At 57.1% G+C, this 57,671-nt stretch carries 37 protein-coding genes (1 of these 37 only partly in view); 6 read left to right on the top strand and 31 right to left on the bottom strand.

The window, feature by feature from the left end:
• Positions 1–48 precede the first annotated feature (48 nt).
• Complete coding sequence (locus NSS64_RS00795; RefSeq protein WP_036694925.1) at positions 49–243, top strand: hypothetical protein; 195 nt, start codon at positions 49–51, stop codon at positions 241–243.
• Positions 244–416: 173 nt separating this feature from the next.
• On the opposite strand, the gene NSS64_RS00790 is transcribed toward NSS64_RS00795, so the two are convergent.
• From NSS64_RS00790 to NSS64_RS00780, 3 genes are all read right to left on the bottom strand, one after another.
• Positions 417–653, bottom strand: a complete 237-nt coding sequence (locus NSS64_RS00790) for a glutaredoxin family protein (protein ID WP_036694922.1) — start codon at positions 651–653, stop codon at positions 417–419.
• Between the two features lie 83 nt (positions 654–736).
• Complete coding sequence (trxB, locus tag NSS64_RS00785) at positions 737–1,678, bottom strand: thioredoxin-disulfide reductase (protein ID WP_036694921.1); 942 nt, start codon at positions 1,676–1,678, stop codon at positions 737–739.
• A 162-nt stretch (positions 1,679–1,840) separates the two neighbouring features.
• On the bottom strand, positions 1,841–3,808 hold the full coding sequence (locus NSS64_RS00780) for a heavy metal translocating P-type ATPase (protein ID WP_341138908.1): 1,968 nt from the start codon (positions 3,806–3,808) through the stop codon (positions 1,841–1,843).
• A gap of 417 nt (positions 3,809–4,225) precedes the next feature.
• On the opposite strand from NSS64_RS00780, the gene NSS64_RS00775 reads away from it, so the two are divergent.
• Positions 4,226–4,837: a class I SAM-dependent methyltransferase gene (locus NSS64_RS00775; RefSeq protein ID WP_341138907.1), complete on the top strand. Its 612-nt coding sequence runs from the start codon at positions 4,226–4,228 to the stop codon at positions 4,835–4,837.
• 177 nt (positions 4,838–5,014) lie between these two features.
• On the opposite strand, the gene NSS64_RS00770 is transcribed toward NSS64_RS00775, so the two are convergent.
• The 11 genes from NSS64_RS00770 to bglB all read right to left on the bottom strand — a co-directional run bounded on the left by NSS64_RS00770 (position 5,015) and on the right by bglB (position 27,857).
• Positions 5,015–7,546, bottom strand: a complete 2,532-nt coding sequence (locus NSS64_RS00770) for a GH36-type glycosyl hydrolase domain-containing protein (protein WP_341138906.1) — start codon at positions 7,544–7,546, stop codon at positions 5,015–5,017.
• The gene (locus NSS64_RS00765; protein ID WP_341138905.1) at positions 7,543–11,832 is read right to left on the bottom strand and encodes a glycoside hydrolase family 2 TIM barrel-domain containing protein; all 4,290 of its coding nucleotides are present in this window, start codon (positions 11,830–11,832) and stop codon (positions 7,543–7,545) included. The genes NSS64_RS00770 and NSS64_RS00765 overlap by 4 nt, the downstream gene beginning before the upstream one ends.
• A 2-nt stretch (positions 11,833–11,834) precedes the next feature.
• On the bottom strand, positions 11,835–12,500 hold the full coding sequence (locus tag NSS64_RS00760) for a hypothetical protein (RefSeq protein ID WP_341138904.1): 666 nt from the start codon (positions 12,498–12,500) through the stop codon (positions 11,835–11,837).
• Between the two features lie 927 nt (positions 12,501–13,427).
• Positions 13,428–15,707: a helix-turn-helix domain-containing protein gene (locus tag NSS64_RS00755; RefSeq protein WP_341138903.1), complete on the bottom strand. Its 2,280-nt coding sequence runs from the start codon at positions 15,705–15,707 to the stop codon at positions 13,428–13,430.
• A gap of 82 nt (positions 15,708–15,789) precedes the next feature.
• Positions 15,790–19,869 carry an Ig-like domain-containing protein gene (locus tag NSS64_RS00750; RefSeq protein ID WP_341138902.1) on the bottom strand — a complete coding sequence of 1,360 codons (4,080 nt, stop codon included), beginning with the start codon at positions 19,867–19,869 and terminating at the stop codon, positions 15,790–15,792.
• 342 nt (positions 19,870–20,211) lie between these two features.
• Entirely contained in the window at positions 20,212–21,987 is a 1,776-nt protein-coding gene (locus NSS64_RS00745) for a hypothetical protein (RefSeq protein WP_341138901.1), read from the bottom strand.
• A 32-nt stretch (positions 21,988–22,019) separates the two neighbouring features.
• Complete coding sequence (locus NSS64_RS00740) at positions 22,020–23,678, bottom strand: extracellular solute-binding protein (protein ID WP_340937938.1); 1,659 nt, start codon at positions 23,676–23,678, stop codon at positions 22,020–22,022.
• Between the two features lie 58 nt (positions 23,679–23,736).
• Positions 23,737–24,612: a carbohydrate ABC transporter permease gene (locus NSS64_RS00735; protein WP_340937937.1), complete on the bottom strand. Its 876-nt coding sequence runs from the start codon at positions 24,610–24,612 to the stop codon at positions 23,737–23,739.
• Positions 24,613–24,624: 12 nt separating this feature from the next.
• On the bottom strand, positions 24,625–25,596 hold the full coding sequence (locus NSS64_RS00730; RefSeq protein WP_445322037.1) for an ABC transporter permease: 972 nt from the start codon (positions 25,594–25,596) through the stop codon (positions 24,625–24,627).
• A gap of 163 nt (positions 25,597–25,759) precedes the next feature.
• Entirely contained in the window at positions 25,760–26,800 is a 1,041-nt protein-coding gene (locus tag NSS64_RS00725; protein WP_341138900.1) for an SGNH/GDSL hydrolase family protein, read from the bottom strand.
• A complete protein-coding gene (gene bglB, locus NSS64_RS00720; RefSeq protein ID WP_341138899.1) occupies positions 26,793–27,857 on the bottom strand; it encodes a beta-galactosidase BglB in 1,065 nt (354 codons plus the stop codon). The genes NSS64_RS00725 and bglB overlap by 8 nt, the downstream gene beginning before the upstream one ends.
• Positions 27,858–28,159: 302 nt before the next feature.
• Between bglB and NSS64_RS00715 the strand changes: the two genes are divergently transcribed.
• Positions 28,160–28,960 (top strand): polysaccharide deacetylase family protein, encoded by an 801-nt coding sequence (locus NSS64_RS00715; RefSeq protein ID WP_341138898.1) that lies wholly within the window; start codon positions 28,160–28,162, stop codon positions 28,958–28,960.
• 489 nt (positions 28,961–29,449) lie between these two features.
• Here NSS64_RS00715 and NSS64_RS00710 read toward each other — a convergent pair whose 3' ends face one another.
• The 8 genes from NSS64_RS00710 to NSS64_RS00675 all read right to left on the bottom strand — a co-directional run bounded on the left by NSS64_RS00710 (position 29,450) and on the right by NSS64_RS00675 (position 38,502).
• A complete protein-coding gene (locus NSS64_RS00710; protein WP_341138897.1) occupies positions 29,450–30,514 on the bottom strand; it encodes a hypothetical protein in 1,065 nt (354 codons plus the stop codon).
• A 694-nt stretch (positions 30,515–31,208) separates the two neighbouring features.
• A complete protein-coding gene (locus tag NSS64_RS00705; protein WP_340994517.1) occupies positions 31,209–32,504 on the bottom strand; it encodes a homocysteine synthase in 1,296 nt (431 codons plus the stop codon).
• A gap of 145 nt (positions 32,505–32,649) precedes the next feature.
• Entirely contained in the window at positions 32,650–33,648 is a 999-nt protein-coding gene (locus tag NSS64_RS00700; RefSeq protein ID WP_341138896.1) for an alpha/beta hydrolase, read from the bottom strand.
• A gap of 175 nt (positions 33,649–33,823) precedes the next feature.
• Positions 33,824–34,570, bottom strand: coding sequence for a GntR family transcriptional regulator (locus NSS64_RS00695; RefSeq protein WP_341138895.1), 747 nt, complete (start codon positions 34,568–34,570; stop codon positions 33,824–33,826).
• The gene (locus NSS64_RS00690; protein ID WP_341138894.1) at positions 34,557–35,570 is read right to left on the bottom strand and encodes a sugar kinase; all 1,014 of its coding nucleotides are present in this window, start codon (positions 35,568–35,570) and stop codon (positions 34,557–34,559) included. The genes NSS64_RS00695 and NSS64_RS00690 overlap by 14 nt, the downstream gene beginning before the upstream one ends.
• A complete protein-coding gene (dagF, locus tag NSS64_RS00685) occupies positions 35,563–36,318 on the bottom strand; it encodes a 2-dehydro-3-deoxy-phosphogluconate aldolase (protein WP_340994521.1) in 756 nt (251 codons plus the stop codon). The genes NSS64_RS00690 and dagF overlap by 8 nt, the downstream gene beginning before the upstream one ends.
• Positions 36,318–37,424 carry a DgaE family pyridoxal phosphate-dependent ammonia lyase gene (locus NSS64_RS00680; protein ID WP_341138893.1) on the bottom strand — a complete coding sequence of 369 codons (1,107 nt, stop codon included), beginning with the start codon at positions 37,422–37,424 and terminating at the stop codon, positions 36,318–36,320. Before NSS64_RS00680 ends, dagF begins: the two co-directional genes overlap by 1 nt.
• Positions 37,402–38,502 (bottom strand): amidohydrolase/deacetylase family metallohydrolase, encoded by a 1,101-nt coding sequence (locus NSS64_RS00675; RefSeq protein WP_341138892.1) that lies wholly within the window; start codon positions 38,500–38,502, stop codon positions 37,402–37,404. Before NSS64_RS00675 ends, NSS64_RS00680 begins: the two co-directional genes overlap by 23 nt.
• A 269-nt stretch (positions 38,503–38,771) precedes the next feature.
• Between NSS64_RS00675 and NSS64_RS00670 the strand changes: the two genes are divergently transcribed.
• A complete protein-coding gene (locus tag NSS64_RS00670; protein ID WP_340994524.1) occupies positions 38,772–41,108 on the top strand; it encodes a helix-turn-helix domain-containing protein in 2,337 nt (778 codons plus the stop codon).
• A gap of 186 nt (positions 41,109–41,294) precedes the next feature.
• Here the strand turns inward: NSS64_RS00670 and NSS64_RS00665 are convergent, their stop codons facing one another.
• From NSS64_RS00665 to NSS64_RS00635, 7 genes are all read right to left on the bottom strand, one after another.
• Positions 41,295–41,531, bottom strand: coding sequence for a hypothetical protein (locus tag NSS64_RS00665; RefSeq protein ID WP_341138891.1), 237 nt, complete (start codon positions 41,529–41,531; stop codon positions 41,295–41,297).
• A gap of 453 nt (positions 41,532–41,984) precedes the next feature.
• Positions 41,985–43,001 carry a glycoside hydrolase family 130 protein gene (locus NSS64_RS00660; protein ID WP_340937919.1) on the bottom strand — a complete coding sequence of 339 codons (1,017 nt, stop codon included), beginning with the start codon at positions 42,999–43,001 and terminating at the stop codon, positions 41,985–41,987.
• A 2-nt stretch (positions 43,002–43,003) separates the two neighbouring features.
• Positions 43,004–46,183: an alpha-mannosidase gene (locus NSS64_RS00655; RefSeq protein WP_341138890.1), complete on the bottom strand. Its 3,180-nt coding sequence runs from the start codon at positions 46,181–46,183 to the stop codon at positions 43,004–43,006.
• Positions 46,184–46,186: 3 nt separating this feature from the next.
• On the bottom strand, positions 46,187–48,490 hold the full coding sequence (locus NSS64_RS00650) for a glycoside hydrolase family 3 N-terminal domain-containing protein (RefSeq protein ID WP_341138889.1): 2,304 nt from the start codon (positions 48,488–48,490) through the stop codon (positions 46,187–46,189).
• Between the two features lie 95 nt (positions 48,491–48,585).
• Positions 48,586–50,196 (bottom strand): extracellular solute-binding protein, encoded by a 1,611-nt coding sequence (locus NSS64_RS00645; protein ID WP_341138888.1) that lies wholly within the window; start codon positions 50,194–50,196, stop codon positions 48,586–48,588.
• Positions 50,197–50,233: 37 nt separating this feature from the next.
• The gene (locus tag NSS64_RS00640) at positions 50,234–51,145 is read right to left on the bottom strand and encodes a carbohydrate ABC transporter permease (protein WP_341138887.1); all 912 of its coding nucleotides are present in this window, start codon (positions 51,143–51,145) and stop codon (positions 50,234–50,236) included.
• 17 nt (positions 51,146–51,162) lie between these two features.
• Positions 51,163–52,077, bottom strand: coding sequence for an ABC transporter permease (locus NSS64_RS00635; protein WP_235192024.1), 915 nt, complete (start codon positions 52,075–52,077; stop codon positions 51,163–51,165).
• Between the two features lie 357 nt (positions 52,078–52,434).
• Between NSS64_RS00635 and NSS64_RS00630 the strand changes: the two genes are divergently transcribed.
• Both NSS64_RS00630 and NSS64_RS00625 read left to right on the top strand, forming a co-directional pair.
• Positions 52,435–55,191: an alpha-mannosidase gene (locus NSS64_RS00630; RefSeq protein WP_341138886.1), complete on the top strand. Its 2,757-nt coding sequence runs from the start codon at positions 52,435–52,437 to the stop codon at positions 55,189–55,191.
• A 27-nt stretch (positions 55,192–55,218) separates the two neighbouring features.
• The gene (locus NSS64_RS00625; protein WP_341138885.1) at positions 55,219–56,499 is read left to right on the top strand and encodes a glycoside hydrolase family 125 protein; all 1,281 of its coding nucleotides are present in this window, start codon (positions 55,219–55,221) and stop codon (positions 56,497–56,499) included.
• A 310-nt stretch (positions 56,500–56,809) separates the two neighbouring features.
• Here the strand turns inward: NSS64_RS00625 and deoC are convergent, their stop codons facing one another.
• Positions 56,810–57,487: a deoxyribose-phosphate aldolase gene (gene deoC, locus NSS64_RS00620; protein ID WP_339311648.1), complete on the bottom strand. Its 678-nt coding sequence runs from the start codon at positions 57,485–57,487 to the stop codon at positions 56,810–56,812.
• Positions 57,488–57,637: 150 nt separating this feature from the next.
• Positions 57,638–57,671 carry the end of a methyl-accepting chemotaxis protein gene (locus tag NSS64_RS00615; RefSeq protein ID WP_341138884.1) on the bottom strand. 1,724 nt of this gene lie beyond the right edge of the window, so 34 of the gene's 1,758 nt are visible here — the last part of the coding sequence; its start codon lies beyond the right edge, outside the window — the gene reads right to left on this strand; its stop codon occupies positions 57,638–57,640.

The following is a 57,671-nucleotide window of genomic DNA, read 5'->3' as shown; positions in this document are numbered from 1 at the left end:
TGTGACATTTGTCACCACACCCTTTTTTCTGAAATGGAGAGAGAATCCATGACTTATGTTGATACGTCTGATATTTCGGCGAAGATGTTCATCGCGGTGCTGCTGCTGCTGCTCATCATTGCTCCGCTCGTCAGCCTCGGTGTCCTGCGTCTGTTCCAGTCGCGGAAGAAATCGGGATTCCTCCTTATCGCCAGCGGCATTGCCGTCTATGCTGTCTTTCAGATGTTCATGTCTCTTACCTGAGGCCTGCAAGCAGACAGGAATGACGCAAGCAAGTGGAGAAGCAGCATTTAAGATTGTTCATATTCGCTGAAGCAGGCCAACGGGCAGATTGAAATGTTGTTTTTCCTCCGTACGCACGCAAAAAGCCGCCTCCCTCCGGGAAGCGGCTCTATTTATTTCAGGACTGCCGGCTATTATTCTGTTGCAGCCAAAGCCTTGTCGAACTTGGTCTTGTTCATACCGACGATCTTCATATCCCCGATCACCGTAATCGGCACAGCTCTCATGCCCATATCCCACACCTGCTGGGCGTACTCTTCATTCTGCTCGATGTTGCGTTCTTCGTACGCTACCCCTTTATCGCTCAGGAAGCTTTTCACCTGACGGCAATGCGGGCAATTCGTCGATGTGTACACAATTACATTCTCCATAGTATGATTTCCTCCTCGTATCTAAGTATTAGACTCTGAGCTCTATTGTAGCACCGGAATCCCTGCTTCTCCAAATGCCGGACTTACATAATTACTGCGCTGTGCTCCAGACTCTCGATATATTTCTCGGCATCCATAGCCGCCATACAGCCGCTGCCTGCCGCCGTAATGGCCTGTCTGTAACGGGTATCCTGCACGTCGCCGCAGGCGAATACGCCGGGAATGTTCGTCTCGGAGGTTCCGGGATTCGATACGATATAACCGTTCGCATCCGTAGTGATCTGTCCGCCCAGGAAAGCCGTATTCGGATGATGGCCGACCGCCACGAATACCCCGCTGGCTTCAATGAACTCTTCTTCGCCAGTCTCGTTGTTGATTACCTTCAGACCGGTTACCCCCTTGTCTCCGGCAATCACTTCAACAGGGGTACGGTTCAGTCCCCAGGTCACTTTGGCGTTATCGCGGACACGGTCCTGCATAATCTTCGAGGCCCGCAGCTCTTCACGGCGGTGCACCAAGGTTACCTTGGAAGCAAAACGCGTCAGGAAGCCCGCTTCTTCAAGCGCGGAATCGCCGCCGCCGACCACCACGATCTCTTTGCCGCGGAAGAAAAATCCGTCACAGGTAGCACAAGTGCTGACCCCGCGTCCGATGTTATCCTGCTCCCCGGGAATCCCGAGATACTTGGCTGTGGCACCCGTTGAGATAATCAGCGTATCCGTAATCAGTGTGCCCATGCCCTCCACGTTCAGCTTGAACGGACGGTCGCCCAGCTCCACGCTGTTCACCCAGCCGGTCACGAACTGTGCGCCGAAACGCTCAGCCTGCTTGCGCATATTATCCATCAGATCGGGACCCAGAATACCTTCCGGGAATCCCGGGAAGTTCTCGATCTCCGTTGTAGTCGTAAGCTGTCCGCCTGGCTGCGGACCTTCGATCACGAGCGGGTTCAGGTTCGCCCGGGCCAAATATATAGCAGCTGTCAATCCGGCCGGTCCAGTACCGACAATAATTGATTTGTACATGATGATATCCCCCTTGAGATGGACGGAAAAGACGCCATTCCTTATTTAAAATAATTATAATCTAGTATTTATTATGATCACCTCAAGGGGAGTTGTCAATATGCCAGACCCGTTGTAAACGCTCCTTTTTGTGAACAATTCAATTTCAAGCAATCTAAAGTGTTAACGCAAAAGACGCAGGCCGTTCAGGATGACGAGAATCGTACTTCCCTCATGCCCGACCACCCCGAACGGCAGCGCAATCCCCTGCACAAAGTTGCTGATCATTAAGGCGGCAATGACCGTTACGGCAAAAATCATATTCTGCTTCACAATCCGCTGCGTCCGGCGCGCCAGGGCAATCGTCCCGGCAATCTCCTCAATGTTGTCATTCATCAGCACCACATCGGCAATCTCCAGAGCAGCCCCGCTGCCCTTCATCCCCATGCCCATGCCAACTGTTGCGGTTGCGAGCGCAGGCGCATCATTCACCCCGTCGCCTACCATGATGACATGACCATATTGCTCCCGCAGCGCCTTGATGTGTGATACCTTATCTTCCGGCAAAAGCCCGGCGAACACGAGATCGACGCCGCTCTCACCCGCAATGACCCGGGCTGTAGCCTCGCGGTCACCGGTCAGCATCGCTACCTTGATCCCCAGATTATGCAGCTTGCGCACGGCAGCCGCCGCCTGCGGGCGTACGGTGTCCTGCAGGGCAATCATTCCGGCGATGGTCTCTCCGGCAAGGATCAGCGATACCGTTTTGCCTTCCTGTTCTAGCTTGCTGCGCAGAGTCTTCCAGTCTTCCGTATCCGCCCCGGCAGCCTCCCCTTCCGCTTCATCCAGCAGATTCGACTTGCCGATCCGCCACAGCTGGCCATCTATGACGCCTTCAATTCCCCAGCCGGTGACCGACTGGCTCTCTTCAATATCCCGCAGTCCGATCTGTTCCGCTTCCGCCAGCGCGACAATGGCCTCTGCCAGCGGATGCCCCGACAGCTTCTCAATGGAGGCGCTCACGGCCAGCAGCTCTTCCCGCACATAGCCTTCTCCGGCGATGAAGTCCGTGACCTGCGGGATGCCTTCCGTCAGGGTACCGGTTTTGTCAAAAGCAACGACCGAGGTCCGCGCCATATTCTCCAGATGAACCCCGCCTTTGAACAGGATGCCTTTGCGGGCACTCTTGGAGATGGCTGACAGCATAGCGGGCATGATTGAGGATACCAGCGCACACGGGGAAGCCACGACCAGGAATACCATGGCCTTGTAGAACGTATTGCTCCAGCTCCAGTCCAGCACAAACGGCGGCAAGGTGATCAGCAGGACTGTCGCAGCCACGACAATGCGGGCATACACGGATTCGAGCCGTTTGATAAAACGCTGCGAATCCGGCACTTCGTTCTCTGCCTCTTCCACCATGCGGATGATTTTGGCGAACAGCGTATTCTCGGCAGTCTTAGTCACTTCTATATAAAGAGGGCCTTCTCCATTAACAGTACCGGCGAATACTTCACTGCCGGCAGTTTTGTCTACGGGAAGCGATTCTCCCGTGATGGAGGCCTGATTCACAGACGACTCCCCCCGGCATACCTTGCCGTCAGCAGGAACCAGCTCACCCGGACGGATCAGCAGCAGATCTCCCAGCATGAGCTGATCAATAGCTACTTCACTCATCGCGCCCTGCTCAATACGGACCGCAGTGGCAGGCTTGAGGGCCAGCAAGGCAGAGATGTCCTTCTTGCTGCGCTCCATGGTGTAGCTCTCCAGCGCTCCGCTCAGGGCAAAGATGAAGATCAGCATTGCCCCTTCATTCCAGTACCCGATAGAGGCGGCACCCAGCGCAGCGGCAATCATCAGCAGATTGACATCCAGGTCACGTTCCTTGACCAGCGTCTCCACGCCTTCCTTCGCCTTCATCCAGCCGCCCAGGGTGTAAGAGATCACATAGAGAATTACGGATAAGACCTCCGACCAGCCGCTGACGGCCCAGGCTATGAGCATAATCAGCCCGCTCCCCAGAGCGGCCTGCATTTCGGAGTTGCTGAGCATCGCCAGCGGATCGAAGCGGCGCGGTCCCGGAGTGCGGGGCTGCTGCGCCCCTCCTTGACGCGCTATGGATTTGGGCATTGATTTCGAGGTTGCTTGCATGAACAATCACCTTCCTGAATGGTTTTGGTTAAGCGCACACTTGAGAATGAGAGCCATTATTAACACCCTTAAAATGACACATGCTGCCCCGGCATCGCCGGGACAGCATGTTGAATGGGTATGGTAGTTGAGGATAATGACTGAGAGATAAATGAGAATGATAATCATTGTTGCAATAGAGCAACTATATTTCCTTCGCGCAACTTATAACTATACTATACCACGCAAAGCGTAAAAGTAAACCGGGGGCAAGCCTGAATTTGGCTGGAAACAGAAAAAAACAATTGCACGGAGATTGCAGGTATTTGTGAACGGAGACCGTTAAATCCAGAAGGTTCAGAAAAGCGAATGAAACTAAAAACCGGCGCATACTCTAAATTTAACAACTGTACAAATTTGTCAAAGCGGGGGAAACCTATGAATCAGGCTTTTGATTATAAAAGGTATTGGGAGCAGGCGTATCAATCCGGAGAGACATCGGGAAGAGGCTCATATGGCGTACTGGCTGAATTCAAGGCAGAGGTGGTCAACGGACTGATTCAACGCGAGAACATTGCCCGCGTGATTGAGTTTGGTTGCGGGGACGGCAATCAGTTGCAGTATATGAACTATAACGAGTATCTGGGAGTAGATGTATCGGTTACCTCGGTGCGGCTCTGCACCTCCAGGTTTGCCGATGATTCCTCCAAAAGTTTCATGCTGTATACACCAGGCCTGTGGATTAACCGCGGATTCCTGCAGGCCGATCTGACCGTATGTCTTGATGTGCTGTACCATATTACGGATGAAACCGATTTTCGCAATACGCTCCGTGACATCCTGTACTCTTCGACAGAGTGGGTTGCCCTATATACCCGGCTGGAAGAAACCGAAAATTCGGGTGTCAGTACGATCCAGGACCGCAATCTGTTTCATTATTTGCTTGAATATCCAGACTTCAACGTGCATGAGATTATTCCGCAGCGGTATCCTGATCAATCCTCGGCTGACTTTGTCATTCTGAGACGCACTCCTTCCAGCAGAGCATAAACAAATATGAGCCTGGAGGGAGATTGTTCATTTCAGCGTGGAGGCAGGTGCTGCAGCACTTCCTGAGAATCCAGAGAGAATCACACGATTCCTGAACATCCAACAAGTCCCGCCACAGTTCTGCTCCTTGCAGCTGGCGGGACTTTTGGTGTGAATGATGCATTTACATAACTTGAGTTAAAGGACAACCTCCACCTTCACCGAACCTCTGCCCGGATATGGGGGTATAACCGTTCCTTCCAGCAGTTCGCCGTCCACCCGGATCTCCCGGACGCCTGAACAGACACGGCTGTTGTTCTTCACGGTAATCTCATACTCACAGCCACGGAACCGCCGGGTGACCGAGAAGCCCTCCCAGGAAGACGGGATGCACGGGTTAATGGACAGTCCGGCCAGCACCGGCTTGATGCCCATAATGTATTGCGTAGCAGCTACATACATCCACGCGGCCGTACCGGTCAACCAGGATACATTCGCCAGACCGAACCGGTCGGACTCCGGCCCGAACAGGTTCGAGGCATAGACATACGGCTCCGCTTTGTAGCGCCGGATTCCGGCCTGCTCCATGGCGATGTTCGGGATGAGCTGGCGGTAATATTTGTACGCCTGGTCCCCTCTGCCCAGCATACACTCCGCAATAATTGCCCAGGTGTTGGCGTGGCAGAAGACGGCTCCGTTCTCCCCGGTTCCTTTGTTATAGTTGGTTAAAGGATCGGCGGGATCGGGGAAGTTCGTGATGGACGGATGCAGCTTTTTGATGCCCAGCTCTGTATCGAGAATGTCGCGCACACTGTCCATCGCCTTCAGCCCCTTGTCAGGCTCAGCCATCCCGGACAGGGTCGCCCAGGTCTGGGCATTAAGCCAGATCTGGGCCTCCTCATGCTCAGCGGTACCCAGATACCGCCCGTCATCCATCACCGCCCGCCGGAACCATTGCCCGTCCCAGCCCAGCGTGTTCACGAGCGACTTCTGCTCCCCGTAGAGCCGGTCATAGTCCGCCGCATGCTCCGGGTAACCGGAGGCCGCCGCCAGATCCTTCATCCGCAGCAGCACCGTCCCGAACTGCATCGCTGTCCAGATGCTCTCCCCTCTGCCCTCACGGCATACCCGGAAGAGCTGATCATTCCAGTCCGAGCGCAGCATCAGCGGGAACCCGTTCGGCCCCAGATTGGAGACGGTGAAGTCCACCGCCCGCTTCAAATGATCATAGAGCGGCGCCTCACCGCCGTCATAGAACGGAATATTTTCCTGCAGGAATGCCCAGTCTCCGGTCTCGGCAAGAATGTCCCATACGGCCAGCGCCGTCCACAGGTGATCATCCGAATGGATGCTGGTGACCGGGTCCCAGCCCTCATTCGGGAAAAAGTAATGATTCACATGCCCGTCCTGATACTGCTGCCCCAGGAGCAGGCGGACTTTATCCTTGGCTGCTTCAGGATCGTACGGTACGACTGCCAGAATATCCTGAGCGGTATCCCGGTAGCCTACGCCCCGGAAGGTGCCGGTGGCATAATACGAAATATTGCGCGAGAAAAGGAAATTCCGCTGCGACTGGTACGGATTCCAGGTGTTGAGCATACGCTGCGCATCCTGATCCGGCAGCTCACAGCTCCAGGCCCCGAGGTAATGCTCCCAGTTCTCCTGAAGCGCCGCATAGGAACGGGTGACGAAATCCGCCTCCCGCGATTGATCGATGGCCCGTTCAATCTCAGCTTCGTTCATGGCTGTCCCGAGAAAAAAGTTCACGGTGCGGGTCTCGCCGGGCGCAAGTCTTACCCGGACCTGAAGTGCGCCGCAGGGGTCGCCTCCCAGAATCGTTGATCCAGTGCAGCCCCCCTGCTCAATCGCGGCCGGATTGGATTCACTGCGGTAGCTGCCGATGAATTCTTCACGGTCTCCGTCATACCCGGCAAGCGGTGCATCGGACATCATATAGACGAGTGGTGTTTCGTCCGGCTTGGGCTGATTTTCCACCCCGTATTTGTAGATCAGCGCTTCCTTGTCATGGTACTGCACCGACACCTGATGCTTGTTATAGCATTGCCATTGCAGCTCGCGCATGAACTCCATCATCCCAAATTCGGCGTAGGCATACACGTTCAGCTCTTTGACCTCGCTGCTATTGTTCGTCAGCGTCAGATTCCAGATCAGGGAATTCTCATAGGGCCCGACAAAATAAACCGTCTTCGCCGCCAGGTCATCCGCCTGCGCTTCAAAGCGGGTATAGCCCATGCCATGGCTGCTCCGCCACTCCTGCGGCTTCCGGAAGGCCGGCTCATACGTGGGACACCAGTAGCTGCCTGTTCCGGCATCCTGCAAGTAAATATACGGGCCGGAGCGGTCGGTGGGCAGATGGAAGAAACGGTAGCGGGTAATCCGCCAGATCTGCGGAGACTTATAGAATGATAGTCCGCCGCCCGCATGGGACAGCATGGTATGGAAGGTGCCGTTGGATAAATAGTTCAGCCAGGGGGTCGGCATATCATGCCGCTTGAACTCCACCTCCCTCGCCTCATCGTTGAAGGTGAAGTACTGATCCAGCTCATTTGTACGCGCAAGTAGACTGACCCCATAAGGCGGTTCTACAGCCTTGTTACTCTGTGCGCGGCCGGAAGGGCCTGCGGGTGGTGTGGATGATGCAGATGCTGCGGATGGTACCGGTTCATTGGCGTTCATATTGGTCTGCTCCTCTCCTTTGATCTTGCTCATTTGGGCTCCACCTCGTCCATTGTCAGGCGGAACTCCAGATCATTCATATACGTGCCGTCTGTATTCAGGAAAACCATGCCGAAGGCGATATCCTCCTGCGCTCCCCGGACGATGGCGATCAGGCGGTTGATCCCGCTGGCCAGCGTAATCTCTTGTTCAGGCTCCGGCACCAGCCTGCCATTCATATAGATGTCAAAAGCGCAGGCCGAGTTCACCCGGAGTCTGCCGGTTCTCGTTCCGCCCGGCTTCCCGCTGCCTGCGGCTGCTTCGGTTGCATCCGCCGTCTCCGGCAGATGCACGAAGCAGCTCAGGAACAGGGGCCGGCCCTCCGGTGCGGGGATGAGGAAGGTTCCGTCTGCGCGCCGTTCTTTTTTCTTCATCCAGCCATATAGGCCTTCCCCCAGATTGTTCAGAGAGAATTCGGGGTCGGTATAGTAGTCCTTCATCGCCTCGAAGTCGGTATGCGGCGGACAGAACAGTGTCATTACGGCCTCCACCGCCCACTGCGCATCTCCCTTGTCATGAAGCAGCAACTCATCGGCAAAAGCGGCTCCGAGATTGCCGAGCAGGCGCGTGTAGAGCCTGAGACTCTTGTCGCTATCCGGGTCGGCGAGCAGCTGCGAGCAGAGGATCTCTCCCGCTCCGGCCGCCTGCCGGATCACAAAAGCTCCCGGGGCAGCCGCCTTCCTGCGGTTCAGCTCGACCAGAGCCAGCCTGCTGTATTCCGCCGTATGCTGTCCGGCGAAATAGTCCTTCCAGGCTGTGCCTTCGACGCTGGTGCATAGCACCTCAGCGCCCGGCACCTCCAGCCTGTAAGCGGCCAGCTCCCGGTTGACGACATCCCGGGGCGAGAGATGCACCTTGTCGAAGCCGAACAGGTCGACCGGGCTGATGCCCTGCACGGCGGCGTGCGCATAGTCCGCCGCCAGATGATACGTCCCGTGCGGCGCAATGCGCACAGGAGCGTCCAGCAGGCGGGCGAGCGCCTCCTGCCCGCCGGGCTCGGCCGGCAGCACCAGCACGCTGCCGCCGGCCAGGGCCGCCTGGCGCACGGCTTCCGCCGCGCCCGGCGTGCCCAGCAGTGCGGCCTCCACGACGAGGAGGCCGGGGGGCAGGCCGGACAAGCCTGCGGCGCTGTCCAGGCTCTGGCCCTTCAGGCGGAGCTTGCCGAGCAAGGCTGCCGCCGGACTGTTGCTGCGGACCCAGACCGCAGCGGATTGTGCCGCGGCTGGCGCAGGCGCGGATACGGTAGCCGGCGCGGCGTGCCGGGCTGCGGCGCTAGCCTTGACGGCGGCGGCAGCGATAGCCCCGGCGGCGGTAGCGGTAGCCCCGGCGGAGGGCCCGGATATGGCGGCAGATGCCGGGGCTGCCGCGCGGCCCGCATACTGCAGCAGGCTGCGCAGCAGCAGCTGCGCCTGGGGAACCCGCTGGAGATGGTCCATGATCTCCAGCTGATTCGCCAGGAGCATGCCCGCACCGCTGCGGTATTCCAGCAGCGGCGACCACAGATCGCCGCCGTCTCCGAAGTCCCCTGCGCTGCATTCCAGCAGCAGGGTGAAGTCGCCGGTCACCGGCTTCTCGAACGCCGCCCGGATGATCGGCAGCGGCCCGTCCTCGCGCAGCTCCTCATGCCAGTACATCAGGTCCTCCGCGCCTAATCCCTGGAGCACCGGATGCCCGTAATCCCCGCTATGTGCGCGGATGAATTCCCGGCGGGTGAGCGGCAGCCTGCCTGGAGAGAGATGAAGCTGCTCCAGCAGCAGCAGCCGCCCCCCCCGCTGCACGAATCCTCTCAGCCTCCGGTCCAGCGACCCGTCCTGATCCTCCACCTTGCTGCCGGCAATCAGCAGGGTTCCGGCCGCAAGCTTATCTACAGCTTCCGGTTCTGCCCGGACCAGAGCGGGCACCAGCGCGTGAATCGCCTGGAAGTCCCGGTCAGAGCCGATGTAAGCTGCTGACAGGGCGATCTCTACCGGCTCTGTCCGGCAGCTCCCGGACAGCAGGCGGTAGCTTACCTCAAGCTCATGCATCAGCTCGCCGCCATGGAACAGCCGGGCGGACAGAGTGGCTTCTCCTTCACCTACCGGTGCGCCTACTCCTGCTCCCTCTCCTGCTCCAGCTCCTTCGCCATGGACTGCCTCCGGCATCCACTCCAGCCGGATGCTCTGGCGTGCAGCAGGCTCATGCCGGAAGTGGAAGGTCTCGCTGTGCACCCTGCGCCCGTCCTGCAAGACTTCACATTCAATCAGTACTTCCTGCGCTGACAACGTATCGTTATAGACATCGAAGCTGCGGGAGACCCGCGCATCATCGAAGAAGCAGCGGTTGTATTCTGCAGCAATCAGCGTGACCGGCTTGAAGGCCGCGGCCATAATGGCAAAAGCAGGATTAGTCCTGTAGACCGGATACTCCTCCGGCAGCAGCCCGTTGTTCAGCGAAAGCGAGTAGGCCGGAATCACAGCAGGCTTGGGGCCGGGTGTGGTCAGGTCGGCCTGCGGCAGCTTCAGCTCCTGCTCCGGCATCGCCCGCATGAAGTAATGGACAAAGTTAAAGGTAGAGATGCCTGAGACGCCCTGCCGCCGTGCATATTCCACGAACAGCCGCTCCTTGTGGGCCAGCCCGGCAGCACTTGCATCTGAATCCTTATATACCTCCATTCCCGAGTACATGCTGCTGTTCTGCGGACAGATGTACCACCACCCGCCATGCTCGCCGAAGGTGAGCGGAACCTTCCGGTCCCACTGCGCGATCGTGCCGTCAATATTGTAATGACGGCTCTCCACCTCGGTCTGCTGCCTGGAGACCAGGCGGTTGTCCCCTTCCACCATGACCGGGCGGGTGGCATCCAGCGCCTTCATCAGCCCGATCAGGCCGGGGATATGCTGCTTGTAATGATCCCGTCCGTCCACCCAGCGCATCTCGTTCTGCACGCTCCACAGAATGACCGAGGGGTGATTCTTGTCCCGCTGCACCAGCCGCTGCACATGCGCACGGCAATTGTCTATGAAGTCGGGATGGGCGGCATCCATGCTTTTGCTGGAACCGTAGATGGCCGTCTCATCGACAATCAGCATCCCCTCCTCATCGGCAATCCGCAGATAATCGGAGGGATACGGCTGCGCATGCAGCCGGATGCTGTTAATGCCCGCCTGCCGGCACATCCGGTACCAACCCCGGATATAGTCCTCTGTCTGCTGGGCCGCCCCCTGAAAATGCCAGGAGTCCCCCCGCAGATTAACGGGAATCCCGTTCAGCATAAACTGCGGCCCCTCGCACCAAAACTCCCGGAAGCCAAAGGTCTCGCTCCGGCGGTCCAGAACCACATCGCCCGATTGAAGCACAAGCTCCAGCTCATACAGGACAGGAGAATCGGGGCTCCACAGCATAGCCTCCTGCCAGGGCAGGTTGAATGCCGCTCCGCCCCACACCCGGCTGCCGGTATTGCTGCATAACTGCCGCCCGGCAGCATCCTCCGCAGGGCGGGGCGCTACTGCTGCTTCCGCTTCAAGGACGGGCAGCGAACGAGCGGCCGCCAGCGGCTGCGGCCGATTCGGCGGCTCTGCCAGCGCGGACAGAACGCCGGACTTCCGCTCCCTGACATGCAGGAGCACCCGCAGACCTTCCGGTAAGGGACCGTCTTCTGTGCCGCTTATCAATGCATCCACTTCCAGCCTTCCCTGCCGGACAGAGGTGCGGATCGTAAGATCCTCCAGCGATACTGGCGGATAGGCCTCCAGGAAGACATCCTGCCAGATACCCCGGGCGATTCTGCCGAACCAGGAGCCGGAGAGTCCGGTAATTTTGGTCTCCCCGGAGGGAAGCACCGCCGTGTCAAAGCTGCCGCAGACCACATGCAGATGCTGCTCCCGGCCGGGCTTCACCAGCGCGGTGATATCCAGCCGCAAGGGCAGGAAGCCGTCCTCCCAGAGCGCAATCCGCTCGCGGTCCAGATAGATTGCCGCTTTTTGCATAATGCCCTCGAACCGAAGTACAACCCGCTGCTCCAGCATCGTCTCCGGCACCTGAAAGCTGCGGTGAAGCACCCCGGCTTCGGCTGCATTCCATTCCTCCGGGTAGCTGTATACATCAAAGGGCTGGAAATTATGGTCGGCGACTTCGCCGAATTTGCTGCCTGAAGGCGCAGTATAGCTGTAGCGCCAGCTCGATGGAACCTGTATTTTGCGGGCCTCGTATTGCAATTTCTCCGGAAGGGCGCGAGTGCGCGGCTGGTCATAGAGCGGCATGAAATCCCACTCGCCATTGAGACATATGGATGTACGTAACATATTCATTCTCCTTTTCCTGTATGGGGGCGTGGGATGGCTAGGACGGGCGCAAGCTTTTTCCAAATGGCCTGATCCGGCTGCATCCCACTCCATTTCCTGAAATGCGGGTCCATCACCTCACCCCAGTTCTCCGGCCGGAGATTCGTGGCAAGCTTCCCGGCGTACGGGGCAGGCTCCACCGTTGCAGGCAGCTCGGAATAAAAAAACAGCAGGTTCTCATGCAGCCCGATAATCCCATATTTGTCGCCGTCCCCCGGATGCTCCTCCTGATACTGATAATGGTGATACACATAGCTTGCGACCTGCTCCGGCTTCAGCGCCGCCACTCTTCCGTAGGGGGTTCCCGCCGCATGACTGCGCTTCCAATGCTCTGCGGAGACCGGCTGCTGATAATGGAAAATGTCCATCATAGGCACCCACAACCGGGGCTGCTCCCCTCCCGGCCACTCCTTGAGCATCTCTGCCGCACCCTGAAATAACTGCTCCGGCCCTACCTCCCGGCTAGTGCACTCATAGTACAGAAACAGCTCCTGACCATCCTGAAAAATACTAAGCCGTTCAAGGTCCAGCCTGTCCATGCGTTCATTCAGTAACTGGGTCTGTGCATCCCAGAACGCAGATGGATTAGCATCCTCCCTGCACTCGGCTCTATATAAACAACGCTGCATCGTGTCCCTCCAACCTTATGTCATCTACCCTTCTAGAGTAACGTATCCGGCGGGCCGCTTCCTTGACGATCATGCCCTTCTTTAGCATAATAACGACATGCGAAAATGGAGCTATAAACTCCATGTGATGCGGCAGCGGAATCCGGCTTACTCTCAGCGCAATGCAGACGGCCCGGCGATGGTTGAGGAATGAAGGAGGGGCTAGTTACGGGAGAAAAATGAGATGCTGATCGAGGCTTGCCAACGGTGGCGTTGGGGGCACATATTGGCTCGTGCGCCAATGGAGGATTTACGGGGATGTGGTGGGATGTGGTGTATTTGTACCCTTCATTCGTGGTTCAATGGCGGATTGGTGGAAATGTAATGTATTATACCTCTCATTCGCGCTCCAACGGCGGATTTCTGGAAATGTAGTGTATTTATACCCTTCATTCGTGGATCAACGACGAATTGGCGGAAATATAGTGTACTTATACCCTTCATCCGTGGATCAACGACGAATTGGCGGAAATATAGTGTACTTATACCCTTCATCCGCGCTCCAACGGCGGATTTACGGAAATGTAGTGTATTTATGCCCTTCATCCGCGCTCCAACGGTGGATTAGCGGAAATGTGGTGTATTTATGCACTTCATCCGCGCTCTAACGGCGGATTGGGAGATTGGGGGCTTGGGGTTGGGGTTCGCGGGTTTGCAGGTTTGCGGGTTGCGGGTTGCGGGTTGCGGGTTGCAGGTTGCGGGTTGCGGGTTCGCGGATTGGCCCAATGTAGTGTATTTACAACAGCGCCTCCGAACATAGCACACGAATAAGACGGCCAGGTTCCCCTGCCGTCTTATTACACACCTAGTAGCTCCACCAACTATCCCTATAACCAACTATCCTTCTAGCTGTTCCATTGCGCCCGCTAACGCCATGCATCCATGATCCTACCCCTCCCCATCACTATCACCATCACGCAGAGGACTGCCCTGGGCTTTACGGTATTCGCCCGGCGTGATGCCTTCGAGCTTCTTGAAGACGCGGATGAAGGACATGGGGTACAGATACCCCACGCGCTCCGCGATGCTCTGCACTGGTTCGGAGGTTCCGGTCAGCAGGCGCTTGGCCTCCTCCATGCGCAGGCGGGCCAGATAATCGACGAAGTTCTCGCCGATCTCCTCCTTGAATATCCGGCTTACCGTCTTGGTGTTCATGGCGAAGCTGTCGGCAACATGGGTCAGGGAGAAGTCGGGGTCCGCGTAATTGCAGCTAATGTATTCGCGCACCTTATTGGCGAGCGTGTACTGCTCACGGTTCATCCGCAGGCTGCGCAGCGCCTCCTCCATCTCCTCCAGCGAAGAGACCAGTTCCCCGTGCAGCTCCTCAATCCATTCAAAAGACTCCGGTGAATGCGGAATGCCCCGCAGCCGTCCGTTATTCCAAATCCCCTTCATCTCCGGCGGCAGCTCCTGCATCTCCCGGGACAGCCCGGTCTCCAGCAGCCTCAGCAGCCGGACGATATCCTCCTTGGAGTAGTTGCCGCCTGCCAGCAGCTCGAAAATCCGCTCGATCAGCGGCTTCCACTCTGCGTTCCCCAGCCGGTACAGCTGGGGAACGGCACCGATGGCCTGGACCAGCACATCCATTCCTTCAGCCGGAGGCAGCGGGCTTCCGGCAGGCGCCGCATAGACGCGGCCTGGGCCAGCGGTTATTTTGCGTTCCAGCGCCCCCAGGGCCTGGCGGTACGCACCCGATAAGCCGCCGAGACCGGCGGCAGGTCCGCTGATGCCGAAGGTAGCCGTGAACTTGAGATGCTGCTTCACCCAGGAGCAGGCACTCTCGGCAATCATTAGGGCCTTCTCCGCCGCACCATCAGCGTTCTCCCCGCCCGCAGAGCGGCGGAACAGCAGTCCCAGACGGCCCGGTCCGATCCACTCAGTCCACAGGGACACCCCTTCCTTCTCGGCGATCTCCTGAATCACACTGCGCAGGGTGAATTTGAACAATGCCTGATCCCGTACCGAGTAACCTGCGGCAAAAGCCTCATAGAAATCAATCTCGGCAATGCCCACCACCGCACCTGCGAATTCACTGTCCATCCCGATCCGTTCCGCTTCCCTGACCCAGTTATCCGCCGACATCTGGCCGCTGTTCTCCAGCAGCTCCTTGAATAACTGATTCCGCCTGTGCAGAATCCCCTCGGCCTGCTGCTGCTCATAGCTGTTGGTCTGCTCGATCAGGCTCTCCAGCGCATGGCCGATGAAGGCAAATTCGTCGCCTTCCTTGCTCTGCGGCTTCCAGCCGAAGGAACGGTCCTCTCCGAACCTGTAGATCCGGCTCATGACCTGCTCAATCGGACGGTAATTCCGGTGGCTGATATAGGTCATGGCCGCAATCCCGCCAACGACAGCCGCAAAGCCCAGAATTGCCCAGATATTGGAGAAGGCCGACAGCAGCGAGAAGGCCTCCGCCCGCGCCATTCCAACCTTGATCGTCCAGCCGGTATAGGGGGACATCCGGCTAACCGCCCGATCCTGAACCTGCGGGTCAGAACAAGTATCCGCACCTGCAAAAGCACGCCCTCCGGCATCCTTCAGACAGATTTCTGTATTCGCCATGTTCATATCCTGAATCAGCGCCTGCAGAGATTCCTTGCGCACATTAATGACAATCAGCCCCTGCTCGCCGGAGAAGTAAGGCACCTGCTCCACAAGTGAAATGACCGATTTCGGCCGGTCCTCCCCGGAGAAAAGCTGCAAGTCACGGATTCCGCTCCAGGTATAGCTGGGGGCATTCCCCATCGCAGTCTCAATAAAGCTGCGGTCCCCGAAGTCCGTCAGGCGGGAGGCGAAATGCTGCATCAGCACCTTGCCGTCGGCTGCGCGGTACAGATAGACCGAATCAATCATCGGCAGCGGCGACATGAAATCGAGCAGCACCTCCGCGACCCCGTAATCCTGATAAGGGTCAAGCTTCCCCGGCCGGTCGAAATAACTGCCAACCTTCTCCTCCAGCAGCAGGCTTTTGATCGTGGTGGTCTCCAGGTTGCGCAGGGTGGTGTCCACAATCTGCAGCACATTTTCCGCGTACACGCCGTTTGCCTGAGCCGTCTGTCTCTCCATCGCTTCATTTAAGGTCAGGAAGAACAGAATAATGAGGCAAAATACTACGGCAAACAGGATCGGCAGGTAGGAAAGAATCAGTCGGTACAGCCATTTCTTATGCATCGGTGTCATCCCCTGTAAGTCCAGATGTTGGCTATCTCATTAATGATATGGGCTGCGCACCCGGATTCATAAGCTTATGCTGTCAATATCCCAGCTCTGTGCTCGCATTGCGGGAGACCAGCCCGAAGTACCCCGCTTCACCAATCGCCCCTGCGGCGGTGTCCAGATAATTAAAGATCTGCACCCCGTTAACCTTCAGGATCAGACGCACACCCCCGGATTCTTGAAAAGCACCCAGCTGAGCGCGGCTCTGCACCCCGAAGGTTATCGCCGTATTCGGAATCGCCGGCCCGCCGAGGCTGGTCAGGCCGTCAATCTTGCCGTAGATCACGGTTCGTACCCCCTCGTTGAAGCGGTGCAGCTCTATGCCCGATGTCCCTATGACCACCAGATACATGCTGCCGGTGCTATAGCTCAGCTCCTTGCTCTGGTTATTGAGCATCAGGGCGTACCAGTTGGAGGAGGCCGCGCTGTCATTGATCTTCATTTTGAAATCCAGCAGCTCATTCTGATACTTGCGGTTCTGGTAGATGATATGCCCTCCGGGGGCCCTCAGCGTAAGGCTGTCTTGCCCGGTCTCCTTCAGCCCGTTCGCCGTTGCCGATACGTACCAGCCATCAGGGTCTTGCAGTTCCGCCGTCAGGTGATGTTCGTATTGGCTGGCCTCATTCCATACCTTAACCTCATATTGCCCCTGAGTCACGGTGCCCAGATAATCGGCCGATAACGTGAGGGTGGCCGAGCCGGTCTGATGCCCCGTTAACAGTCCGCCCCCGCTGACGCTGACAATGGAAGGATCGCTGCTCGTATAGGTGACCTCCTCCAGCTCTTCGCGGTTGCCGAACAGCGTCTCGCCGTAAGGCTGCAATTGCAGTTCTGCGCCTTCACGGATATACGACACATTGCCGTCATGCCCCTCCAGGCGGACCGTGGCTAAGGTATCGCCCACGTATACATCCGTTGTGATTGTGCGCAGAATGGAGCCGTTAATGATGTTCACGATAAGCTTCGTCTGTCCCTGGGCCAGTCCGGTGACCACGCCCGAGCTACTAACCGAGGCTACTGCCGGATTGAGAATGCTGTAATAGAAGCTGCTGGTTTCCTTGCCCAGCGGCTGGTCTTTGCCGTTCATGGCACGGACGGAGACCTGTCCGCTGCCGCCTGCGGCCAGCTTGAGCGGATCAAGCTTCCAGCGGCTGACCTGCCCTTCTGCTGCAGAGGCATATTCCGGCTCCAGCCCGGCCCGATCAATAATCGAGCGTGCCGCCTGAGGCCACTCTGCATCCGGCTGGACCGTATTGTCCGCAAACAGAACATTGCGCCCGTTGTTGGTATAGCCGTCTGTAGTTGTATAGTTGTTCACGAAATCTACATCATGGATGGTCGGCACATAGGCCATCGCCCAGCGGAGCGGGGAATGCCACAGCGGCGTATCCTTTAGGTCGATCACATTGTGCTCAAATTTCCAGTAGGCGGAGCCTTCATCCGTGTACAGGGCAGAATTGCCGTCCATCTGGTTGCGGATGTAGTTGCCGCTGACCAGATTTTTGTCCTCTGCGGTGGCTCCGGTAGGTCCGAGACTGTAGATGGCGCCTCCGTCACGCAAGCCCATTCCCATGAGATCATAGATCAGGTTATCCTGAATCTTCACGTTCCGGGTAGCGGCGTCGAACAGCTTATCCCAGCCATACCCGATATGGGTTCCGCTGTAAGGCAGATTGTACATTTCATTATGACTGATATCCATGTCTACCGGATATCCGGCAGATACGGCGGAAGCCGATTTGTAGTCAATACCGATGTCGTGGATCACATTGTTCAGCACATCATTATTCTTCATCAGCAGCCTGTGATCCGCCGGATGGTAGATATTCCGGTCCGCAGAATTCGGCTGTCCCACGTTCAGCGCACTGCCTGAGATATCATAGAAGCGGTTGCCTTCCACCAGGCTGTTCTGAACGCCGTTCTGCATACGCAGGGCTGTAATGCCTAGCTTGGTGAATTGATTGTTGCGGAAATTCACCGTATTGGCCAGCTCCAGCATCACCGCCGCATCGGTCAGCTCATCGGGGATCGACGGATAACGCAGATGGTTGTTCTGGGAATCGGAGTGTCCCGCTGCCGTACTCGGACGGTTCCAGGTGGTGTACATGAATTTCAGGTCTTCAAAATTCAGATTGCGCACCGGCTCGCCGGCCGATCTGCCATAGACTGTGGCAAGCTGCTCCAGTACAGGAACCACAACCCCGGCCGTGGACAGATTCTCCCAGGCACGCGGTTTGTAATACAGCATACCTTCAGTCCGGTTATAGTACCATTCCCCGGCCTCATCCAGCAGCTCCATAGCATTCTCGTAATAGACGGGTACAGTCGCCGAGGTTAATCCCCGGTTAAAGACCGCGCTCCGGCCCGGCTCCTGCAGGACGATCTGTGCTTTGCCGCCTGAAGCGGTTACCGACTCTACCTTAATCCGGGAATTCGTCCACAGCTCATTGAATACCAGCTCCATATCGGACGTATTGCTCCACCCGGCCAGCTCCGTATTATCCGAGGTATAGCCGGTTGCCGTCTTCAGCGGATTCACGAGTCCCGCTGTACTCCGGGCCCGGACTGCCCGGATACCGTCCACGAACAGCTGCCTTGTCTGAAGGCCGGTTCCGACATTCGCCCGGTAGATGCCCTTAGCGCTGTCGAACACCGTCCAGCCTGTGACGGACCGCCCGCCGCTGATGGCCGCCTGCTCCCCGGGATAGCTGCGGTAGGTGACAAAATAGCCGTTCGTCCCGGAATCCTCCGGGGTGAACTCCAGCGGCTCCGTCAGCGTATACGTTCCTTCCCTCAGATTGACAACAATGTCGGAGTCCATATCCTCGTTCAACAGGCGCACCGCCTGCTGGGCCCGGGCAATCGTCCGGAAGGGCGAGGCTTCCGTGCCGTCATTGTTGCTGTCGTCTCCGCCCGGAGCGACATACAACTCCTGTCCGGTTGTCCGTCCGGTTACAGTAACGGATGTCTCGGCCCGGACGCTTCCGGTCTCATCCGTGACGAACACGGTAGTTGTTCCGGCGCTTACCCCCGTCAGCTCTCCATAGCGGTCAATCACGGCAATGCTCTCGTCCTCTGTTCCCCACCGGATGCCTGTATCCGTGTTGTCTTCCGGTGTTACTGTTGCCTGTAACAGCACACGGGAGCCTGCGGGAACCGCCCGCTGAAGCGGAGCCAATACAATATCCGTGATCGGATCTTCGTAGACGGCTACTGTCGCAGTGACGGCCGGAAGCCCCTCATTCGGCTGGGCTGTCACCACGGTCGTTCCCTGACGGATGCCTGTGACCAGGCCGTTGCCATCCACTGTAGCGACCTCCCCGTCGCCGGAAGACCACACAGCCGTCTGATCTGTAGCATCCGCAGGGGTGAACTGAAGAGGTAAGGACAGCTTCTCCCCCCTTCGCAGCCCGTAAGACTGCTGGGTGAAGGCTGCACTTACCGCCTGTTTGTATCCGCTTACAATAAAATTGTCAAAGCCTATCTTCCCTGTGCTGTCTTTATAGAATCCCATATAGAAGGAGGTTAACGCCCCTCCCTCGGCCATCGGCTCCTTCGTCAGCAGACGGTTGCTGTCAATGGACAGATCGAAGGTATGGCCGCCGCCGTCGAGCGACAGGCGCACCTCATGCCATACGCCTGCTGATACCGGCAGTACGGAGGTCCAGGAGCCGGCCCCTTTTTTCATATAGCTGAACGCCCCGTTGTTAATGGCGAACTTCACCAGCGGCACGGACCCGCTCTGCGGGGTGGGCAGGTAGATCACCGCTCCGGTCTGCTCGGCTCTGAACGAATAGCTGAACATGCTTCTATACGTCACATCTGTAACAGATTTGCTGATGCTGTAGCTGCTGGCAAGCTTGCTCGTCTGCTCTAGCTCCAGCAGCTTGCCGGGATACCCCTCCCAGGCCTGCACCCCCACGCTCACTCCCTGGGGAGGTGTCTTGATCGTCCATCCGGCCGGCTTCGCACCGGTGCTATACGTCTCAAAGGTCTCTTGCAGCCTGTAATCACTGTCCGCCCGGGCAACAGATCCAAGGTCTGCCGGGAGAAGGCCCAGCAGCAGAACCATAATGATAGCGTATACATAAAACGGCTTTCGGCTTGATTGTCTCATAATAGCCACCTTTCCGTATGGAAGCAAGTATAGTGTTCCGGTAGAGCATGTTCGATGTGGACATTCAAAGATAGTTGTATTCTGTACATTTAAAAACCGCGAAACGGTAGAATCTCCTCAGCTAACTGTAGTCTGTACAACTAAATCTGCCCCATGGGGTGAGAATCCGGGGGCAGATGGGAATTTAATTGTACGAAATACATCTAAACGGATATTTGGCGGTACAGCGGACGATTTAGTTGTATGGAGTGCAATTAAGCCTACTGCTTCCGTCTGCCCCTTAATCGGGACACGGCAAACCCTACGGCTGCCCGCTTGAAATGCGTGGCTTGGTTAAGTTGGTTAAGGGGCGTACGGATCAACGTTGAGCTGAACCGGCGGCTGGTGGCCCGCAGTCAGCACAATGCTCCGCACTAAGGCCCACGGCTCGCGCGGCACCTCCCGGTCATCCCTCAGCGTATCCTCAACCGTCACCGTATCGAGCAGCTTCTGGATGTCCGCTGACTCCGCAGCTTCGTCCAGACATACCACCGCCCAGCCTGCTTCCAGGCGGGCCTGCGCCAGCATCGAGCCGCTGCCGGAATAAAGCACCTGGCGGAGCTTGATTCTTCCCTCCTCGCGAACAACAGTGACAGGCAGCGGGGCTCGGGCACCTGCCCCAGCAGCAATGCCTTTGAGGGCTGTGACCGCCACCGCACAGCCCGGATAACGCAGCACGAGCCATTCCCGGTCCCCGGCGGCATTCACTACCCGCTCCACCTCACCGTCATAGCGGTGGATGACCCATTCATCCGCGATCTCCGCGGCCCGGTTATGCAGCCGGGTCATCGAGCGGACCACCACCAGCGTATTCGCCTGCTGTGCGGAGCGCGTCTCCACCTCCGGGTACAGCGGCTCGGCGAACAATGCAGGCATCAGATAGGCGCTGCGGTATTCCTCCGCCGGATGCGTCCGCACGGCGGCGGAATCATCCACGTACCACCGCAGATAGGATACCTGCTGATCCCTCACGCTGAAGCTGACCGGGAAGCTCTGCCAGCCCAGTCCCCAGGTGGGGTGCTGGTAGCTGCCCGGCATGACCGGGAAGCAGTTAATGCTGCCCAGCCGGATACGCTGCCCGATCCAGGTATAGGCACGCGAGGCATCGAAGATCCGCTCCTCACGAATCCGCGGTACCGGCAGTGCGGCCGGGGCGTTCTCCCGTGGCTGCAACTCCTCCGCAAACAGGAGGAACCCCGCCAGATCGTTAAGCGAGAAGGTCTGCTCCGCCAGAGCGCTGACCCCCGTCACACCGGCAACCGTCCACAGCAGGCTCTGCCGCCAAGTCTCTCCCCGGAAGTTATAGCTGCGGATTGAGGGAACGAATTCCTCCCCGTCATGGAAGAGGAGCAGCTGCCTCAGGGCATCCATCTGCATGGACAGCCGCCCGGCCAGCTCACGGTCATGCTCCTGCAGCACAGAACAGGCAATGCTCAGCGCGTTCATCATCACCCCCTGATAGACAAGGCTGATATTCTCCCCCCAGCCCCAGCCCCGGCGGGCCGTATATTCCTCCCACCTCTTGAAATAGGCGGTTGCCGTCTGGAGATAAGCAGGTTCTCCGAGAAAGTGGGCCACCGCCAGCAGCATCGCCCCGTCGCTCATCGTCTTGTTCGGGTAGAACAGCTCCGGTGTCCGGCATTCCTTGGAGAACCAGGCCGCCGCATGACGGAACATGCGCTGCATGCTCTCCAGATGGCTGGCCGGGAAGACGCCGGGACTGCTGAGACGCACCGCCACCAGCGGCATGAGAATGAAGAAGGCCGCATTGGAATCCTGGATCACGCTCTCCTCCCGGTACCAGAGGAACCCTCCGTAATCCGGGTGCTCCGGGTCAGTGAACTGGAGTGCTGCAATCGCTTCCAGAATCTCCAGTCCCGCCGCTTCATCCAGCCGTCCCAGCAAGGTGCCGTACGCATAATATCCGGCCGAGAACCGGGCCTCATGGCAATACGCCAGCTGAGCAGCCTGCCGGGTATGCCCGGGCCGGTCATAGCGGACCAGCCCGGCCTCCACTACACTATCCGCCAAGGCGGCGGTATAGCTCTTTTCTAGAATCTGTCTCACCTCATGATTCAACGCTGCCCGCCCCCTGTGCTTGTATTCATCTGTTACTCCACCTCACTCAATTGTTTGCCCATCTCATAAATATCCTTCAGCATAATGGCATCCGCTTTATGGTCCTGATACCAGGAAGCATAGAATTCATCGACCTTGGTTCCGCCTGCCTTCTCCCAGACGCCCTTGGCTTCTTCAATGAACTGGTCCACCGAAGCCGGATCGGAGCTGACGATGGCCTGCATGGCCCGGTCGAGAATCGTTTTATTCGCATTGGTGTTGATCTGAGTCAGATCCTGCGGCAGCAACGGGAGGAAGGCCTTCTGCGTAATCCCGACAATCGGGCGGTCCGGGTTCATATACAGCTTCTCAGCCATTTCATAGATTGCGATAAAATCCTGCTCCGCCTTTGTAGGATTCACCTTGTTCTTCAGCCCGTAATTCTTGCCGATCAGCGGGGTGAGCATCCCCATATCGCGGTTGTACTCCAGTTCCTTCTTGTTCTTCTCCGGGTCGATTACCTCTGCACGGCCATCGGCGGTTTTCTTGTAATGCACACCTTCAATGCCGTTCTGGATCGTAGTGGTGTACTGCTCCGTAACCATGAAATCTATCATTTTTATTACAGACTCAGGGTCCTTGGCCGCTGCATTCACCATACCGGTCATCTGAATCGGAGAAGTCAGGGTCGGGCTGAACTGGCCGAATTCTGTCGCTGGCAGGGCAATCGGGATCACCTCAGCCTCCGGCGAGTTCTTCTTGAGCGTCTCATACGTGCTGACATCAGCCCCGTTGCCGCCGTAAATGCCCAGCTTGCCGGAGATCCAGTCCTGCTTCTGCTTCTCGCCGTTCTTATCGGTCACGAAGTCCTTATCCACCACCCCGGCCGCATACAGCGCCTTCTGGAAGGAGACCGCCGCCTTGATCCGGTCCCAGTCATGCACAATCTTGTCGTTCTCCAGCACCCAGGGATACTGGTCTTCGCCGAACAGCGTGAACCCGGTGCCGAACATGTTGTTCAGAATAATGCCGGCCACGAAGCTTAGCCCGGTTCCATACGTGTCCGCTTTGCCGTTGCCGTCCGGGTCCTGCTCTGTGAAGGCTTTCGCGACCTTCAGCAGCTCCTCCGGTGTGGTGGGCACTTCCAGATTCAGCTTCTTCAGCCAGTCATTGCGGATAAACAGATAATGCTGCGGGCCGAACTGGACCGGACGCCCCACCGTATACAGCTTGCCGTCCGCCATGGTGCCTGCCTTGCGCAGCGCCGGATATTTCTCCAGCATCGCCTTATATTCTGTACTGCTGCTGTCAATCAGGTCATCCAGCGGCAGAAGCTGCTTCTGGTTATAGAGCTGGCCCTGGTAAGCGGTATCAAATTCAAAGATCAGGTCGGGGGCCGACTTCGACGCGAACAGCACATTGAACTTTTGCAGGGATTCGAAGCGCGGAACGGTAACGTATTTGACGTTCACCGGCCCGTTCTCGTTGACCCACTTCGTCCAGCGGTTGTCGCTCATTGTCCCCTCTTCTGCGGGTACCGAGCCGCGGTCATACAGCGAGACGGTGATGGTCCCGCGCTTCCCGGAGCCCTCTCCCTTGTCTGTTCCCTGCGTGGCGGCATTATTGCCGCCGCAGCCTGTAACCGCGATGGCGAGCAGCAGGGAAGCTGCACCGGCAGCAGTTGTTTTTCTTAGCCGAGGTGATGTGTGCATATGATTATGACCCTCCTATAATGGCGTTCTTGTACTTGCAGGTATGGTGCAGCAGGGGTCAGCCCTTGATAGCACCGATGGTTACGCCTTTGACAAAATAACGCTGCAGCAACGGATACACGATCAGCATCGGAATGACCATCACCATAATCCCTGCGGCCTTGATGCCCTCCGGTGTAATATTGACAACCTCCTGCGAGTTCATGGTGTTCAGCTCCTGCAGGACAGCCTGGCTCTTCACCATCTGCTGGATGAGCACGGTCAGATTGATTTTCTCCGGGCTGTTCATATAGATCATGACGTTAAAAAACGAATTCCAGTAATACACGCCGTAAAAGAGGCCGATGGTCGCCAGCACAGGCAGGGACAGCGGCAGAATAATACCCGCCAGCAGCCGCCATTCGCCGGAACCGTCTATTCGGGCCGCTTCCACCAGCTCCTCCGGGATGTTCTCGAAAAAAGACCGCATGATCATCATATTATAAGTGCTGACCAGAGCGGGCAGCCACAGGGCTGCGTAGGAATCCACCAGCCCGAGACTGCTGACCACAAGATAGGTCGGGATCAGACCGCCGGTGAACAGCATCGTGAACACAATCGCCAGCGTCAGCGTGCGTCTTCCGTAGAAATCACGGCGGGACAAGGGATATGCGGCGAAGATGGTGAACAGCATGCTGGCCGCCACGCCGACCAGGGTAATCAGCAGGCTGTTGCCAAATGCGCGCACCACCGGCGTTCCCTCGAAGAGCATGGTATAAGAGCTTATTGTGAAATCAACCGGCCACAGGGTGACAAAACCGGAGAGCACCGCGTCCTTGCCGCTGAGGGACAGGGAGGCCAGATGGAGCAGCGGCAGCAGGCAGAGAATGCCTGCGAGCGTCAGCAGCAGATAGTTGAAGCTGTAGAATACTTTTTCACCGTTTGTACTTTGCATAGTGTCCTCCTGTTACCACAAGCCTTTATTGAAGCGCCGGGCAATGGCGTTGGATATCAGCACCAGGGTCAGTGCCACGAGGGAATCGAACATCCCCAGTGCAGCGGTCAGGCTGAACTGCCCTCCCTGTAGTCCTATCGCGTAAATATACGTACTTATAACCTCGGAGATCCCCGATACAATCGAATTTTGCAGCACGTACACATGGTCGAAGCCTACCTCCATGACCCGCCCCATGGCCAGAATCAGCATAATAACGATGGTTGGACTGATCCCGGGCAGCGTGATATGGCGGATCTGCTTCCATTTGCCCGCTCCGTCCATACTCGCCGCCTCATAGAGACTGGGGTCGATGGAGGTCAGCGCAGCCAGATAGATAATTGCATTGAAGCCCGCATCCTTCCAGATTCCCGAGCCGAGAAAGATCGAGACCCAGGACCACTCTTTGAACAGGAAGGGAAAAGCCTGGCCGGTCAGCTTCTCAACCACCGCATTGGCTACCCCGGTCTGGGCAAAAATTGTCACCACCAGCCCGCCGACAATGACCCAGGAGAAGAAGTACGGGAGGTAGACGAGAGTCTGGACCGATTTTTTGAACCACTTGTTCCTGACTTCATTCAGCATAATCGCCAGGGCAATCGGGAACGGAAAGCTGACCAGCACCGACAATATACTGAGCACCAGCGTATTGCGGATAATCTGCACCGACTGCGCCTGGGTGAACAGATTGGTGAAATTGTCCATGCCCACCCACCGGCTGCCCCATACCCCCTCATAGAAGGTATAATCCTTGAAGGCGATGACCAGCCCCAGCATGGGGGTGTATTTGAAAATCATATAAAATGCGATAACCGGAACGAACATGACCCACAGGGGGACATTATTCTTGAAGCGGCGGGTCTGCCAAAAACGTCTGCGGCTGCTTCCGGTCTGCCGTGAAGTGTCCAGACGCAGCACCGCCTCACTGCTTGTATTCGCTTTCATTACGGTGCCTCCTTTCACTTGCATGTGGTGCCTAATTGTGTGATGAATAAATGCTACGGAGCTGAAATGGCCGATTTCATGTCCTCACCATAGCCGCTTCAGCGGGTTAGGGCAATATTCAGTTTTTCTGTTAATTGCCGCTGAACCCTTATGCAGCCCGGGATTACAGGATTCCGGCCAGCTCCCGGGCCAGATTCTCACCCATCCGTATATGTCCTTCATCCCCCGGGTGAATCAGATCGCAGGACAGCCCGGCCAGGTCATCCAGCACCCGGCTTCCCTCGATCAGGCTCAGCTTGGGACGGGACAGACGCTGCACATGACTTCGCAGAATGTCGTTGAACTGAAGATCCTTCTCGGCTACTCCGCTGCCGGGGAACATGGCAAAATTGGGATACATCGTGATCACCGCTACCGGCTTCCCGGGATGTCTGCTCACCAGCTGGTCAAGCAGGTAGCCGCTCCGCTCACGGAATTCATCCGGCGACAGGTGGTCACGCATATTCACGCCCAGCTCCAGCGTCATGAATGACCAGTCCTCCTGCGCCGCAAGATAGTTGCTCATCTCCCGTTCACAATGGCAGGAGCCACTCATGCCGAGATTGACTACATCGGCAGCCAGCCGTCTTGCCGCGTGGGCAATATACGGCAGGCTGCTGTTCTCTCCATACGTGATGGATGAGCCGTAAGCAATCCAGCGTTTGCGGGGAATCTCCCCTTCCACCGGCGGGCGGAGCGGATGGCCGAAGGTCTCGATGCCGCAGACCACACAGGCATACCGTCCGAAGCAGATCCGCCATACCTCCGGCGCGAAGCCCGCTTCCATCAGCAGCTCACGCTCCGCCATCGCCAGACGCGGCGGTTCGCTTAGCTGGAGGGTGCGTATGCTCCCGGCCTGAAGCTCATGCCTGGAGTGGAACAACCCGCCCTTATATACCGTTACGCTGCCACCCGTCTCCGGCAAGGTCAGCGTGACACGGATATTCGGAGCCGGTGTGACGAACCTGAGCTCACAGCCGCCCGCTTCCCCGGCGATGAACCGGCCCCGCTCGTTCAGATGCTCCCTGACGCTGCGGGGAATGCGGCGGAGGTGCACTCCGTAGCCCGTGGCCGGCTCCAGCTCGCCAACATTATGGAAGGCAATCCGGTCCAGCCCCGGCAGCCCCTTGATGCTGGCGGAAGTGAGGCTGGCGGAATTATACATGCTTCATCGCCTCCACCAGCAGCAAGAGCGCCATGGATTGCCCGTAGGGCATCGGGCAGACCGGAATCTCCCGGTAGTCCTGAAGCGTAGCACCCATTCCCGTGCCGTAGGAGACACCCTGCACCACCCCGTCCTCATCGATCTGGCCCAGCACGTAATGAAGGGCTGCCATTGCAGGCTTGCGGCAGTCCTCAGGCAGCAGTCCCTGCCGCACCGCCTTCAACATGCCGTAAGCAAAGGCAGCGGTGGCCGAGGTCTCCAGATACGAGCTGCTGTCGTCCAGCAGGGTATGCCATGCACCTTCCGGGGCTTGCAGCTCTGTCAGCTTGCGTACCTGTCGCTCAAGCGAGGACAGCAGGAAGCTGCTCACCCCTGGCGGCAGCTCCACCATCTCCAGGTAATCTACCAGTCCGGCAGTATACCAGGAATTACCCCGTGCCCACAGGGCCCGGGCAAAGTGGTGGCCTCCCTCGAAGGTCCAGCCATGGAAGAACAATCCGGTCACGGGATCGGTCAGGTACTTGAGGTGGACGAGAAACTGGCGGATGCTCTCCTGAATGCCCTCCTCTTCCTTCAGCACGATCCCCATCCGGGCTACAAACAGCACCGTCATATACAGCGTGTCGTCCCAAAGCTGCCCGGTATTCGGACTGCCGGTCACCTCATGCTGAAGGCCGCCTTCCTCCGTGCGGGGCATCTCATGCAGCGCATACTCCAGCCACTCCCGGCATAGCTGCATATAATCCGCGCGCCCGGTCTCCTCTGCCAGATAGCTTAGGGTAAGCATAGGGCACATCGTATTAACATTTTTCGCCGGGATGCCCCCGTCAAGCTTGCTGTCGAACCAGCCGGTCAGATAATGCAGAATTTCTTCCTTCCGGTTCTCACGGTAGTAACTGTACAGGGCAAACAGTCCCACCCCCTGTGGCCACTCCCAATTATCCATAGCAATAATGCCGATGGGCGCAGTCTCCTGAATCGAGCCTTTCATATTCTTCATCCGCTCAATGACACGGGCGATATGGCCTTCCAGTGCTGTTCGTGATATTGTCTCCATAATGTTCCTCCTTGTAAAATGTCCTGCTCTGAACCTGGAGCCTGAAGCATGAAACCTGGAACCTCAAATCTGGAACCTGATTCTTCAAACCCGGAGCCTGAAGCCCGTGTAGCCTTTTCCCGGCTGTATAGCCCTGTTCGCAACCCCAGTGTAGTCAAGCGCCGCAGTATCGTCCATTAACAAGAATCTTGCTAATCGCTTTCACTTCTGGCATTGTTCATAATGGGACTGTATTCATCAGAAGGAGGAGTACATGCTCACGTTCTAATTCTGTATTGAGAAATCAGGGAGGGTAACAGGTGATGAGAATCAAGTTTGATCTTTTTCCGGGCGGTGTTACTAAAGCGCTCACATTAAGCTGGGATGATGGAAGAATCCACGACAGACGTCTGGTGGAGATCCTTAACCGGCATGGGCTGAAGGGCTCCTTCCATTTGAATTCTGGGTTCTTCGGCAATGAAGGCTATATCACTGAAGACGAAGTGGCTGCGCTCTATGAGGGGCATGAGATTTCAGCACATACCAGTACTCATCCCTTCCTGTCCATGACTCCGCGTGAAGGGATCGCCGAAGAGATTCTGAAGGACCGCAGACATCTGGAGGCCATCGGGGGCTATCCGGTGAGAGGCATGTCCTATCCGTTCGGCAATTACAATGATCAGGTGATCGGCCTGCTGCCTGCCCTGGGCATTGAGTATTCCCGTACGGTGAATTCCCACCGCAGCTTCAGTCTGCCGGACAACCTGCTGGCCTGGCACCCTACCTGCCATCACAAGGAGATGCTGGCCCTGGGCAAAAAGTTCCTGGAGGAAAAGCCCCGCTTCTCGTATATGCAACTGCTGTACGTCTGGGGACACAGCTATGAGTTCAATGACGACGATAACTGGCAGGAGCTGGAGCAGTTCGCCGCCATGATGGGCGGCCATGAGGACATTTGGTACGCAACCAACATCGAGATCGTGGACTACCTGTCCGCTGTGCAGGGACTGCGCTTCTCAGCTTCGCAGGAGATAGTGTATAACCCGTCGGCTACGGAGGTGTGGGTCTCTGTGGGGGATGAAGCCCGCCGTATTCCGGGCGGGGGAACGGTGAGGTTGGGGTAGGGATTGCTGGCCACGAAGGAGAAATGTTGCACAAATTGCAGCTTTGATTCATTAATCCCGGGATTTTGAGAGGAATGTTGTACAAAATGCAGGAATTGTCTCGCCCATCGGTTCGGGAGATGAGAAATGCTGCATTTCATGCAACAATCCATAGTTACAGCCGACTTAACGCGGGGAATGTTGTATTTAGTGCAGGATTTCGGCTACAGCAGCCGGTTAGTTCAAAGGTACACTGTGGTGCGGTAACTCCCTGCTATATGCAGCACAATATAACCCGATTCCGCCGCAGCCTGAATGGCTGGTGGAATCGGGTTATTGTTATAGTAGAGTCACTTAGGCACTGATAGTTGTCAGTAATAATGTATGGTCCGGCGGCCCAAAGGCCTGATTACCGGCGTGTGACGGTGATAATGCTCAGGCGGTGGCAGCAGCTTGAACAGCTTGAGTCGCAGCTCTAGATGAATTAGGAACAGCCACTCTGTCCGCCTGCTACTGCCATCCTCCGGCGGCAGCATCAGGATGCTCCTGCCTTGCTATCCAGGTGAGGCAGGCAGCCCGCAGCAGCGCGTCGGTCCGCTGGGCCGCGCCGCAGAAGACCCCGCTCAAGCCGATCTCATACAGATCGGCCAGCGCGTACGCCGCCGGTGCCCCCGCGGCGAGCACTGCCGCCGCCGGCCGCACCCGGCGCACGGCGGCCAGCACCCCGGCCGCCGCCTGCGCGAAGCCCTCGGCGGCGTTCTCCCCGGGCGCGGCCTCCTCCGCCGCGCCGTCCAGCACCAGGAAATCGGCGATGCGCGCGATTTCCCCGGCGGCAGCCGGCCCCACATCGGGCGCGAGCAGCGCCCCGATGCGGCAGGCTGCCGCATAAGCGTGGCCGAGAGTCTGCTCGGCCACGCCCTCAATGAATTCGCGCTGCGCCGCGAATTCCTCCAGGCTGGCGGGGTACGGCGCCAGCAGGTCAATGCGGCTGTCGCCGCCCAGCCGCTGGCTGTGCAGGACGGCGGCGAACAGCGCGCCGAGCTGCGCGTCCTGCAGCGCGGCCAGCCGGTCCGTGCGGGCGGCGAGCTCCGCCGTGTAAGGCAGAGTGACTGCGGCCCAGACGCCGTCCGCCGACTCCAGGAGGTCGGCAGCAGCAGCCCGCAGCCGGTGATAGATCCGCTGCAGGATACGCTCAGCCTGCACCGGCTCCTCATCCCCGCACGACATCCAGCGCGAATAGAGCGCCGACAGTTCCGGCTCGTACAGCCATTCCTCGCCCCGGATCAGGCAGGGCCCCGCAGGGTAGACGCCGGGCGGCTCACGGCGGACAGCCCCGTCCCCCCTGCCCTCGCGCAGCACCAGGAAGGCCTGGCGCTCCCCGGGACGGCGGTTATACGTGCGGCTCGTACTCACGTTACTCTTGCGCCGGTCCCCCTCAGCAAGAAATTCCGCTGCGGCGGAGGCTACAGATGCGGACTGGCTCATCTCCACGCCAATGGTCCGGTCCCCGGCGTTATACTTGAACGGGCGCTCTTCCTTGTTTGGATCATCCTTCTGCTGGCGTTCACCCTTCATCCTCGCACCCACCCTTTACCTTTGAATTACTGCCGCTCCGCTCCCCTGAAGAGAAGCTGCCAGCATATTAAGAGGCTTCAATCTATAAATACTGGCAAAGGTACTGAAATATGCAAACGGTATCAAAGGAATGCATAAGCAGCGAATTTACTTACCTTCTGTTTGACGCATTCGTGATCTGTTGTATTTACTACAGCAGATACTCTCTTTAGCGGTTGTAAAAAGCGATCTGTTGCACTTTGTACAGCAGATTTCCGCAGAAAGGGTGTTTTGGGACCGTATACCGGAAATCTGTTGTATGGAATACATCAGAACGGATTTTAACGCCGGATATGGCCTAATCTATTGCAGAAAATACATTCGCCGCCCCGCTTCCTTGCGGATCAATTCCTCACGTACGCTTTTCTCACAAACCATCTCCTAATTTCCTCATTTCCTCGCAAACACTCCTGCTCCTCCCGCTACTCTCCATCCCACCTCCTGCTCCCGCCAAAAAAAGACCACCGCCTAATGCAGAAACACTCTGCATCAAACAGTGGTCTGTAACTCCTATAGCCGCAAGGAACTGTGCTTAATTGAAACCAGTTGGGGGGAGTACACTGCTTCTGCTCACCGTCTATCCAGCTACAACTCTCCGGCAGCTCAGCGGCTCAACCTCTCACTCCCCAGCACAGCCCGCTCCCGCTAATCCGGCCTAAGCCTGCTGGCTGGCAGCGATCGCCTGCTCCAGATCATAGAGGATATCGTCGATGGATTCAGTACCGATGGACAAGCGCAGCAGCTCCGGTGTAACACCAGCGGTAATCTGTTCTTCGTCCGACAGCTGCTGGTGAGTGGTGCTGGCCGGGTGGATGATCAGCGACTTGGAATCGCCGACATTGGCCAGATGGGAGAACAGCTTCACGTTCTCGATCAGCTTCACCCCTGCGGCCGCCCCGCCCTTAATTCCGAAGGTCAGAATCGCGCCCTGGCCCTTAGGCAGATATTTCTGTGCCAGCTCATACGAAGGGTGACTCTGTAGTCCAGCATAGCTGACCCACTCTACCGAATCATGCGCCTCCAGATACTGGGCAACCTTGAGTGCATTCTGGCTGTGGCGCTCCAGACGCAGGTGCAGCGTTTCGAGACCCTGCAAAAGCATCCACGAGTTGAACGGTGAAATGGCCGCGCCTAGGTCACGAAGCAGTTGAACCCGCGCCTTGATGATATAAGCAATCGGACCGACCGCTTCAGTGTAAACTACCCCGTGGTAGCTCGGGTCCGGCTCGGTCAGGCCCGGGAACTTGCCGCTGGCCTTCCAGTCGAACTTGCCGCCGTCCACGATGACTCCGCCGATAGAGGTACCGTGGCCGCCGATGAATTTGGTCGCCGAGTGTACGACGATATCCGCCCCGAATTCAATCGGACGCAGCAGATACGGACTTGGGAAGGTGTTGTCTACAATCAGCGGAATCCCGTGCTCGTGGGCGATGGCTGCAACCTTTTCGATATCCAGCACATTGCCTTGCGGATTGCCGATGGTCTCAGCATAGAGCGCCTTGGTCTTGTCCGTAATCGCTGCCCGGAAGTTCTCCGGATTATCGGAGTCCACAAAATTCACCTTAATGCCCAGCTTAGGCAGCGTCGTGGAGAACAAATTATAAGTTCCGCCGTACAGGCTTGCGGAGGAGACAATCTCATCCCCTGCCCCGGCAATATTCAGAATAGAGAAGGAAATCGCTGCTGCTCCAGAAGCGGTCGCCAGTGCCCCTGCCCCGCCCTCAAGCGCGGCAAGACGCTGTTCAAACACATCGGTCGTCGGATTCATCAGCCGGGTGTAGATATTGCCGAACTCCTTCAGCGCGAACAGATTCGCGGCGTGCTCCGCATCACGGAACCCATAGGATGTGGTCTGATACAACGGCACGGCACGGGCCAAAGTAGTGGGATCAATCTCCTGGCCTGCATGGACGGCGAGGGTTTCAAAGGACAGCTTGCGCTCTTCTGACATGGGTATTTCCTCCTCTAAAATAGGTAATGTCAAATGTTAACTCTACAAGATTGTACCTATTCTCTCACAAACCATGTCATTTGAAAAGATAAAATTCTTATTAATTCACTGTGTTTTATTAAGTTTAGCGAACCCCGGCAGGTCCTCACGGCTGCTGCTCGATCCCCTTCATGAAGCTCATGAATTTCTCCGCAATTTCTTTGGGATGGGAACGGTACAAATAATGATTGGCATCCAGCAGCTCCATTTTGGCATGTACGGAATTCTGAATCAGCTTCTTATGCTCAGGAATCCATTGATCCGTACCTGGATGCTCCGCCTGGACAAACAACAGAACAGGGAGATTGGGAGGGAATGTTATCCCTCGCTGTTCAGCCTTTTCAAAGCTAGAGTACATGTTCTCCGCCTCATTTAACAGAGTGGTATTGTACATATTTTTCTGGATCAGCAGCTTCAATTGTTCTTTGGTATGCTCATCATACGCCAGTCCCTCATAAGGGTCAGCACTCAACTTCAATTGCAGCCGGGCGAAGCCTAAGTTACGGAACCATTTAACCATGGTTGTCTCTGAAGACTCAATCTTTTTCTCGCTGAGCGAGGGTACACTGTTGTCCAGTCCGACAAAGGCACTGACTTCATCTGAATATTTATTCACATAATCCAGACTATAAATGCCTGAAATGGAATGGCCCATCAGGATGTACCGGTCAATATGGAGCTGCTGCAACGCTTCATGGATTTCACTTACGATATTCTCTGAGGTTCGTTCTTTCTTCGTTGCGTCGCTCAAGCCGTAGCCGAAAGGCTCCACCACTACAACCTTGTAGTATGGAGACAGCTCGTCGATGAGCAGCTTGAAATCAAGCGCCGGTGAAGCGGTTCCGAAGCCGGGAAGCAGCACGACCGTGTCCGGGCCGTCGCCCTCTATGAACACATTCATATTCTTGCCGTCTACGGATACATGCTGGCCGTAAGGCTCTATCCTTTTGGCTTCGGCACTGCTGCTGATTACATTCGTGATATACACAATCCCCACAAAAAGCACAATAGCGAGCAGGATGGCTGCCATTATTTTAAGCAGAATTTTACGCACTTTCCTGAACCCCGTTTGCTGTCCCGAGGTCTTCTTGTCCGGTGGTCTCATGATTATCTTCCCCTGTCTGTTTGTAAGCTTGCTTCATGGCCGTTAATGCCAGCTTACCGGACGAAGATGTCCTCTCTATGACGGCAATATGAACGGAAGATGAACGGAAGATGTACTAAAAATGCTACGGCCGCCAACAAGCAAGCTTGTATGCAACCGTAGCATGTGAAGAATCTTAAGTATCATAGCTGACCAGATAATGATGGAGCTCCGTATTATAGCAGCCGATGCTGTGTTCGATCAGCCTGCCTTCCCCGTCATAGGAGTTGCGCAGGCGCTTGAGCACAGGCGTCCCCGGCGGAAGCTTCAGCAGCAGGCATACCTCGGGTGGTGCTGACTCGACAAAAAACCGGTCCCTGAAGTTCTCCAGCACGATGTCGTTCTCCTCCAGCGAGTCGTACAGGGACTGGATGTCCGCCCCCAGCTCTGCCGACCCTCCGCCGGGCAGGGCTGCTGCCGTCAAGAAGTGCACCAGATGGATATAAGGCTGTCCATCCAGAATATACAGACGTTCAATCCGCTGGCAATACGGCCCGTAGCGGCTGTATTCCTCTGTCCCGGCATCATTGGTGACAAGGCTTGTGCTCAGCAGCTTCTTTTCCAGCTTATGGCCTGCTTCAACCAGCAGCTCTGTGAACCGTTTGCCCTTGGAGAGCTTCTGGTAGGCGGTATTGCGCATAACAATGGTTCCAATGCCGCTTTTCTTCTGTACATAACCTTCCTGGGCCAGCTCCTGGACCGCGCCGCGGACCGTCATTTTACTGACACCGAACTCTTTCTCCAGCTGCGGCTCGGAGGGGATAATGCTGCCGAGCGGGTATACCCCGTGCAGAATCCGGTCCTTGAGGATCTTCTGGATCTGCTGGTATAAGGGACCTTGCTTGCGTTTCAGAGACACCTTACGTTCACTACCTTTCAACATCTGAGGTATGGCCATCCAGCGCCCGGAGCACCTCGCTCTCGGTGAACAACGCTGTATCGCCCGGGATGGTATGGGCCAGCATCGCTGCGGCCGCTGCCATCTCCACCGTCTGCTGCTGCGGATAATCCTGCAGTTCACCATGAATAATGGCACTGGCAAAAGCATCCCCGGCACCGATCCGGTCATACACCGGGAAGGTCAGCTTACGGGAGAACGCGAACGTACCTTGACGGTACAGATATCCTGTCAGGGAATGCGTATTGTCCGCATTAATCTCACGGTGGGTGCCCGCTGCCGCTGCAATTCCGAAGCGCTCCGCCACAGCGGGAACCGCTTGCTTCAACTGTGTTATTCTATCATAATCTGCCGTCCCGGTGCCAAGAATGTACAGCGCATCCTTCTCGTTCATCAGCACCAGATCCGCAAGCGCAAGCAGCTCCTCGTAATGAGGGCGGGCCTTGGCATACCCCTCCTCACCCCATAACGCCGGACGGTAGTTGCAGTCGAACACCACCTTGCCCCTGGCACGCTTCACCTCCGCCGCAAGCTGCTTCATCTGCCCGCGCACTCCATCATTCATTGCCAGCGTAATGCCGCACAAATGAAGCACATCCACCCGGGAAGCCAGCGCCGCCATATCATACTGATCAGCCTCAGCGGTATTGAAGCTGCTGCCCAGCCGGTCGGTATACGTGACTCTTCCGGGGCGGGCACCGAACCCGTTCTCCAGGAAGTACATCCCGAGGTGCTTGCCGCCCCGGCAGATCAGTGACGTATCCACCCCAAGCTTGCGCAGATAAGCGATGGCGGCTTCCCCTACCGGAGTCTCCGGCAAGGTCGTGATCAATGCTCCGTTATGGCCATATCTGGCGAGCGCCGCCGTTACATTTACCCCGCTGCCCGAAAAAGAGTACTCCAGCCTGCTGCTCTGGGCCAGCGTCTCCACCCCCGGCACCTGCAGCCGCATCATCACTTCGCCAAAGGCAGCGATTCTAGGCATACCGGTCCACCAGCGATTTCATCATACCAAGCAGCGTGCGGACATCCTGCACCTTCGTGCTTCCGGTCTGCGGATCAATGATTGAGGAATAGACATGCGGGATCACCTGCGGTACCCCCGCCTGAAGCGCAATCTCCAGAATGGGCGCGAAGTTATCCAGATCGATGCCGCCCGTAGGCTCCAGAGCAAATTCTTCCTCACCGCAGGCCTCGGCTACCGCACGATACTCCTCTTCCAGCTCCAGCCCCTTCATCGGATAATATTTGAGCGCATTGCCGCCCATGTCCCGGACCAGCGCAATGGCGGCGCGGACCGGAACGATGGCCTGAGAAGCATTCCCCGAGCTGACCGGACCGGTGGATATATTGACATAGCCGGGCTGTCCGCAGGGAGAGACCAGGCTGTTAATCCAGCTATCCTTCGCTCCCAGATTGGCGCGGGTCGCGCCTACAGCCGGAAACACCTGATTGATATGGCTGCCCGCATAGCTTGCAGCAATCTCTGCGACCACCGCCGCCTGGCGGTTGTCCCCGGCGCCAAGACCGATGGATACGGCATCCTGGATCGCCTGTCCGTATTCTGTCATAGCGGCAGCCGCTTCGCGGGCGGTAGCGTAATTTTTGGAGAGGACACCTACCAGAACATGCCCTTCGGCAGCCTCATAGATATCCTTGGCGTTCCCGATACTGCCAGCCAGTACATTCAGTGCCGCTCTGTTCTTATAAAAACGCTCCTGAATCTTGCTCATTATGATCTTCCCCCTATAATCTCATGAATTCTGCTGACAATGACCTGAAGATCATCTCCCTGCAGCGGCCTTGGATCGATATCGAAATACCCCTGCTTCACCCCATAATCCCGGGTATACACGGCAATATTGCCTTCCCGCAGCCGGTCATTGACCTCCCTGGCATCCACCCCCGCAGCAGCGGCATCAATCTGGATGCGTCCCCGGTAAATCGCCCGGCCCGCTTCATCCTGCACGATGCGGACCGACACTCCGGGAAGACCGGCCAGCGGCTGGAGCGCCTCCAGCGCCTGCTTCTCCTGCTGGCTATTGTCAGCCTTGTCCTGGTATTCGTCCAAAGCTTGAAGCAATCCGAAGGTGGTCTCTTTGCCGACCTTCATGCTGCGGCCGATTCCGTGCAGCTGTACCTTCAGCCACCCGATATATTTCTTCCTGCCCGCTACAATGCCCGAAGTTGGACCCTCCACAGCCTTTGAGCCGCTATAGATGGCCAGATCCGAATACTGGACATATTTGCGCAGGTCCTCCTCCGCAGCCGCATCGACAATCATCGGCACGCCTCTGCGCTGTGCCACTTCCCAGGCTTCCTCTACAGAGATCATATTCTTCTGGACGGCGTGATGGGATTTCACATAGAGAATCGCTGCGGTACGTTCCCCGATGGCCTGTTCAATATGCTCTGCGCGGCCTTCGTTGGCGTACCCCGCTTCAACCACCCGGCCGCCGCCAAGGAAGACCATTGTCTCCACCGGCGCTCCATACTGCACATTATGGCCCTTTAGCATAATGATCTCATTCTTCAGCACCGGCTCCTGATGCAGGCGCAGGCTGAGGCGCGGATCTCCGGCGGTCACGATGGCCGCCACGGACAGCGCAATGCCGCTGGAGGCCGAGTTCACGACGACAGCTCCTTCCGAGCCGAGCAGACGGGCGATGTAATCTCCCCCTTTGTCCACCAGGTCCGCAATCTCCACGTACTGCTGCCCGCCTTGTTTCATTGCCTCCATCACCGAATCGGTGGGTGCGGATACGCCGAGGATGCTCATTCTTCCACTGGCATTAATCACACGCTTCAATCCATATTTAGCCTGTAATGAGTGATCCATTGATAAAGACTCCTTTTGCTTCAATATAGTGATTCGCGGTCCGGACATCGCCCTCCGAGTCCATAAGCTGCTTCTCGCCTGTTTCCAGGGAGAACAAGGTCAGATTCGCCTGCTCCCCTACCCGGATCTGCCCGAGCTCCGGCTTGCCGAGCCACGCTGCGGCGCTGCTGGTGACTGCACGGATCACCTCTTCCAGGCTGTAGCCGAGATAGAGGAATTTGGTCAGTACATCCGCCATACTGTACACCGGACCGTTCAGCCGGTTGCCCCGGTAGATATCTGTGCTGATCGTATTCAGCCTGATACCAGCCGCCTTCGCCTGTTCCGCCACCCGGAAGGAGAAGCTTGCCGTACCGTGTCCTACATCCAGCTGGACGCCCCGATCTACAGCATCCAGCAGTTCCGGCAGCGGTGTGCCGTCCGCCCGGAACAGATTATTGGCTTTGCCGTTCAGGTAATGGGTAATTACATCGCCCGCCCGCAGCAGCTCCAGCACTTCGGAGATGGCAGGCGGAGCGGAGCCGATATGCACCATGAGCGGAAGCTTCATCTCATCCGATAAGGTACGCGCCAGCTTAAGCGGCTGTATGCCGCTGTCTTTGACGACGCTTTGGCTGATGCGGGCCTTCAGGCCAACGATGAATTCAGGATAAGACTCTACTGCTGCCAGGGCACGGGTCCGGTCAATCCAGTCCAGCTTGGAGAGCTCATCGGTCCGCGCAAGTCCGATTCTTGAGATATTGAGCAGCGCGAATACCCGTGTATCCGCCAGAAGACTGGCACTATAAAAAGCCCCGATCCGGTCTGCCCCGCAGCTTCCGGCATCCACCACTGTCGTCACCCCCTGCTTCACCCCGATCTCGTCGATCACATCGCCGTAGGGGTCAAGCTCCGGCACAGCATGTACATGCAGATCAATCCATCCGCTGGAGCCGTATAACCCGGAGCAGTCCAGCAGGGTCCTACCTTCTGCCTGGCCCGGCGGGGTAATCGCGGTGATGATCCCATCCTGGATGGAGATATCCACCGTCCGGCCGTCCACCAGCCGCAAATTGCGCAGCACGTTCTCTGTGCCCACTCGTCCCATCTCCTTCTTCAATTACAGATTTACAGGGGAATTACAAAAAATGATTAATGACATGAACTCCATAGATCCTTATATTTAACAAGTAGCAACGACCGTGCCGCCCTCTTATAAAAATATAAAGCTGCTTCACTCTAAAGATTATAATGTTATAATGTTTATAGTAGCACAAGTGTAATCCAGAAGATAACTGCAATTTCTGAGTCAAGAGGTTCCATCCTAGATTTCTAGTCCGAATATCTTAACACTGGAGGTACTGCTGTATGGCTAATTCCGCACCCCAGCCATCCTTGCTGAACCGGTTCCGGCTGACCTGGAATCATTTCAAGTCAAGGCTGCTGCTGAAATACGCTTTTTCCTATATCCTCATGTTCCTGATCCCGCTCACGGGTGTTACCATCTTCGTCTATGAAAACGCCGTCAAGGGCCTGCGGGTCGAAATTGAACAGTCCAATGTCAATCAGCTCAACCAGGTGAAAAGCACCATCGACGGCCGGATGAACGAGCTTCAGGAGATCGCCGGAAGAATCGCCTATGACAAGCATCTGACTCCTTATATGGTCAGGCATCCTTATTACAGTCTGGAGGCGATTCAGGCACTTGCGAATTACAAGGCCAGCAGCAGCATCGCGGAGGATCTGTTCCTCTACTTCCACGGTGATTCCAATATCTATTCTTACCGCGGCCTGGCTGATCTTCATGTCACCTTCGATACCCTCTATCAGTTCGAGCGCTGGACCCCGGAGGAGCTGCGGCGCGACTTGAACGAGACCCGGCAGCCGCTGGTGCGTCCTGCCGAGAATGTGACCGTCAATTCCCGGAGGGAGCCGATGCTCGCCATGCTTGTCCCGGTGAAGCCGAATGACCCGTTTCCTTACGGGACGGTCGTCTATCTGATGAAGGAATCCAATCTTACCGGCGTCATGGATTCGGTTCTGAGCGATTTCTCGGGCAGCAGCTATATCTTCGGCCCCTCCGGCGAGGTGCTGACCGCGAACAGCCATGGCGTCAGCTTTCCCCAAAATGAGCTTCAGACCCTATCCGCCCTTGAGCCGGGGATACACAATCTGGAGCTGGACGGGGAACAGTACTCCGTCGTGTCCGTGCAGTCGGAGGAGAATGGCTGGACCTACGTCACCACGATGCCCAGCTTCCAGTTCTTCAGCCGGGTTGCCCATGTCCAGACACTGATTCTGATTGTCTTCTGTATTACAGTCGTTACCGGCATAGCGGCGGCGCTGCTGCTGGCCAAGCGGCAGTATCACCCGATCCGCGATCTGATGGAGTTCGCCAAGCCGAGAGGCAACGGCAATGAGGCTCCGAAGCTGCGCGATGAATGGGAGTCCATCCGGCAGACACTTCATGACTACAGTGCCCGGATTGATCTCCAGGAGCCTTTTGTCCGCAACCAGTGCATGCTGCTGCTGCTCAAGCACGGCCAGCCGGATGATCCCGAGATTGAACAGATGATCCTGAGCGCAGGCTTCCGGCATCCGCAGGGACAAGGCCTCTACTTCTCGGCCATCCTGTCCTGGGATGATACCGCTCCTGGCGGCAAGTCCTGGCAGGAACGCCATCTGCTGCAGGAGATGCTGAGTAATATCTGCCTGCCGGGCCCGGATGCGCAGATCTTCGGGATTGAATTCTCGGTCAAGGACCAGTTCGCCCTGATCATCTCCCTTCCAGGGGAGGGAGAACTGCCCGTTCAGAGCCGGATGGAGCAGGTGATTGAAGCTATTCAGGATGTGATCCGTGAACACTCGCAGCTTGCGCTGAGTATCGGTGTCGGTATGGCCTACCGTGATCTTGCCCGGCTGAACCAGTCTTTCATTGAAGCCGCTGCCGCGCTGGAGCACCGGATGATCCGGCGCAGCGGCCAGGTCACCTACTTCGAGCAGCTTGCAGAGCTGAATCCTGCCGCTGCCGAGAGCTTCTGGATTCCGCGCAAAACCATGCTGAAGCTGGAGCAGAGTCTGAAGCAGGGGAACGAATCGGTAGCGGCCCAGATGATTGCCGACACCATTGATACGATCAAGGACGAGCCGCTGCAGGTTCATCTGCTGCGGTGCATCTGCTTTGATCTGCTGAATGCTTTTCTGCGCACCGCCTCGGAGCTTGGTATGGATGAGGTGTTCAGCAATATGCCGGAGCTGACCTCCTTCGAGACGCTGGAGGAGCTGGAGAGCCGGCTGCTCTCGCTGGCTTCCGCCATTTGCGCGCAGGTCGAGCGGAACACCGAGACCAGCGAGTCCTCCCTGATGGATGACATTCTGGCGTATGTGGACCAGCAATTCGCAGACTACACCCTCAGCCTGGAGCATGTAGCGCTGAAGTTCGCCATCTCGACCTCTTATCTAAGCCGGAGCTTCAAGGAGAAGACCGGCAGCAATTTCTCGCAATATATCTGGCAGCGGCGTGTGGACGAGGTCATCCGTCTGCTGGAGAACACCAGCGCACCGCTCAAGGAGATCATCGAGCAGGTCGGTTATCTGGATGCGCCCAATTTCATCCGCAAGTTCAAAAAAGAAACCGGTCTGACGCCGGGGCAATACCGCAAGGAACATGCCTTGAAGGGGGCCGCTGCGAAAAGACCGGTTTGAAACGGGCGGAGCTTCCGCCCTGCCTGGATAGGCTGAGCTTAAGATTACGGATCACCGCCAATGCTTCATCGTGTGAATAGTTAATAGCCTGAATTCCGGCGGCGGCGGTGGTGGCCGCAGGGAATTTCGGTTTCGTGCAGCTTCATGCGGTTTCGTCCAATTAGATTCAATTAGATTCAATTAGATTCAATTACATCCAGTTCTATCTGGTACATCCAGTTCTATCTGGCTTGTCCGGCTCCATGCGGTTTCGTCCAATACATTCCAGTTACATTCAGTTCTATTGGTTCCATTAGCTTCGTCCGTTCCATCTGCTTCATCCAGTTCCATGCGGTTTCGTCCGGTTCCATCAACGTTTAAACAAATAATACCATTTAATCTATTTGCATCCGGTCGAACAAGATTCATCCGACCTTCGGCCACTTTTCAACCGCCTTCTCGGGCAGAAATCTGGTGATTAACCCAATAATCCTGCAACAAATGCAACATTTCCCTCATCCAATCGTCCAGAATCCGCAATTGTTGCACAAAATGCAGGATTTCACCTTTTGTAGGCAGCTTAGCAGTGATATTGTTGAATTTTATGCAACAATCGGCCCATACACCTGACTATCTGTGAACCAAAACTGCAAAATATACAACATTTATGTCCTCAATGCCTTATGAAGAGGTCTACGGTCTGCCGGGGTTGAACCAGGCGCCCCAAGAAGTGGGGCTACTGGCTAATCCGCGCTTCCGGGAGCTATTGCCTACTCCACTTCCTGGAGCTAGTGCCTACTTCCGCTTCCGGGAGCTATTGCCTACTCCACTTCCTGGAGCTAGTGCCTACTCCGCTTCCGGGAGCTATTGCCTACTCCACTTCCTAAAGGCTACCAGCTACTCTGCTTCCTTCAGAATATGCTCCACCAGTTCATCCAGCGGCACCGTGGCGAGTGCGATCGCTGTGTCGGTTACGCCGTAGTAGATATAGAGCAGGCCGTCTTTGACCACATTGCCGGTCGGGAAGATGACATTTGGAATCTGGAAGCCGAATTTCTCGTAATACGTCTCCGGCTCCATAATGAAGTTATGGGTCCGGGCAATAATCTTCTCCGGCTGCTCCAGATCCAGCAGCATCGCCCCCACGCGGTAGACGATCTCTTCATCGACGCCGTGATAGAGTACCAGCCAGCCCTTGTCTGTACGGATGGGAGGCGTAGAGCCGCCGATCTTCCGCGATTCCCAGGACAGGTTCCCGGCGGTGGCGAGCAGCTTGGGTTCTTCCCAATTCACGAGATCCTCGGAATAGGTAATCCACATGGCGGCTTTCTCCGTGCCGTAGGCCTCGCCCACATATTCTTCAGGGCGGCGGAGCAGCACGAATTTGCCGTTTATTTTCTCAGGGAACAGGATGTTGTCCCGGTCGTTAATATCCAGCGGCGTGGTGTCCGCCACGAACTCCCAGTCCAGCAGATTCGTTGACTTCAGAATCGAGGAGCGGGTCAGCCAGTGGCCCTCCTCTTCTCCCCAGCCGTCCGGGTAGGTCGGAATGGAGCGCTCAGGGACGCCGCGCCCGGTAGGATAATAGCTCATGGCGCAAGGGCGCAAGGCGTAGTTCAGGTAGAACGTTCCGTCAATCTTCACAATGCGCGGGTCCTGTACACTGCCGTAAGGGAAGCCCAGCATATCCGGCGTCACAATAGGCTCATCCTTCACATGGGTGAAGTTCACTCCGTCTTCGCTCTCCAGCAGCCCCAGATAGTTCTTGCACGGAGTCAAGGAACCGGCTGTGCGCTCGATCATATAGAACTTGCCGTTGTCGATGATAACCGCCGGGTTGAACACGGTCACCTTGCGCCACTCATAGCCGCCCGGGACGACAATCGGATTATTGGGATGTCTTGTAATTTGCATGTCTATTCCTCCTGCGAATGATGTTCGTGGTATAGCTTAAGCGTCTGGACCTCGTAAGGTCTGAAAGACAGCGGAATCACACCGCCGCTGGTCGTCACGGAGCCGGTCGTGCTCTCCAGCAGATTGACGCGGCAGGCGCTGATCTCCTGGTCCTTCCAGTCCAGCGTGGCCGACTCTCTGCTGCCCGCAGCTTCATACAGCCGGACAATCGTGCCGCTGCCGTCCTCTGCTTGCTTGATCGTATCAAGCATGACATGACCGCTCTGGAAGGCGAGCCAGGCATGGGTGCTTGGATAGCGGCCGGGATGTGCAGCTTCGCTAATCGCCAGCAGCGGCTCATTCAGCGCTGCCGCTTCCCGTACCACATCCGCCTGCCGCCATTCTCCGCTATGCGGATACAAGGAATAGGCGAATTCATGCTCCCCCTGGTCGGCATTACGGTCCGGCCAGCGCGGGGAACGCAGCAGCGAGAGGCGCAGCACTCCGTCATGGATGTCATAGCCGTATTTGCAGTCGTTCAGCAGGCTGACGCCATAGCCGCCCTCGGACAGATCGGCCCAGCGGTGTCCGCAGACCTCGAATTGCGCCTGCTCCCAGCTGGTGTTGCGGTGAGTCGGACGCTCCAGTGCGCCGAACGGAATCTCATACGTAGCCTTCGCGGCCACAATATCCACCGGAAAAGCAACCTTCAGCAGCTTATGCTGCTCCCGCCAGCTTACGCGGGTGCGGAAATCCACTCTACGGCTGTTCCGGGGCAGTACAATCTCCTGTTCAATCTGCGATTCACCCAGCTGCCAGCGGAACTTCAGCACGGTCTGCACAGGTCCGCTGCTGACTACCCGGCGGTCCAGCAGCTTCGCCTTGCCCGCAGGCTGCTGCTCATAACGCGGGTCTATATCCCAGGCATCCCACAGCGGCGGGGTATCATGATAGAACTGCAACTGGTTGCCGGTCTGGCCGGGCTGGAGCAGCTCGCGGTCCGCGCTTTTGTCCAACCAGCGGCTGATTTCGCCGTCTTCATTGAATGTCAGGATATAATGGTCCGTCTCCCATTGCTCCGGGAACTCGTCTCCGGCGTCGGGATCACCCTGCAGCTCAAGCCGTACTCCAGCTGGCTCCGCAGCCTCCCGCAGCCAGATTGTCCGGCAGCCAAAGGCCGGAACCTTACGGACCTGTACAGCCAGCATGTAGCTGTCCCCGCCAGCCTCTGTGTTCCAGCATTCGCTCGGCAGCAGGCCGTCTTCATCGAATACCTGCACCTTAGCCAGCTCAGGACCACCCTCCAGCCAGAGCAGCTCCGTCCGCTCCCAGCCCAGACTGTTGAAGACCACATAGGGACGGCCCTCACCCGATGTATTCACCTGGCCTGCAAGAGTGTGCAGAGAGCTGTCCAGCACCTGCCCGCCCAGACGGAAGATCTCGGCGTATTCCTCCCGCGAGGTCGTGTACACCTCCGGGATGGAAGTCCCCGGAATGATGTCATGGAACTGGTTGAGCAGCAGCAGCTTCCAGCCCTCGGCCAGCTCCCCGGCGGGCAGCAGACGCTGCCCATCCGGCTGCTCCGGCTGCTCCAATTCCAGGGCACCATCCTTCTCCGCCAGCACGCTCCAGATCTCCGCCTGCCGGTACAAAATCTCCGCCTTGCGGTTGCTGCGCTTATTGAAGGCATGGGTCGTGAAGGTCCCCCGGTGCAGCTCCAGATAGAGATCGCCGTGCCACGCCGGAAGCTCCGGCTGGCGCGAGCCGATCTCCGAGAAGAACGCTTCGGCCATAGAGAATCCGCTGACCGGCTGTCCTGGGGCGAGATCAGTACGGGCCACATATTCCAGCATCTCGTGCGTGACCCCGCCTCCGCCGTCGCCGTGCCCGTAGAGCAGCATGAGCTCATCGTGCTCTTCCTTCTGGGCGTAGGCCTCCCAGTGCTCCTGCACATCCTTCGGATGCGTATGCTCGTTCACCCCATGGTTCTGATAAGCCACAATCTTCGTCCCGTCAATGCCGACCCAATGGAATAAGGTATGCGGGAAGGGATTGGTATCATTCCAGCCCAGCTTGGTGGTCATGAAATAATCGATGCCCGCCTGCTTCAGCAGCTGCGGCAGGGAAGCGCAATAGCCGAAGGTATCCGGCAGCCATTCAATCGTGGAATGCTTGCCGAATTCCTTCATATAGAAGCCCTGGCCGTACAGCATCTGCCGCACCAGCGACTCCCCGCCGGGAATGTTCAGATCCGGCTCCACCCACATGCCGCCGACCAGCTCCCACCGGCCTTCGGCAATCCGCTCCTTGATCCGCCCGTATAGCTCGGGATAATGCTCCTTGGCGAAGGCATAGAGCTGGGGCTGGCTCTGCGAGTACCGGAAGTCCGGGTACTTGTCCATCAGGGTACAGACAGTGGAGAAGGTCCGGCTGACCTTGCGCACCGTCTCCCGGACCGGCCACAGCCAGGCCACATCAATATGCGACTGGCCGACCATATGCATCGTCCCCGGGTCCAGCCCTGCGGACCGTTCCGACGCCGCAGCAGCCCGTAACTGCAGTTCCGCCGCAGTTACGGCACCGCAGTCCAGCAGCAGCTCCTCCTTCATATAGAGCGTGTCCATCACCCGCTCCAGCGCCTTAAGGCTGCGGATGCGGCGCATGTCGCCCTCCGGCAGCAGCAGGGCTGCTTCGTGTACGATCCGCACCGTATGCAGCAAGCTGTATACGGGACGATTAACGCGCACAAGCTTCATTTCAATGCCTGTCAGCGGCGGCTTGATCACCGCCTGGCGGTTCAGCGGGTCCTCCGGCTCAGGCACCGGATCATACAGCTCAATCTCCAGCTTGAGGCGTTCACCTGGAGCATAAGACGGCAAAGGAATGAACCAGTGATTGCTGTCCAGGCCATGGTACGGCGCTCCGTCCAGCCTCAGCAGTCCTTCCCCGCGTCCCAGATAGAGCAGCGCCGCTTCTTCATGCGCCCACTCTCCCGGAACCGTGATCTCCCGCTGAAGGAAATAGGTGGTTCCATATCCTCCGTCCAGCAGGGAAACGTTGTATTGCTGGTGCAGCTCCTCCTCATGCTCATAGCAGCCCGGAGTGAGGTAACGGGATTTGCGCATCCTCCATTCCGCAAGCTCTATCTTCTCAGCCCACTGCCGCTTGGCCAGCCATCCGGTGAACCGCTCCATTCGCTTCATGGCTTAGCCCTCCTCTCTGACCTGGAGCGGCGCGCTCAGATACTCTGCGGAGTGCGGGCCTGCCATCACCGTGAATTCTCCCGGTTCGACAATCCGCGTCAGATCCGCTGATACGTATTCCAGCTCCTCCCGGCCTACACGGAACGTTACTGTCTGCGTGTCTCCCGGCTGGAGGCTGATTTTGCGGAAGCCCTTCAGCTGCTTCTCGGGCCGGGTAATGGAGGAGGCCAAGTCGGAAATATACAGCTGGACCACCTCGCTGCCCGCCCGGTCACCCCTATTAGTTACATCCACGGAGACAAGTGCTTCTTCCTCCGCAGAGATTACTGGAGGCTCCACCTTCAGGTTGCTGTAGCTGAATTCACTGAAGCTAAGACCATAGCCGAAGGGATATTCGGCGTGGAAGTCTGTCTCCAGATACCGTTTGCCTCTGGTCCGCCGCTTATAATAATAGACCGGAAGCTGGCCGACATGCTTCGGAATGCTGATCGTCAGCCGCCCGGAAGGATTCACCTCGCCGAACAGGATATCGGCAATGGCATGTCCGCCCTCTTGGCCCGGGTACCACGCCTCCAGAATGGCGTCGGCGTGTTCTACAATCCAAGGCTCAGCAATCGGGCGTCCGTTGATATAGACCACAATCAGCGGCTTGCCCAGCTTGTGAAGCTCCTGTGCCAGCTCCAGCTGCACGCCCATCAGATTCAATGTGGACCGGTCGATGCCCTCTCCGCATTCCATGTCACTCCAGGAATGCTCCGTCACGACAGAAGCGCCGGTGAGCAAATCAATTGTCCCCTCACCGAAGTCTCTGGCGCTGGAACCGCCGATCGACAGCACTACCGCATCGGCTTCAGCCGCACAGGCCAGCGCAGGGGCGAAGCCTTCCCGGGAATCGCCCTTGATCCGGCAGCCGGGGGCATACAATACCCGGTCCGCTTCGCCGCCCAGCGCCTGCCGGATGCCGTCCAGCACGGTGACGATGGCACCTTTGGGCTGCGGCGAAGTATAGTCGCCAAGCTGATTGTAAGGAGCATCCGCATTGGGACCGATTACGGCAAGCTTGCGAATCCCCTTGCTTAGCGGCAGCGCTGCGTTCTCATTCTTCAGCATGATGATGCCCTCACCGGCGATCCGCCGCGCCAGCTCCCGGTGCTCCGGCTTGCCGATGATGCTCTCCGCCTGCTCAGGATCGGCATAGGGGCGGTCAAACAGCCCGAGCTTGAACTTCAGCTCCAGAATCCGCGCCGCCGCGCGGTCCAGATCGGATTCCTGCAGCCGTCCATGCTCGATAGCAGCCGCGATATGCTGCTCGAACATTTCGCCTGACATCTCCATATCGATGCCTGCCAGCAGTGCCTGGGCTACAGCCGTTTCTCCGCTATCTGCGGTGTTATGACCATTCGTCAGCATGCCCAGCGCTCCGCAGTCCGTGATTACGAAGCCATCGAAGCCCCACTGCTCACGCAATACATCCTGCAAAAGATAACGGTTCGTCGTACAAGGCACGCCGTCAATCTCGTTGTACGCTGTCATAATGGACAGCGCTCCGGCCTCTACCGCCTTACGGAACGGCAGCAGATCGACCTCATGCAGCTCGCGCAGTCCCATATGCACGGGCGCAGAGTTCCGCCCGCCTTCAGAGCTGCCGTAGGCGGCGAAGTGCTTCAAGGTGGCCAGTACGGAATCCCCGGCGTCCAGCCGTTCTCCCTGCAAGCCCTTCACGGCTTCCACACCCATAGTGGCAATCAGGAACGGGTCTTCGCCGAAGGTCTCCTCCGTCCGGCCCCAGCGCGGATCACGCACCACATCAAGCACCGGCGAGTAGGTCGCCGCTCCGCCCTGGCTGCGGGTCTCCAGCGCTACCACCCGGCACATCTCCCGGTATAGCTCCGGGTTCCACATACTGCCCAATGCAAGCGGCACCGGAAATACAGTGGCGCCGATAGCCATATGCCCGTGGGAGCATTCTTCGCCGAACAGAATCGGAATCCCGAGCCGGCTCTCCTGCATGGCGTAAGCCTGAATCGCATTAACAGCCTCCGCCCCCTCCTTCGGGGACAGACCGGTCTCCAGCGTAACGCCAGTCCACGGGTCGGCACGCAGCGTCCCATACAGGGAGCCGACGCCTCCGGCGGCAACCTGACGCTTGAAGGCCTCTGTCATGCCTGTGGTTCCGTCCGCGTGCTTCTCATAGCACTGCCAGCCGAAAGGCTGGACTAATTGTCCAGCCTTCTCTCCAAGCGTCATGCGCTGCAGCAGGTCCTGTACCCGATCCGCCACAGGGCGCGCTTTATCCTTATAGATCATTTTTACAGCACCTTTCTGCATTAGTCATTCGTGCCGCTCACTCTCGGCACTTCAGAGGATGAAATTTCTAAGAAGATGGATAGCGCCTGTAGGATTTAGTTGGTTTTCCAGCGGTCATAAGCAGCCTGGTTGATCTCAGCCACTCGCTCTCCGCCCATCTTCTTGACTGTTGCCACATAATTATCCCAGCCGGTCAGCGGCTCGGCCCCGGTGATGAACTTCGCTTCCATCTGTTTCACATACGTGCTCAGATCCGAATTCAGACTGCTGATTTCCGTCTGCTCTTCCACCGTCAGGAACAGGGCCGGGAACGGAATCCGTGCGCCCCGATCCAGCAGCTTCTGCTTAGTCTCCTGCTCTACCCAGAGGTCAAAGTCTGTCTTCAGCCCCTTGTTGATATCGTCCATGGACAGAGTTGGGGCAGGAATGCCGTAGTTCGGCGTCAAGGTGGCCCGGAAATCTTCCATTTCCTTGCCGTCCGGTACAGGCAGGTATTGCTTCACACGATTCTCTTTGTCGGTGTACTCCCAGAGCGTTCCCTCCGGCCCTTTGTTGAAGAACAGAGCGCCTTCATAGGAATAGAGGTAATCTACCCAGCGAAGTGAGGCTTCCGGTGCCGGATTGCTGTTCGTGATGGCGAATGCGCCGGTCGTAATCCCTCTGTTCTTGGCAATCGCCGGAGCGGACACCGATTCACTGCGCACCGGAGCGAACATCGGATCTGCCGTGGACGGCTCTCCGCCCTTAGTCATATAAGCATGCCAGTCGGAAAAGAGCGCCACGCGGTTATTCTGCGCCTTGGCCTTCTTCTGCTCCGCCGTCTGCGAGAAGCTCTCATGATCCAGCAGCTCCTCGGACCACAGGCGGTTCATATACGTCAGATATTCCTTGTAGCCTTCTTCAAGCGGTGTATAGTGGACCTTGTCCGCATCGTCTACATAGATTTCTTCTTCATAGATGCCAAAAGCGCCCAGCAGCCAGGTGCGGATATCGCGGAGGTTCGCAGCAGTTGTCGTCACCGAAGAGATCGGAATCTCATCGGCGGTTCCGTTGCCGTTCGGATCTTCCTCCTTCACGCGCTTCAGGTAGGTGTACAGCTCCTCAGTCGTTTCCGGCAGCTTATCGATGTTCAGGGCCTTCAGGAAGTCCCCGTTATACCACATCGGGTTGCGGTACCAGTGCTGGCTCATTTCCACCACCGGCAGGGAGTAGATATGACCGTCCGGAGCGGTAATCGATTTACGGACATCCGGGTTCTCCGCAAGCAAAGCCTTGAAGTTCGGGGCGTATTCCTCAATCAGGTCTTCCAGCGGGATCAGAATCCCCTGCTCTCCGTAATTCATCTGCTCGGCAGTCGTCAGACCGGCAGCATAGAAGATATCCGGGTAATCGCCGCTGGCGAACACCAGATTCTTTTTGGTATCGAAGCTGTCCTTCGGCGCATTTTTATATTCCATCGTAATCCCGGTCTTCTCCTTCATCTGCTGGAGCACCGGCATGTTCTCCCAGTTCTGAATGCCCACATCCGGCGCCATCAGCGTCAGGGTAACGGGTTCGCTAACAATCGGGAAGCCCTCCTTGTTCACCGTGGCCTCTCCGGTACTCTTATTCGCGGTGCCTTCATTGGAGCTCCCGCAGCCTGCCAGCAGTCCAAGAATCACAGCCGAAGACAGCAGAATCTTCCATGGTTTACGTGTGATCTGCATTAATAATTCCTCCCTTAGGTTCATTACATTTTAACCTTTAGCCTTTCACAGAGCCAATCATGACCCCTTGGACAAAATAACGCTGCAGGAACGGGTAGACCGCCACAATCGGCAGTGTAGAAACAACGATAACGCCATATTTGACCAGCGATGCCGTCTCTGCCTTATTATTCATGGCCATAGCTACCTCGCCGTTGATCGCAGCGCCTGTAGTTTCAGCAGACATCTCCTGCAGGACCAGAATCTGGCGCAGCACCATCTGCAGCGGATACTTGGCTTCATCATTCAAATAGATCAGGGACGGGAAGTAGCTGTTCCAGTGCCCAACCCCGTAGAACAAGGCCATCACGGCGACAATCGGCGCGGACAGCGGCAGGATAATGCGGATGAACAGCTTCAGATTCGTACAGCCGTCGATGTGCGCCGCTTCCTGCAATTCTTTTGGAATGGTGGACTGGAAAAAGGTGCGGGCGACCACGATGTTCCACACCGATGCGGCCACCGGCAGGATCAACGCCCCCATGCTGTTGATGAGGCCCAGGTTCTTGACGAGCAGATACGTCGGTACCAGCCCGCCGCTGAAGAACATTGTGAACAGAATGAGGCCCATGAACAACTGGCGTCCGACAAAATCAGACCGGCTGAGCGCATATGCAGCAGGCAGCGTAACCGCCAGATTCAGCAGAGTGCCCACCACTGTGTAGATGATGGTATTGAGATACCCGTTCCAGATCTTCGGGTTCTCGAACACCAGCTTGTAGCCGTCCAGCGTCACATTCTTCGGGAACAGCCACATCGCGCCCGAATTGACATCCTGCGGCGAGCTGATGGACGCGCTGAGGATGTAGATCAGCGGATAGAGGACCACTACCAGTGCAAGGCACAGATAGATGTAGGTGCTGATCAGAAACAGCTTATCTCCCCTGGATTCTTTCATCGCAGTAACCAAAAGACTTCAACTCCTTTCTACCAGAGGCTGTTCTCACTGGTGCGTTTGGCAATCCGGTTCACGGTAACGAGCAGTATTACATTGACCACCGAGTTGAACAATCCGACAGCGGTCGAGAAGCTGTATTGGGCGTTCACCAGACCGGCGCGGTAGACATAGGTGGATATGACATCAGAGGCTTCCATGTTGAGCGAATTCTGCAGCAGCAGGATTTTCTCGAAGCCCAGGCCCAGAATGTTACCCATGTTCAGAATAAGCATGATCGTAATCGTGGGTATAATCGTCGGCAGATTGATATGCAGCACCCGCTTGATCCGGCTGGCTCCATCCACGATGGCCGCTTCATGCAGCTGGGGATCTACGCCGGACAGGGCCGCGAGATAGATGATCGTCCCCCACCCGGTGCTCTGCCAGACGCCCGAGAAGACGTACACCGTCTTGAACCAGGCGGGATCGGTCAGGAACTGTGCGGGCTGGAAGCCCAGGAATTCAATCGCCCGGACAATCATTCCGCTGGAGGGCGACAGGAAGGTAATAATCATCCCCGCCATGACGACCACTGAAATGAAATGCGGCGCATAGGTAACCGTCTGGACCGACTTCTTGAACGGGCCGTTGCGGACCTCATTGAAGGCCAGGGCCAGAATGATCGGCAGCGGGAACCCGATGGCCAGCTCATAGAAGCTGATGCTGAACGTATTCCACAGCAGATCCCAGAAGAAATAAGAATTGAAGAACCGCTCGAAATGGTCGAAGCCTACCCAGTCGCTGCCCGTAATTCCTTTGGAGGGCACGAAGTTCTTGAAGGCAATCTGAATGCCGTACATCGGACCATAATGAAAGATGAAGAAATACAGTAACGCGGGAAGCATGAACAGATAGAGCTCCCAATTCTGCCAGATTCTTTTGCCAAGGGACTTGTTCCCCTTCATTCTCCCACTCCTCTCTATGTTAGTTTTCATTACACATAAATCTGTATCCGCTTCGCATTCTTGCTATGGCCTTTCCTGCTAACGCTTACATCCCAAATTGTAGAGAAACTAAGCTGACATCGTAAATATGTAGGTTGTGCATTGTCATGTTAAAAGAGTGTAAAACCGCGCTGCTACGGGGCTTATGAGCTGAATAACTTCTACGGGCCGCTACTGGCTGACTGCCGTAAATGTGTGAATTATGAACCCTCCTCCCCCCTGCAAAAGTTACATATTGTGATCCCCCGGCAGGTATGCAAACATTTGCTACGAATGCCGACACTACAACACCGACTCAAGATATAGGAGGTTTCTGTCATGACCCGTACAACTGCCCACCTGATCTCACACACCCACTGGGACCGGGAATGGTATATGCCTTATGAGCGTCACCATGTGCTGCTGGCGAAGCTGATGAACGAGCTGCTGGAGACGCTGGAGCAGGACGAGCGCTACCGGTACTTCCACCTGGACGGACAGACCATTATTATTGAAGATTATCTGCAGGTTCATCCTGAGCGGAGAGAGCAGCTGGAGCGGTTCATCCGCGAAGGCCGGATTGTCATCGGTCCCTGGTATGTGCTCCAGGATGAATTCCTGACCAGCTCCGAGGCCAATGTGCGTAATCTGCTGATCGGCCACCAGGACGCAGCGAAATATGGCGTCATCTCGAAGCTCGGTTATTTCCCCGATTCCTTCGGCAATATGGGCCAAGCCCCCCAGCTGCTCCAGCAGGCTGACATCGGGACTGCGGTGTTCGGCCGCGGCGTGAAGCCGACGGGCTTCGATAATATGGTCGGCGAGCTGAACAGCACCAGCTATGAGTCGCCTTACTCGGAGATGTACTGGGAATCCCCGGATGGCTCAGTTGTGCTTGGACTGCTGTTTGCGAACTGGTACAGCAACGGTAACGAGGTGCCCGTAGATGCTGAGGAAGCCAAGGCCTTCTGGGACAAAAAACTCGCGGATGCGGGCAAATACGCCTCCACCCCGGAGCTGCTGTTCATGAACGGCTGTGATCATCAGCCGGTGCAGCGTGATCTCGCGGATGCGCTGGAGACCGCCCGGAAGCTGTACCCGGACACGGACTTCGTCCATTCCAGCTTCGAGCAGTATCTGAAGGCGCTAGCGCCTTCGCTGCCTGAGGATCTGGTCACCGTGCACGGCGAGCTGCGCAGCCAGCATACGGACGGCTGGGGGACGCTGGTGAATACCGCTTCCGCCCGCGTCTACTTGAAGCAGCTCAACCAGCAGGGCCAGACGCTGCTGGAGAAAGGCGCTGAGCCGCTGGCGGCACTCGCTTATCTGGTCAGCGGGCAGGCCTACCCCCATGCCCTGCTGACCTACGCCTGGAAGACCCTGATGCAGAACCACCCGCATGACAGCATCTGCGGCTGCAGTGTGGATGAGGTTCACCGTGAGATGATTACGCGCTTTGAGAAGAGCCGCCATGTGGGAGAAGCTATTATTGAAGACAGCTTGAAGGCGGTCTCCGCGCAGATCGGAACCCGGAATGTTGCCGCCTGGGGCGAGTCTGCCCGGCCGGTGACGGTCTTTAATACCACCGGCTGGGAACGCAGCGGAACAGTTAGCGTGGAGATCATCATCGCCAAGCGTTACTTCAAGGAAGGGCCGAACCCTGCGGCGATTGCCGAGGCGCTGGATCAGCTTCCGCTTGCGCTTGAGCAAGGGCGGCTGCTGGATGCTGAAGGACGGCATGTGGCTTACCGGGCGGAGGATCTGGGCACCCGGTTCGGCTATGAGCTGCCCGACGACCAATTCCGCAAGCCTTATATGGCCCGGATCGTCCGGCTGACCTTCGCAGCTGCGCAGGTGCCGCCGCTAGGCTACAGCACCTACGCCTGGGTAGAGTCGGCGGATGAGTCCGCCGGGGCTGCTGCTGAAGGTCCGCTTAAGCTGCTGGAACGTGGGATGGAGAATGAATTCCTGACTATCCGTATCCATGAGGATGGCTCTTATGATGTGGCCGACAAGCGGACGGGCCGCAGCTTCACCGGACTCGGCGTCTATGAGAACTGCGGCGATATCGGCAATGAATATGTGTTCCGCCAGCCGGAGGGCGATGTGGCGCTGACGACCAAGGGACTCGCTGCCCGCATCTCGCTTGCTGAGCAGGAGCCTTACCGCATCACGTATGAAATCGTGCATGAATGGGTTATTCCCGCTTCCGCCGATGCTTCATTTGAGGATGAGAAGCGCAGAATGGTACCGTTCCGGCAGCGCAAGGCTGGACGCTCTACGGAGCAAGTGCCGCTGCGGATTGTGACCCGGATTAGCCTGGAGGCCAGCGGGACCGGCGTTCAGGTCTCTGCCGCATTCAATAACCAGGCTATGGACCACCGGCTGCGCGTCCTCTTCCCTACCGGTCTAGCCGCCTCGACCGTGCGGGCCGACTCCATCTTCGAAGCCGCAGAGCGCGGGATAGAACCGGCTCCTGACTGGATCAATCCGAGCAATGCCCAGCACCAGCAGGCTTACGTCAGTGTGTCGGACGGCAGCGCCGGACTGCTGGTGGCCAACCAAGGGCTGAACGAATACGAGGTGCTGCGGGACGGCAGCAATACCATTGCTGTCACCCTGCTGCGCAGCGTATCGGAGCTGGGCGACTGGGGCGTATTCCCTACACCGGAGGCCCAGTGCCTTGGAGAGCAGACCGTGGAATTCGCGGTCCGTCCCTTTGCCGGGGATGCGGATTGGACGGAGGCCTGCACCTGGGCCTATCAGTACCAGGTGCCTTGGTTCACGGTCCAGACCGGCTGGCAGGAGGGCTCGCTCCCTGCGGTCTATCAGCCGCTGGAATGGCAAGGCCGCACCCTGGCGCTGTCCGCCTTCAAAATGTCCGCAGACCATGAGGACATCATTCTGCGCTGGTACAATCTGGCGGGCGCGGAGCAGGAGCTCGCGCTTACGCCGCATTTTCCCGTGGAGGCTGTCCATGCCAGTGATATTCTGGAACGGCGCAAACAACGGGAGATCCTGGATGAAGGCACTCTCCGCCGCTCTATCGACAAAGCTCAGATCGTCACCTATGCCCTAAAGCCCGTACAACCCTAAATTCACTATGCCAGGAGGAATTATACTATGAAGCTGCCCGCTTCCATTACCGCTTATCTGAATGAGGCCGATGAACGGCTTGCGCATCACCCGAAACTGCAGCAGTTGTTCCGCAACTGCTTCCCGAACACACTGGAGACCACGACCAAGCTGCTGGAAGACGGCACTACCTTCGTGTTCACCGGCGATATTCCGGCCATGTGGCTGCGCGATTCGACGGAGCAGGTGCGCCACTATATCCCTTTTGCCAAGCATGACCCTGAATTGCAGCGGATTCTCCGCGGCCTGATTGCCCGGCAGATGTTCTATGTAAATATTGATCCGTACACTAACGCCTTCAACGAGACGGCAAACGACAAGCATTACCGGGATACGGACGACTGCAATCTGAACCCGTGGATGTGGGAGCGCAAATATGAGCTGGACTCCCTCTGCTTCGTCGTTCAGCTGGCTTATATGTACTGGAAGGAAGCGGAGCAGACCGACATCTTCGATGCCGCCTGCTATCAGGCGCTGACCTCCATCGTGAACACGATCGAGACCGAGCAGCATCACGGGGAGAAGTCGCCTTACCACTTCATCCGGCAGACGCTCCAGGATACGGAGACATTGCACAATAACGGACGCGGGATGCCGGTCAACTATACGGGGATGAGCTGGTCTGGCTTCCGCCCAAGCGATGATAGCTGCGAATTCGGCTACAATATTCCCTCGAATATGTTCGCTGTGGTCATTCTGGGGTATATCGGCGAGATGGCAAGCGAGGTATACCAGGACGAGCGGCTGGCGGCAAGAGCGGCGAAGCTGCGCAAGGAGATCGACTTCGGCATCCGTACCTACGGCATCGTGACCCATCCGAAATACGGCAGAATCTACGCCTATGAGACGGACGGCTACGGCAACTACTCCCTGATGGACGATGCCGGAACTCCGGGACTGATCTCCATTCCTTATATTGGTTATGTGGGGGTGGAGGATGAGATTTATCAGAATACCCGCCGGTTCGCGCTCAGCTTCGATAACCGCTTCTATTTCGAGGGCAAACACGCCAAGGGCATCGGCAGTCCGCATACACCGGGCGGTTACGTCTGGCATATGGCGCTGTCGATGCAGGCGCTTACTGCAGATAACGATGAGGAGATCAAGGAGCTGATCGACATGCTGATCCGCACCGATGCCGATACCGGCTACATGCACGAAGGCTTCCACCCGGATAATCCGGCGGACTTCTCGCGCGAATGGTTCGCCTGGTCCAACAGCCTGTTCGCTACGCTGATCGGCAAGGCGATGGATAAGGGGCTGGTTTAGGGGGGTAACCCTGAACGGATAGCTCATCCTGCACCAAGCAAGTGGAATAACGTATCTTAATTCGCCCATTGGGCTGGAGTTACCGGCAACAGGTGGAAAAACAGCAACTAATATAGTTACTTTATGCTACTTGGGATGAATCGAGAGAATTTAAGTGTTGTTTATCCAATTGCTGGTTCGGTAACGCTCATATGTTCATTAATAGATGGAGGAAATCCACCTGCTATACTTCCTCTAAACAGAAAACGGCTGAGGCTCCCTTGAACTCAAGGAGGCCGCAGCCGTTTCTATATGTCTAGCTCACCTCAGCTTAGTAGCCGCTCTGGCTCTGCTCGCCCTTGGCGATGGCTACGCCGCCGCTGGTGCCGATCCGGCTGGCGCCTGCGCCGATCATCACCAGCGCGTCTTCCGCGCTGCGGACACCGCCGGAGGCCTTCACGCCGATCTCAGGACCGACCGTTGCCCGCATCAGGGCAATATCTTCCTTCGTGGCTCCCCCGGTCGAGAAGCCGGTTGAGGTCTTCACGAAGTCTGCGCCCGCTTCTACAGCAAGCTTGCAGGCACGGACCTTCTCCTCTTCAGTCAGCAGGCAGGCCTCAATAATCACCTTGGTCAGCGCCTTGCCGCGTGCGGCTTCGACTACGGCAACCATATCGCGCTTGACCAGCTCGTCATTGCCGTCCTTCAGTGCGCCGATATTAATGACCATATCCACCTCACCGGCACCGTTCGCAATGGCATCCTTCGTCTCAAAAGCCTTCGTCTCAGGCGTCGATGCCCCGAGCGGGAAGCCGATTACTGTACATACCTTCACTTCCGGTGTATCCTTCAGCACGGCATGCGCAGTAGCGACCCAAGCCGGATTCACGCACACAGAAGCGAATTTGTAGGCTTTGGCTTCTTCGGCAAGCTTGATAATATCGTCTTTCCGGGCATCCGCCTTCAGCAGCGTATGATCAATAATCCCGGATATTGTAGTTTCACTCATGTTCAATTCCTCCATATAATCGGTAATAGATGTTCACATCCCCTGTAATCATACCAATAGTCGGACGCTTTTGAAAGCTGGAGGGCATAACATCTGCTAATCCTGTATCCACTCCGGGCAGTATAGATCAAGCGCATCGAACCCCTAGCCCTATACATTCACCTGCCGGATGGCCTCCCGCAGA

Origin of the sequence: Paenibacillus sp. FSL H8-0122, assembly GCF_038005345.1 — a bacterium.
Classification (GTDB): Bacteria; Bacillota; Bacilli; order Paenibacillales; family Paenibacillaceae; genus Paenibacillus_AQ.
The sequence above is the reverse complement of the archived record's forward strand: the minus strand, read 5'-3'. Positions and strand labels throughout refer to the sequence as shown.

What these genes read in the sequence shown, in the direction of transcription:
- NSS64_RS00795 (WP_036694925.1), top strand. Translation starts at nt 49, where the DNA reads ATGACTTATGTTGATACGTCTGATATTTCGGCGAAGATGTTCATCGCG.
- NSS64_RS00790 (WP_036694922.1), bottom strand. Translation starts at nt 653, where the DNA reads ATGGAGAATGTAATTGTGTACACATCGACGAATTGCCCGCATTGCCGT.
- trxB (WP_036694921.1), bottom strand. Translation starts at nt 1,678, where the DNA reads ATGTACAAATCAATTATTGTCGGTACTGGACCGGCCGGATTGACAGCT.
- NSS64_RS00780 (WP_341138908.1), bottom strand. Translation starts at nt 3,808, where the DNA reads ATGCAAGCAACCTCGAAATCAATGCCCAAATCCATAGCGCGTCAAGGA.
- NSS64_RS00775 (WP_341138907.1), top strand. Translation starts at nt 4,226, where the DNA reads ATGAATCAGGCTTTTGATTATAAAAGGTATTGGGAGCAGGCGTATCAA.
- NSS64_RS00770 (WP_341138906.1), bottom strand. Translation starts at nt 7,546, where the DNA reads ATGAGCAAGATCAAAGGAGAGGAGCAGACCAATATGAACGCCAATGAA.
- NSS64_RS00765 (WP_341138905.1), bottom strand. Translation starts at nt 11,832, where the DNA reads ATGTTACGTACATCCATATGTCTCAATGGCGAGTGGGATTTCATGCCG.
- NSS64_RS00760 (WP_341138904.1), bottom strand. Translation starts at nt 12,500, where the DNA reads ATGCAGCGTTGTTTATATAGAGCCGAGTGCAGGGAGGATGCTAATCCA.
- NSS64_RS00755 (WP_341138903.1), bottom strand. Translation starts at nt 15,707, where the DNA reads ATGCATAAGAAATGGCTGTACCGACTGATTCTTTCCTACCTGCCGATC.
- NSS64_RS00750 (WP_341138902.1), bottom strand. Translation starts at nt 19,869, where the DNA reads ATGAGACAATCAAGCCGAAAGCCGTTTTATGTATACGCTATCATTATG.
- NSS64_RS00740 (WP_340937938.1), bottom strand. Translation starts at nt 23,678, where the DNA reads ATGCACACATCACCTCGGCTAAGAAAAACAACTGCTGCCGGTGCAGCT.
- NSS64_RS00735 (WP_340937937.1), bottom strand. Translation starts at nt 24,612, where the DNA reads ATGCAAAGTACAAACGGTGAAAAAGTATTCTACAGCTTCAACTATCTG.
- NSS64_RS00730 (WP_445322037.1), bottom strand. Translation starts at nt 25,596, where the DNA reads ATGAAAGCGAATACAAGCAGTGAGGCGGTGCTGCGTCTGGACACTTCA.
- NSS64_RS00725 (WP_341138900.1), bottom strand. Translation starts at nt 26,800, where the DNA reads ATGTATAATTCCGCCAGCCTCACTTCCGCCAGCATCAAGGGGCTGCCG.
- bglB (WP_341138899.1), bottom strand. Translation starts at nt 27,857, where the DNA reads ATGGAGACAATATCACGAACAGCACTGGAAGGCCATATCGCCCGTGTC.
- NSS64_RS00715 (WP_341138898.1), top strand. Translation starts at nt 28,160, where the DNA reads ATGAGAATCAAGTTTGATCTTTTTCCGGGCGGTGTTACTAAAGCGCTC.
- NSS64_RS00710 (WP_341138897.1), bottom strand. Translation starts at nt 30,514, where the DNA reads ATGAAGGGTGAACGCCAGCAGAAGGATGATCCAAACAAGGAAGAGCGC.
- NSS64_RS00705 (WP_340994517.1), bottom strand. Translation starts at nt 32,504, where the DNA reads ATGTCAGAAGAGCGCAAGCTGTCCTTTGAAACCCTCGCCGTCCATGCA.
- NSS64_RS00700 (WP_341138896.1), bottom strand. Translation starts at nt 33,648, where the DNA reads ATGAGACCACCGGACAAGAAGACCTCGGGACAGCAAACGGGGTTCAGG.
- NSS64_RS00695 (WP_341138895.1), bottom strand. Translation starts at nt 34,570, where the DNA reads ATGTTGAAAGGTAGTGAACGTAAGGTGTCTCTGAAACGCAAGCAAGGT.
- NSS64_RS00690 (WP_341138894.1), bottom strand. Translation starts at nt 35,570, where the DNA reads ATGCCTAGAATCGCTGCCTTTGGCGAAGTGATGATGCGGCTGCAGGTG.
- dagF (WP_340994521.1), bottom strand. Translation starts at nt 36,318, where the DNA reads ATGAGCAAGATTCAGGAGCGTTTTTATAAGAACAGAGCGGCACTGAAT.
- NSS64_RS00680 (WP_341138893.1), bottom strand. Translation starts at nt 37,424, where the DNA reads ATGGATCACTCATTACAGGCTAAATATGGATTGAAGCGTGTGATTAAT.
- NSS64_RS00670 (WP_340994524.1), top strand. Translation starts at nt 38,772, where the DNA reads ATGGCTAATTCCGCACCCCAGCCATCCTTGCTGAACCGGTTCCGGCTG.
- NSS64_RS00660 (WP_340937919.1), bottom strand. Translation starts at nt 43,001, where the DNA reads ATGCAAATTACAAGACATCCCAATAATCCGATTGTCGTCCCGGGCGGC.
- NSS64_RS00655 (WP_341138890.1), bottom strand. Translation starts at nt 46,183, where the DNA reads ATGAAGCGAATGGAGCGGTTCACCGGATGGCTGGCCAAGCGGCAGTGG.
- NSS64_RS00650 (WP_341138889.1), bottom strand. Translation starts at nt 48,490, where the DNA reads ATGATCTATAAGGATAAAGCGCGCCCTGTGGCGGATCGGGTACAGGAC.
- NSS64_RS00645 (WP_341138888.1), bottom strand. Translation starts at nt 50,196, where the DNA reads ATGCAGATCACACGTAAACCATGGAAGATTCTGCTGTCTTCGGCTGTG.
- NSS64_RS00635 (WP_235192024.1), bottom strand. Translation starts at nt 52,077, where the DNA reads ATGAAGGGGAACAAGTCCCTTGGCAAAAGAATCTGGCAGAATTGGGAG.
- NSS64_RS00630 (WP_341138886.1), top strand. Translation starts at nt 52,435, where the DNA reads ATGACCCGTACAACTGCCCACCTGATCTCACACACCCACTGGGACCGG.
- NSS64_RS00625 (WP_341138885.1), top strand. Translation starts at nt 55,219, where the DNA reads ATGAAGCTGCCCGCTTCCATTACCGCTTATCTGAATGAGGCCGATGAA.
- deoC (WP_339311648.1), bottom strand. Translation starts at nt 57,487, where the DNA reads ATGAGTGAAACTACAATATCCGGGATTATTGATCATACGCTGCTGAAG.